The organism is Microbaculum marinisediminis (assembly GCF_025397915.1).
GTDB classification, from domain to species: Bacteria; Pseudomonadota; Alphaproteobacteria; order Rhizobiales; family Tepidamorphaceae; genus Microbaculum; species Microbaculum marinisediminis.
Genome location: NZ_JALIDZ010000016.1, coordinates 1 through 55,027, shown reverse-complemented (window position 1 = coordinate 55,027; position 55,027 = coordinate 1). Strand labels below are relative to the sequence as shown.

Here is a 55,027-nt window from a genome sequence, read left to right as displayed (position 1 = left end):
ATGAGGCCTTCATGGTTCGGGCGCGGCCAAGCCCGCCGCCCTCATCCCGGGGAGGTCGCGAAGCGGCTGTCTCGAAGGATGTGTGCTTCCGGGGATGCGCGCTACCGGAGACGCCTCAGTCCTCTTCGCGCCGGATCGAGGCGCCCAAGGCGTTGAGCCGCTCGTCGATGCGCTCGTAGCCGCGCTCGATCTGGTGGGCGTTGTGGATGATGCTGGTTCCCTCGGCGCACATCGCCGCGATGAGCAGCGCCATCCCGGCGCGGATATCCGGCGATGTCAGCTTCGCCCGCCGCAACCGGCTCGGGCCGGTGACGATGACGCGGTGCGGGTCGCACAGCACGATCCGCGCGCCCATGCTGATCAGCTTGTCGACGAAGAACAGCCGCGACTCGAACATCTTCTCGAAGACCAGAACGACACCGTCGCACTGGGTCGCCGTCACCACCGCGATCGACATCAGGTCGGCGGGGAAGGCCGGCCATGGCTGATCCTCGATCTTGGGGATGTGTCCGCCGGCGTCGGCATGGATCTTCATCTCCTGCTGCGACGGAATCAGCAGGTCGTCGCCGTCGATCTCGCAGACGACGCCGAGCCGTTCGAAATTCATCCGGATCGCGCGCAGATGCGCCACGCCCGCGTCGCGGACGCGGATCTCGGACTTCGTTACCGCGGCCAGCCCGATCAGCGAGCCGACCTCGATATGGTCCGGTCCGATCTTGTGGCTGGCGCTGCCGAAGCTGCTCGTGCCCTGGATCGTCATGGTGTTGGTGCCGATGCCCTCGATCCGGGCTCCGATCGCCACCAGGAAATTGGCCAGATCCTGCACGTGCGGCTCGGAGGCGGCGTTGCGCAGCACCGTGGTGCCCTCTGCGGCCACCGCCGCCATCAGCGCGTTCTCCGTGCCGGTCACGCTCGGCTCGTCGAGGAACACGTCGGTGCCGATCAGCTTCGACGCCCGGAAATGGTAGTTCTCGTTCTCCACGATCGTCGCGCCGAGCTGCTCGAGCGCCAGCAGATGGGTGTCGACGCGGCGCCGGCCGATCACGTCGCCGCCCGGCGGCGGCAGGGTCACGCCGCCGCAGCGCGCCAAGAGCGGGCCGGCCAGCAGGATCGAGGCGCGGATGCGCGCGCAGGCGTCCGCATCCAGGTCGACGACGCGGACCTCCTTGGCGTGGATGTTCAGCGTCTGCGGCCCGGTCCATTCGGCGTCCGCGCCGAGCGAGCGCACGAGGGTGACCAGCGTCTCCACGTCGCGGATGCGCGGCACGTTATCGAGCCTGACGGGCTGATCGGTCAGAAGCGTCGCGGCGATGATCGGCAGCGCGGCGTTCTTGTTGCCGGCCGGCGTGATCTCGCCGGACAGCCGCTTCCCGCCCTCCACGATATACCGGATGCCAGGCATGATGTGTCCTCGTTGGTGTGCTCGATACGCGCGCTGGGCCTATTCCAGCGGCACAGACGGTTCGTGCTTGGACTGGCGGATCGTCAGCGTCGTCTTGACGCTTCGGACGTTGGCCGCGCCGGTCAGCTCGATGATGAAGTCCTGGAAGGCGCGCAGGTCCTTGGCGACGCATTTCAGAAGGAAGTCGGTCTCGCCCGACAGCATGTAGCATTCGCGCACGATCGGCCACTCACCGATCCGCTCCTCGAAGGCGATCAGGTCGGCCTCGGCCTGGCTCGACAGGCTGACGAAGGCGAAGGCGGTGACGTCGTAGCCGAGGCTCTTCTCGTCGAGCAGCGTGCGGTAGCCGCGGATGATGCCGGCATCCTCAAGCGCCCGCACCCGGCGCAGGCAGGGCGGCGCGGAGATACCGACGCGGCGGGCGAGCTCGACATTGGTGATTCGCCCGTCGGCCTGCAGCTCTCGGAGGATTTTCCAGTCGATCTGGTCTAGGCGGGCCTTCAAGCGAACTCCTGAACTGGCGGGGAATCGAACGGCCACGGGCCGTCTACCGAATAATCGTTGCGCCGACGCGACACAATATGTCGCCGGCTTTCCATCGCCGAGAGGGCGTTCTGCGGCGGATTCGGTTGACAGAGACAATCAATCCCTTGATTTTGTCAAACGGATTGGGAGGGCCATGTCCGTTTCCGAACCAGAAACCGCGGCCGTCCGCCGTTTCACCCGCTTCTATACCCGCCAGATCGGACTGCTCAACGACGGGCTTCTGAAAAGCCCCTACTCGCTCGCCGAGTCGCGCGTGCTCTACGAGATCGCCAATCGCGACGCGGTCACGGCCAGCGACCTGGGCCGCGAACTCGGCCTCGACGCGGGCTATCTTAGCCGCATGCTGCGCGGCTTCCAGGACAAGGGGCTGATCGCCCGCTCGCCGTCGAAATCGGACGCGCGCCGCCAGCTCCTGCGGCTGACCGAAGCCGGCCGAGCGGCCTTCGCCGGCCTCGACCGTTCGTCCGCCGAGCAGGTCGAAGCGATGCTGGCGCCGCTGTCGGCCGGCGACCGCAAGCGTCTGGTTTCCGCCATGGCGACGATCGAACGGCTTCTGGGCGGCACCGAGCGGCCGGCCGAGCCGATCGTGCTGCGCCCGCAGCGCCCCGGCGACATGGGCTGGGTCGTCCACCGCCACGGCGTGCTCTACGCCGAGGAATACGGTTGGGACGGGACCTTCGAGCCGATGGTCGCCGATATCGTCGCGGCGTTCATCCGCAACTTCGACCCCAAACGCGAGCGCTGCTGGATCGCCGAGCGCGGCGACGACATTCTCGGCTCGATCTTCCTGGTGCGCGAAAGCGACACCGTCGCCAAGCTGCGCATGCTCTATGTCGAGCCGGAAGCCCGCGGCACCGGCCTCGGCCGCCGCCTCGTTTCCGAATGCCTCGCCTTCGCCCGCGCCTGCGGCTATGCGAAGGTCGTCCTGTGGACGAACGACTGCCTTGATGCCGCCCGGCGCCTCTATCAGGACGAGGGCTTCGCGCTGGTGAAGGAGGAGAAACACCACAGTTTCGGCAAGGATCTCGTCGGGCAGTATTGGGAACTCGAGCTCTAGCCCGCCTCATTAAGCCCACGATCCTGCGGCATCGCCTCACATGACAGACGGCCGTCGGCGGTCTATTTGGGCATGATCCCTTTGAAAAGACGTCCGGAAATCCGTGTTGACCCGAACCGAACCCGATACCGCCGCCACCGCAGACCTCGGCCCGCTGACCGGCTGGGCGCTGACCGCCGGCGGCATGGGCCATGAGGTCCAGTGCCTCGGAATCCTCGAGGCGCTCGGCATCGAGCCGGTGATAAAGCGCGTCGCCCCGGGCAGGCTCCATCGCGTCATGGCACCCTGGGGGCCGGCGGCGCACCATCCCGACATCGCCCCGCCCTGGCCGGACGTGCTGGTCGTTTCCGGCCGCCAGTCGATCCCCTATGCCCGCGCCATCCGCCGGCGCTCGGGCGGCCGCACCGTGACCGTGGTGCTGCAGAGCCCCGGCGCACCGGCCTCCTGGTTCGATCTCGTCTGGGTGCCGGAGCATGACAGGCTGCGGGGCGACAACGTCATCGCCACCCTCACCTCGCCGCACCGGCTGACCCGCGAACGCCTGGCGGCCGAGGCCGAAGGGTACGTAGCGGACATCGCGCACCTGCCCCGACCGCTGGTCACGGTGCTGGTGGGCGGCGCCAGCAGCGCCTACACCTTCTCCAGCCGCGAGGCCCGCAAGCTCGCCGACGACCTGCGCGCCTTCGCCACCCGCCACGGCTGCGGCCTTCTCGTCACCCCCTCCCGCCGCACCGGCCTGGGCAAGACCGCGATCCTCAAGGAAAGCCTGGCCGATCTGCCCGCGATCGTGTGGGACCTTACTGGCGAAAATCCGTACTTTCCCTATATGGGGCTGGCCGATGCCTTCATCGTCACCTGCGACTCGGTGAATATGCTTGGCGAGGCGACGTTCACCGGCAAGCCGGTCTATGCCTACAGGTTGCCGGGGGGAACGCCGAAGTTTCAGCAGTTTCAGGAGGCGCTGGTCGATTTTGGGGCGGTGAGATGGTTCGATGGCAGCCTAGATAGCTGGACCTACCGCCCGTTAGATGCCACAACCGAAGTAGCCGCCGCGGTCCGCCAGTTGCTGGCCGCCCGTGCCCGGCCTTCTTGAAGACGGTGCGTGATCCCATGTCCCTGCTCGATTACGATGCGCTCGAGCGCACGACCACACAGACCGAGCCCTATGAGTGGCTCATCGTCCCCGATTTCGTGAAGGCCGAAGTCTTCGACGAGATCGTCGAGGACTATCCGCGCGTGCCCGGGCCCGGCTCCCATCCGCCGAGCGAGCTGGAAATCGGCGGCAAGTTTGCCGAGCTGATGACGGAACTCGACGGCCCGCGCTTCCAGGAGATGATCGAGCGGAAGTTCGACGTCGATCTTTCCGACAAGCCGACCATGTATACGGTGCGCGGCTTCTGCCGGAAGACAGACGGCAAGATCCACACCGATTCCGAGACCAAGGTCATCACCGTGCTGCTGTACATGAACCAGCATTGGGAACAGGATGGCGGGCGCCTGCGCATCCTGCGCAACGGCACCGATCTGAACGACTACGTCGCCGAGGTGCCCCCGAACGGCGGCACGTTGCTGGTGTTCAAGCGCTCGGACAGGTCCTGGCACGGCCACGAGCCCTTCGAGGGCCAGCGCCGCGCCGTCCAGATGAACTGGGTCACCGGCGCCGACGTCGTTGCCTACGAGCAGCGCCGGCACCGCATTTCCACCACCTTGAAGAAGCTCAATCCGCGCAACTGGCGCGCGTCCGCCTGATCGGGCGGACGAGGCTCAACGCGGCAACGGTCCCACCATGGCTACCCATCACACCAAGCTCGTCATCATCGGTTCCGGCCCGGCCGGCTACACCGCCGCGATCTACGCTGCGCGCGCGATGCTCGACCCCGTCCTGATCCAGGGCCTGGAGCCGGGCGGCCAGCTCACCATCACCACCGACGTCGAGAACTATCCCGGCTTCGCCGACGTGATCCAGGGCCCCTGGCTGATGGAACAGATGCAGAAGCAGGCCGAGCATGTCGGCACCCGGCTCGTGCGCGACTACGTGACCGAGGTCGATTTCTCCCGCCGGCCGTTCCACCTGAAGTGCGATTCCGGTGACGACTATGTCGCCGACGCGGTGGTCATCGCGACCGGCGCCCAGGCCAAGTGGTTGGGCCTGCCCTCCGAACAGAAATTCAAGGGCTTCGGCGTGTCGGCCTGCGCCACTTGCGACGGCTTCTTCTATCGCGGCAAGGAAGTGCTGGTCGTCGGCGGCGGCAACACCGCGGTCGAGGAGGCCCTGTTCCTGACCAATTTCGCCTCCAAGGTCACGGTCGTGCACCGCCGCGACAGCTTCCGTGCCGAGAAGATCCTGCAGGACCGCCTGTTCAAGAATCCGAAGGTCGAGGTGGTCTGGGACACGGTCGTCGACGAGATCCTCGGCAACGAACAGCCGCCGGGCGTGACCGCGGTTCGCCTCAAGAACGTCCAGACGGGCGCGACGAGCGAGCGCGCGTTCGACGGTGTCTTCGTCGCCATCGGACACGCCCCGTCGACGGACATCTTCAAGGGCAAGGTCGACATGCGGCCGAACGGCTACATCGTCACCGAGCCGGGAACGACCAATACCAGCGTGCCGGGCGTCTTCGCCGCCGGCGACGTGACCGACGAAACGTACCGGCAGGCGGTGACGGCTGCCGGAATGGGCTGCATGGCGGCGCTCGACGCCGAGCGCTGGCTGGCCGAGGCAGAAGAACGCGCAGCCGCCGAGTGAGCGAGCGGCAACACGGTTCGGGCCTGTCTGGTTCGGGCCTGGCTGGGGGGAGAGTCTTGTTATGGATTGGGACAAGCTGCGCATCTTCCATGCCGCGGCCGATGCGGGAAGCTTCACCCACGCCGGCGAGGCGCTGGGGCTGAGCCAGTCAGCGGTCAGCCGGCAGGTCAGCGCGCTCGAGCACGAGCTGAAGGCGCCGCTGTTCCATCGCCATGCCCGCGGCCTGATCCTCACCGAACAGGGCGAACTGCTCTATCGCACCGCCCACGACGTCTTCATGCAGCTGGAATCGGTCCGCACCCGCCTGACCGATTCCCGCGAGAAGCCACGCGGCGAGCTGAAGGTGACGACCACGCTGGCGCTCGGCACGACCTGGCTCGCCCCGCGCCTGCGCGAGTTCGTCGAGCTCTATCCCGACATCCACCTTCAGATGATCCTCGACGACGGCGAACTCGACCTGTCGATGCGCCAGGCCGACATCGCCATCCGTCTGCGGCAACCGGTTCAGCCGGATCTGATCATGCGGCGGCTCTTTACGGTCCATTTCCACGTCTATGCGTCTCCGGAATACCTGAAGCGCCACGGGACCCCGCGCACGATCGACGATATCGACAAGCACAACATCATCACCTTCGGCGACCCGGCACCGGCGTATTTCCGCGATATCAACTGGCTGGAAACCGTCGGCCGGCCGGACGGAGACCCGCGCACCCCGGTCCTGCGGATCAACACGACGCATGGAATGCGACGCGCCGTCGACGCCGGAATCGGCATCGCGGTGCTGCCCGACTACCTGATCGATCAGGGGGCGAGCCTCGTCCTGCTGCTGCCGGAGGAGGAGATTCCCGCCTTCGACACCTACCTCGTCTATCCCGAGGAGCTGAAGGACACCGCGCGGATCAATGTTTTCCGGGATTTCCTGCTCGCGAAGGCGCGCGGCTGGAAGTTTTGACGGACCGCCGGACAGCCATGAGCCGCACTCATATCTGACATGCGTGCATGCCCGTTGTGCAATGCACCTCAAAGCGGCATATCAACGATCAAGCTGTAGGCAGCAAGGCAAGGCGCTACCTCCTCCCGGCGCTGAGCCTCGATGCGGTCAGCTGTTCCCCTCTGGAAGGCGATTTACCCGCGAATCCCCCCTCGCGGGAAAATCGACTAAATGGCCGGATCGCCTTTCGCGATCCGGCTTTTTTTTCGTCACCGCCATCGTCGGATGACGGTGCTCCCCACGACATGTACGAGACCCGGGGCCTGACGGCCCGCCCGGTCACATGAGCCGGTCACATGAACAGCTTCTCGCCCTCGTAGCCGGAATAGAGCGAGGCGACCTGTTCGCCGTAACCGTTGTAGAGCTGCGTCGGCACGCGCTCGCCGGTGCCGAGCACTTCCTCGTCCGCCTGGCTCCAGCGCGGATGCGGCACGTCCGGATTGACGTTCGCCCAGAAGCCGTACTCGGTCGGCAGGATTTCCTCCCACAGTCCCCTGGGCCGCTCAGCGGTAAAGGTGAACCGGACGATCGACTTGATCGACTTGAAGCCGTATTTCCACGGGGTCGCCAGCCGCAGCGGCGCGCCCATCTGCTTGGCGACCGGCTCGCCGTAGGCGCCGGTGACGAGAAAGGCGAGGTCGTTGGTCGCCTCCTCGATCGTCAGGCCCTCGACATAGGGCCAGGGATACCAGAACTGCTTCTGCCCCGGCGCCATGATCGGATTGTAGAAGGTCTCCATGCGCACGTATTTCGCCCGCGACAGCGGGGCCGCCAGCGCCACCAGCCTGGAGAACGGAAAACCGGTCCACGGCACCGCCATCGACCAGGCTTCGACGCAGCGGTGCCTGTAGAGACGCTCCTCCAGCGTCATCTTGCGGATCAGCTCGTCGATGCCGAGTGTCATCTCTTTTTCGACGTCGCCGTCGATCTTCACTTCCCACGGCCGGATCTTCAGCGCCTGGGCGTCTTTGGCAATCTGCTTGTGCGAGCCGAACTCGTAGAAATTGTTGAAGGCGAGGTTGTACTTCTGCGGCGTGATCTCCCGGTCGAGCTCGAAGCTCTCGTTGCGCGGCGCCGGGTAGAGATCGGCCGTCGGATCGTCGCTGTCCGCGCGCGCGATGCCGGCGGGCAGCAGTGCTCCGGCGACGGACACGCCCGTCGCCGCCATGAACGCGCGTCGATTCAGGAACACCTCCCGCGGGGTCGCCGCGGAGTCGGGCATCCACCATCCCGGTCTGTTTCGGATCAGCATGGGTCATCGCTCCTTCCGCTTGTGCACCGGACTACGCCGTGCGGGGGACGGGAGCAACTCACGCTTGCGCGACGCGGCTGTGAGCGCAACGGGTTTGCCGCCGGCCGCACCGTCGCGGCCCCGGCGAACCCGGACGCCGCATAGCGGCCGCCCGGGATGTGGCCGTCCGGGGCGATGACCCCGATCGGCCGGATGCTCAGGCCGCTTCCTTCCGGTGGCTCTCGATCACCTGGTCGGCAAGCTTGCCGGTCAGTTCGGCAAGGTGGTCGAAGCGATAGACATAGGAGCCGACGCCGGCGGTCGCCGACCTGAGCTCGACGATCAGGTCGCGCATCTCCGCCTCCGGCATCTGCGCCTGCACCACGTCCCAGCCGGTCCAGCCGGGCCGGGCATCGAAGCCGAGGATCTGACCGCGGCGCTGCGAGACGATGGTGTTGACCTTCGACGTCGCGTCCGCCGGCACCGCGATCTCCACGTGCATCACCGGCTCGAGCAGCACCGGCGAGCACTGCGGCAGCCCCTCGCTCATGCCGATGCGCCCGGCGGTGCGGAACGCCATGTCGGAGGAGTCGACGGTGTGATACGAGCCGTCCGACAGGTTGACCGCCACGTCGACGACCGGGAAGCCGAGCGGCCCGTGGGCGAGATAGTCGCGCACGCCGGACTCGACGGACGGGATGTACTGCTTGGGCACAACACCGCCGGTGATCGAGTCGGTGAACTCGAACCCGGCGCCGCGCGGCAACGGCTTGATATCCAGCACCACGTCGCCGAACTGGCCGTGCCCGCCCGACTGCTTCTTGTGGCGGCCGCGCTGGCTGACCGACTTGCGGATCGTCTCCTTGTAGCCGACGCGCGGCTCGTGGGTCTCCACGTCGATGGCGAATTTGCCCGTCAGCCGCTCCATGGCGACGCGCAGATGCATCTCGCCCTGCCCGTGCAGCACCATCTCGCCGGCCTCCTGGTTGTGCGAAAGCGACAGCGAGGGGTCCTCGTCCATGATCTTCTGGACCGCGGACGTCAGCTTCACCTCGTCCTTGCGCTCCTTGGCGGCGATTGCCTTGCCGAGCACCGGCGCCGGCGGCGCCACCGATACGAGCTGGGCAACGCCCTTCTCCGTCGAGATGGTCTCGCCGGTGGCGATGCCTTCGAGCCGGCCGAGCCCGACCGTGTCACCGGTCGTCGCCTGGCCAGCCTTGCTCGCATCCTGCCCCTTGAGCGTGAACAGGCCGCCGATGCGCTCCTCCTCGCCCTTGGCGCCGCAGACCGTGTCGCCGTCGCTCAAGGTGCCGCGCAGCACCCGCGCCACCGACAGCTTGCCGCCATGCGGCGTATGGAACGTCTTGAGGATCTGCGCCACCGCGCTCGTGCCGCCGCCAAGGCCCAGCCGCTCGACCGTCTGCTGGACCGTCGGCGCCTCGTGCCGAAGCGCCTTCATCAGGCGCAGGATGCCGTTGCCGTGCTCCGCCGAACCGGTCAGAAGCGGCACGATCTGGCTTTCCCGGAGTTCCGTCGTCAGGTCGTCGAACACCCGGTCGCGCGGCGGCTCGACATCGGACAGGAGTTGTTCCATCAGCTCGTCGTCGTAGTCGGCGAGCTTCTCCAGCATCGAGAAACGGGCGTCGACCTCCTCCGCCTTCGCCGCGTCGTTCATCTCGATCACCTCGCTCGGCGCGTGCTCGCGGTAGACGAAGGCGCGCTCGAGCGCCAGATCGACGAAGCCGGTGACGATATCGTTTTCCCAGATCGGTAATTGCCGCAGCACGATCGGCTGGGCCGACGCCGGCTGCAGCCACGCCAGCACGTCGCGGACATTGCCTTCCGCCTTGTCGATCTTGTTGAGGAAGATGAGCCGCGGAATGCCGAGGTCCTCGAGCTCCTTGAGGATCAGCTGCAGCGCGGGGACCTTCTTCTCGTCGGCTTCCGCCACCACGATCGCCATATCGACCGCGGGGACCACGTTGCGCGCTTCGTGCAGGAACTCGATTGAGCCCGGACAATCGACGAAGGTGTAGGTGTCGCCCATGAACTCGGTCGTGGCGACATTGACCTCGACGCTCATGCCGTGCGCACGCGCTTCCGGTGAGGCGTCGCCGACGGTATTGCCGTCGCTGACCCTGCCTTGCCGGGAGATGGCGCCGGTTCGCGCCAGGATGCTTTCGAGAAGCGTCGTCTTCCCGCTCAGGTACGGGCCGACCAGCGCGATGCACCGGGCGGCCCCAACCGCTCTGCCGTTCAGTTCGGGCATGTCAGCAATCCTCCCTTCGCCGGGCGGACCGCCGTCGTATTTTTTGAGTTAGCGCGGGCCCGCCCGTGACCTCGCCTGGCGGCTATCGTCCCAGCCCTTTACGCCGGACGCAAGTGGGACATTTCGCCAATGTGACCGCAAGGACGGGATCGCGGACTAGTTCCGTGCCGGCCTGAACGCCAGCGGCGCCAGTTGAACGGTGAGGATGGCGACCATGATGAGCATCGCGCCCGCCAGCCCGATGATCGTCAGCCGTTCGCCGAGCAGGAGCGCTCCGGCGGCCGCGGCGAACAGCGCCTCCGACGACAGGATGACGGCGGCGTCGGCCGGCGGTGTCCAGCGCTGGCCGATCGCCTGCAACGTGTAGCCGACGCCGCCCGACAACAGGCCGGCATAGAGGATCTCGACGCCGGCGGCCGCGATCCGGTCCATCTCGATAGGCTCGGCGAACGGCGCGATGGCGGTTCCGAGAAGCCCGCCGATCGCGAACTGGACGAAGGCGACCGTCACCGGCCGGCCGGTCCGCGCCGCGGTATAGCTGAGCAACGCGACCTGCAGCGCCCAGAAGACGGCGGCGACCACCATCAACCCGTCGCCGAGGCCGAGCGGGGCGATACCGCCGCCCGACAGCAGAATGGTGCCGGCGAAGGACATCGTCGCCGCCGGCCAGGCGACAGCGTGCGGCATCGAGCGGAACACCGCCCAGGCGACGAACGGCACGAGCACGACGTAGAGCCCGGTCAGGAAGCCGGCATTGGTGACGCTGGTATATTGCAGGCCGATCTGCTGCAGGATGCTGCCGGCGAAGAAGGTGATCGCCGTGGCGATCGCGAGCCTCCGGCCGGTCCGGTCCATCGCGGCGCCGCGACGCCGCTCCCGGAGGACGAGAGGCAGGATCGCCGCCGCCGCCAGCAGGAAACGCAGGCCGGTGAACAGGAACGGCCCGACATCCTCCATGGCCGTCGTCTGAGCGACGAAGGCCGTGCCCCAGACGAAGGCAGCGAACAGCAGGGTCAGGTTTGCAAACGAGCGGCGCACGCGCCCGGATAGTCCGGCGACGCGGGCGATGCAAGTCCGACGGGCAAGTCCGCCGGTCACACGCCACGGTCGGCCTTCGGGAATATTCGCCGCGCCGAAACGTTAGTCGGACTGCATGGCATCGGCGAATCCAGACGGAGGACATCGATCATGACGCCAGTCGCACACACACCACGAACCGTCCTGAGTTCTCTTCTAACAACCGGTGCTCTCGCACTTGCCGTGGCAACGGCCGTGCCCGGCGGAGCGGTCGCTGCCGGCGGTGGTGGTGGCGAAAGCGGCCCGATCAAGTCGTGCCCGCGCGGCCAGATCTTCGATGGCCGGACCGGCCAGTGCATCAAGCAGTCGAGCACGGCCATCGACGACACGAGCCGCTACGCCTATGGCAGCTGGCTCGCCCGCACCGGCCGCTACGGCGAGGCGATCGAGGTCCTGAGCCTGGTCGAGAACAAGGACGATCCGCGCGTCCTCAACTACCTGGGCTACGCCAACCGCCAGCTCGGCCGGTTCGAGGTCGGGCTCGGCTTCTATCGCCAGGCGCTCGCGGCCGATCCCGATTACGTCAAGGCACGGGAATATCTCGGCGAGGCCTATCTGGTGCTCGAAAGGCCGGAACTCGCCCGGGAGCAGCTGCGCGAGATCGGATCGCGCTGCGGAACGGGCTGCGAGGAATACGCACTGCTCGCCGAAGCTATCGCCGACTACGACGCGGCGCTGGCGCGCCGGTCATAGCCCGTTGGCTTCGAACAGTGGCGGCTTCAAGCGCTGTCGGATTCGAACGCTGGCGGCACGACCATATTGATCGCGCCGCCGGCGACAGGAACGGCAAGGCCGCTCTAGAGCACGTGGAACGTCCAGGCGATATCGTCGCTCAGCACCCAATCTCCGCTACCGTTCTGGTCATAGGTGCGCACCTCGAACCACCGCTTGGGATTCGGGCAGGAGTTGCCACCAGCGCTCCAGAATGCCAGCAGATCGTTGCCGGACGATTGGCCCCACTCAACCGCGGCCACGCCGATTCGCTTCTGTGTATTGATCCGCTTTTCCGGCCTGATGCAGTAGACACCCGTTTGCGGATTGGTCACCATCTTCACACCGATGCTGCGAATGATGTCGTTGCCGAGATCGTAAAAAACAGCGATCTTGGCAAAGCTGTACCATCCGTCACCCCGAGCCTCTTTTCCGGTCGACGGCGAGTTTTCTTCGGCTGCATATAGATTTGGAGCAGCGAATACACCCGCCACAGCGACAACGAACGCAAATAGCAAACGTAAAGGCATTCGGTATCTCCTCTTACCGTCTTTTCTGTGATTGGAAGCGCAGTAGACCAAGGCAGCTACGAATCTTCCGCTAGGGAAGCTAACAAGGCATCGACGACAAGTCAGCCGGATAATCGCGATCGGGATTTCTCGCGGACGGCCTTCCGTTGCTGGCCTTTCCGGCTGAACCCGGCCATGGTGCCGCCGCCATGACCCAAGCCGCCGATCCGATCATGAATGCCGCTCCCCCATCGCCCGAAACCGGGCGCAGCGAGGTTGCCGCGTCCATGTCGATCGCCCTGCCGCTGGCGCTGACCAATCTCGGCAACATCGCCATCAACACCACCGACGTGGTCATGGTCGGCTGGCTCGGAGCCGAGGCTCTCGCCGCCGGCATGCTGGGCTTCACGCTGATCTTCCTGTTCCTGCTGGGCGGCATCGGCCTGACCTCGTCGGTGCCGGCACTGACCGCCCAGGCGCACGGCTCCGGCGATGCCCGTGCCGTGCGGCGTCCCATCCGCCAGGGGCTGTGGGCCTCCGTGCTGTATTCGGCGCCCGCGATCGCGGTGCTCATGCACGGCGAATGGATCCTGCTGATGCTGGGCCAGGACCCGACGGCATCCAGGCTCGCTGGCGAATATCTCGCCTATGCCGCGTGGAGCCTACCGTTCATCCTCGGCGTCATGGTGCTGCGCGCGCTGCTCGCCACCCTCGACCGCGCCGCCGTCATCGTCTGGATCACCGGGTCGGGCATCATCCTGAACGCGGCCATCAACTACGGCCTGATCTTCGGCAACTGGGGGCTGCCGCGACTGGAAATCGTCGGCGCCGGCGTCGCCACCACGGCGACCAGCGCCGTCGGTTTCACGATTATCGCCATCTACGTCGTCACGCATCCGGCGATCCGCGGTTACCACGTGTTCCGGCGGCTCTGGATCGCCGATTTCGAGCGGTTGAAGGCGATCGTCAGGCTCGGCGCTCCGATCGCCTTGACGGCCTTGCTGGAGGAGGGCCTGTTCGCCGCCTCGACCCTCATGGTCGGCTGGCTCGGGCCGTTGACGCTGGCCGGCCATACGATCGCGCTGCAATGCACCGCGGTCGCGTTCATGATTCCGCTCGGCATCTCCCAGGCCGGCACCGTCAGGGTCGGCATCGCCGCCGGCCGGCGCGACAGTCGGGCGATCGGCCGCGCCGGCTGGACGGCGATGACGCTCGGGCTTGCCGTCATGCTCATTGCAGCTCTCGCCTACTGGGTCATCCCCGAACCGCTGGCCCGGCAGTTCCTCGACGCCTCGGACCCCGACGCCGGCGCAGTGCTCGCCATCGCCGTGTCGCTACTCGGCGTCGCCGCCTTCTTCCAGCTCTTCGACGGTATCCAGGTCGTCGGCCTCGGAATCCTGCGCGGCCTCAACGACACGCGGGTGCCGCTGGCCTACGCGGCCTTCGGCTACTGGGTCTGCGGCGCGCCGCTTGCCTATGTGCTGGGCTTTGTCTTCGGTTACGGCGCCGTCGGCATCTGGATCGGGTTCATCGTCGGCCTCGGCGCCGTCGCGGCCCTGTCGCTTGCCCGCTTCTCCGCGCGCGACCGCAACGGCCTCGTGGAGAAATTCGTCGCCGTGCACGCCTGATTGGCAAAGCCGAACCGGGATGGATATGGTGAGGCTCGACCCTGCCGATTCCAAGTCCTGGAGCTTTCTACCGATGCTGATCCTGCGTTCCGCCGCACCGTCCCCCTTCGGCCGCAAGGTCAAGATCGCGATGGGCATTCTCGAGCTCGACGACAGGATCGAGATCAAGCCCGCCGATTCCAATGCCGGCGACGAGGAATTGTTCCACCAGAACCCGCTCGGCAAGATTCCGACGCTGATCCTGGAGGACGGCTCATCCCTGTTCGATTCCCGCGTGATCCTGGAGTATCTCGACGACCTGGCGGGCGGCGGCAAGATCATGCCCAAGGGCGAGGGTCGCTTCGCCGCGCTGCGTCTGCAGGCGCTCGCGGACGGCATGATGGATGCCTCCATTCTGCAGATATACGAGAAGCGCTTCCGCCCCGAAGAGATACAGTATCGGCCCTGGCTCGACCGCCAGGCCGCCAAGGTCACCCGCGCGCTGGCCGAACTGGAGAACGAGCCGCCGATCATGGGCAAGCCGCCGCATGTCGGCCATATCGCGCTGGCATGCGCGCTCGGCTATCTCGATCTCCGCTTCGACGGTCACTGGCGCGACGGCCATCCCAAACTGGTCGGCTGGCTCGACGCCTTCGCCAACACGGTTCCCGCCTTCGAGGCGACGACGCCGGCGGGATGATGCGGGGCTGACAGGCTTGATAAGACCGCCCTACGCCGGCGCGACCGCCGCAGACGCCATCGACGGTCCCTACGCCTGGTTTCGGCTGGCCGTGTCGGTTCTGCTCGGCACCATCGGCAGCATCGGCATGTGGGCGGTCATCGTGGTTCTGCCCGAGGTGCAGGCCGAATTCGGCGTCAGCCGGTCCGACGCCTCCCTGCCCTACACGCTGACGATGATCGGTTTCGCCGCGGGCAATGTCGCCTTCGGCCGCTTCGTGGACCGTATCGGCATCGTCGTTCCGATCATCCTCGCGGCGCTGTCGCTCGGCGGCGGCTTCATCGCGGCGGCCTATGCCGCGGACCTCTGGCAGTTCGCCCTGATCCAGGGCTTCCTGATCGGCCTCGGCACCGCCGCGACGTTCGGACCGCTGATTGCCGACGTGTCGCACTGGTTCCGGCAGCGCCGCGGCGTGGCGGTGGCGGCGACCGCCAGCGGCAACTATCTCGCCGGCGCCATATGGCCGACGGCGTTGCAGGGGATCCTCGTCTCGGAAGGCTGGCGCGCGACCTATGTCGTCATCGGCGTCGTCTGTCTGGTGACGATGGTGCCGCTCGCCTTCTTCCTGCGCCGGCGCCCGCCCGAGGAGATTAACCCGGCCCTCCCGGCGGGAACGCCCGCCCCGCTCCACACAAAATCCATCGACCTGTCGCCGCGCGCGCTGCAGACCCTGCTGGTCATCGCGGGTCTCGGCTGCTGCGTCGCCATGTCGATGCCGCAGGTCCATATCGTCGCCTATTGCGCCGACCTCGGCTACGGGGTGGCGCGGGGTGCCGAGATGCTGTCGCTGATGCTGGTCGGCGGGGTCGTCAGCCGGCTGGCGTCCGGTTTCCTCGCCGATTACATCGGCGGCGTGAAGACGCTGCTGATCGGCTCGCTGGGCCAGTGCCTGGCGCTGATTCTCTACATGCCCTTCGACGGACTGACGTCGCTCTATGTCGTCTCGCTCATTTTCGGCCTCTCGCAGGGCGGCATCGTTCCCAGCTACGCACTGATCGTGCGCGAGTACCTGCCGGCGAAGGAAGCCGGGCAGCGTGTCGGCCTCGTCATCATGGCGACGATCGTCGGCATGGCGCTCGGCGGCTGGCTGTCGGGCTGGATCTACGACCTGACCGGCAGCTATCGCGCCGCGTTCCTGAACGGGATCGCATGGAACCTGCTCAATATCGCCATCATGCTGATGATCCTGGGCCGCACCCGCACGCCCGCGAGAGCGGTTCCCGCCTGATCGGCGCAATCCGCCCTTTGCCATCGAGGCCGAAGCGCCTAACCTCCGCGGCAGGTGTTTCGTCATGGAGAGGAGGTGGCCATGGGAATTTTTTCGTTTCTGAGGGACGTCGGTGAGAAACTGGGTATCGGCTCGGCCGAGGAGGCCCCGCCGGCCGATACGTTGCAGAAGTCGGTCAAGGATCTCGGCCTGACCGCGGAGAACCTGCAGATCAAGGTCGATGGCGATACCGTCAAGGTCGCCGGCACCGCCCCGTCGAGCTCGATTCGCGAGAAGATCATCCTGGCGCTCGGCAACGTGACCGGTGTGGCCCAGGTCGACGAGGAGATCGCGGTCGAGGAAAAGGAGCCCGATGCGGTCTTCTACGAAGTCGCGAAAGGCGACACCCTGTGGGCGATCGCCGAGTCGCATTACGGCAAGGGCAAGGGCGGCGAGTACAATCGCATCTTCGAGGCCAACAAGCCCATGCTGACGCACCCCGACAAGATCTATCCCGGCCAGGTGCTGCGCATCCCCCCGATGTGATCGGATCAGTAACCGGTACGCATCACTCCGCCGGCACGACCCGCAGGATCCGGCCATCCCCGGAATCGGTGACGAGGTAGAGATACCCGTCCGGTCCCTGGCGAATGTCGCGGATGCGTTCGCCGAGTTCATCGAACAGCGTTTCCTCGGCGGCGACACTGTCGCCGTCGAGAGCGAGGCGGGCAACGTGGGCGCCGCGCAACGCCCCCACGAAGACATCGCCCGTCCACGCCGGAAACCTGTCGCCGGTATAGAACGCCATGCCGGACGGGGCGATCGACGGATCCCAGTAGTGGACCGGCTGTTCCATCCCCTCCTTCGCCGTGCCGATGCCGATCTTTCCGCCGGAATAGTGCCGGCCGTAGGAAATGACCGGCCAGCCGTAGTTGCGCCCGGCCCTGGGGATATTGATCTCGTCGCCGCCGCGCGCCCCGTGCTCGACGGTCCACAGCACGCCGGTCGCCGGATTGATCGCGGCCCCCTGGAGATTGCGATGGCCGATCGACCAGATCTCCGGCAGGCCGCCGCCGTCGACGAAGGGATTGTCGGCGGGCACCGTGCCGTCCGGTGCGATGCGGATCACCGAGCCGGCGTGGTCGGCCGTATCCTGTGCCCGTTCCATGTCGCCACGGTCGCCCAGGGTGACGAACAGCATGCCATCCGGCGCGAAGACGAACCGCGAGCCGAAGTGCCGGGTCGAGCCCGTCTTGCCGGTCATGCGGAAGATCACCTGCGTGTCCTCAAGCCGGGGCGGGCCGCCCTCGCGCACGAGCCGGGCCCGCGCGACCGCGGTCCCTGCCTTGCCGCCCTCGATCTCGGCGAACGACAGGTAGATCATGCCGTTGGCGGCGAAGTTCGGGTCGAGCACGATATCCAGCATGCCGCCCTGCCCCCAGTCCTGCGTCGCCGGTGCACCGGGCAGCGGCGCCGAGAGGCTTCCGTCCGGACCGACGATCCGCACGGTTCCGGGCCGCTCCGTGACCAGCATGGCACCGTCTGGAAGAAAGGCCAGCGACCAGGGATGGTCCAGGCCGGCGGCGACCGTTTCCAGACGGACGCGGCCCGCCGACGTATCGAACGCCTGCTCGGCGAGCGCCGGCACGGCGGCTGCCGCGAGCCCGAACCCCAGAAATACCGCTGTCGCCTTGATCATCGCCATCCTCCGGTCATCAGGGGCATCTAGCGCGGATCGGCCCCACGAAAACCGCTCCCGGATGCCACACGGGCCTATTCGCCAAACCGCACCGCTACGGGTATCGTGTGCACAGCCGCGATGGAGCCCGACCGAAACAATGCGCTGGCTGATCCGCATCGTCGTCGTTCTGATCGTCATCGCGCTCGCGCTTGCCGCCATCGGCCTCGCCATCCTGCCGCGCACCGTTGCGGTCAGCCGCTACGCCATCATCGACGCGCCGCCGGCAGGGGTCTGGCCGTTCGTGTCCGACCTGCGCCGCTTCAACGACTGGTCGCCCTGGGCCGGCTACGATCCGGACGGCACGACCTATGTCTTCGAAGGGCCCGAAACCGGCATCGGCCAGACCATGCGCTGGTCCAGCGACCATCCCAATGTCGGCTCCGGCACGCTGACGGTCGTCTCGTACGATCCCGGCCGCGCGGTGGAGATGCGCCTGGATTTCGGCCAGATGGGCACCGCAGAGACGACCATCGTCCTGATTCCGAGCGAGGGCGGAACCGAGGTGACCTGGGGATTCACGACCGATCTCGGCACGAACCCGGTCGCCCGCTGGTTCGGTCTGATGTTCGATCGCTGGGTCGGCAACGACTACGAGACGGGCCTGGCCAATCTGAAGGCGCTCGTCGAGGAGACGAAGGATAGCGCCGGGTAAACCCGATCGACCCGATTAACCGTTTTGGGACAGAACTTAACCTTAAACCGCTGAATGGTTTCCCTTTGTTTACACATTCGGTTAGCGTGTACGGGAATTCACGAGTTTTTGGGTTCCGCGACGCCGGGCCTCGAGGTTCTGAAATTCGCTCCAATTCAATCTTGCGCCGCCCGTCGAGGCGGCGTTTTTTTGGGCGAATGCGGATTCGTGTGAAGCGTTGCCGCATCGCCGCGCGGGCAAGCGATGCGCTGGCGGCCCGGTTCTATGGCCTCGACGCGCGCACGACGAACGTCGGTAGGGATCAGGGGTGTCGCGAGGGCCGATCGTGGCCGCCGGTAAAGACCAGATAGCCGCCGATGACGACCACCACGACCATCGCGTAGAACAGGATTTCGCGCCAGGAGAACATGGACACCTGCGCATGCGGGCCGACGATCCGCTGGACTTTCCTGTCGCTTGTATTGGCCGGTTGGACCGCGGCGACCGGCTCGCGCAACGTCCAATGCGGGTTGGCACCGGGAACGCGGACGGCGTTCGGTGTGATGGTGCCGGCCATGATCACGCCCGACCCTGACGATGCGCCCGCCGATCCTGCTGTCGTGCCGGCGGCACCGCTGTCCGCCAGGGCGCAGGACGCGCCGAGGCACAGCAGCGCCTGCAGGGCGACAAGGAAGACCGTCACGCCCAGGAGCGAACGGCGTAAACTGGCAATCAGTGTCTGGAATAAACCGGACGGGTGGCGATACGCGATGCCATGCCCGCCGGCAAGCAACGGAAACATCTTGCTCTCCGTCCTGTGGGATGCGGAACTTGCCGACCCCCAACAATGACGTGATGTTTCCGGCGTGGGTTTGCTGGCTTGATGACGCAGTCGGGCAGATTCCAAGGCGTCATTGTGGCGAGGTCACTGGTGACGGATGGGCGCGCCGTATCGCGCCGCGTCATGGTTCGACAACAGCGTCGACGTCCGACGCGGTTCGTCGTGGTCGTTTTCGACCTTCATCATCAAACCGTCGGCGATCAGCGCCAGCCCGACCAGCAGGATCGCCGTCAGGCAGACGGCGATCACCCGCAAGGGCGTACCGGCGCGTTTGAACCAGGCGCCGGGCGAGCGGCGTCCGGCGGCGGCCATTACAGGCCCGCCCGCCGACCGAGTTCCCGCCACATCGAAACCGTCAGGGTCCCGAGCCCCGCGAACAGCACCAGGATCACGCCGGCGACGATGCGCCGGTCGGACAGGGACGACAAATGCGGCGGCGGCAATCCGGGCGTCAGGGACGGCACGGCGACGCCGATCAGTCCGGCCCGCCGCGAGGGCGCCGCCGACTGTGTATCCGATCGGGTCGCCGATTGGGCTGACTCCATCGAGACGGGTCCGGTGAAGCCGTCGCTGGTTGCGCCGACCGCATGGGGCACCGCGACCGGCGTCGCGAGCAGCGCGGCGGCAACGATCGCGGCAAACGCCCAACGGCCACCCCTCTTGCGATCGGTCGCGACTTTGGTGTGTGTCATTTTTAGACCCTCTGGTTCGGTTGATTTCGAACTCTCCGGATCGAAAGAGACAGGACCAATCCGGCGGCGGTTGGTCCGGACTTTGGCGACGACGGACAGAAACCGCGGCGGTTTTGAGGCTTTTCCGTTACCAGTTCGTAACCTTGTGTTTCAGAACGGTATCGACCCGCCGGCCGGTGCGCGAAAAATCAAGTCATTGCCTCGGCTTCCCGCCGGATCGTGACGGCGAGGTTGTCGGCAGGCTCGATGTCGGCGAACCGCACGACGTCGCCGGCCGCCACCGCTGATGTGAGCGTCACGCCATGTGCGAGCCCGATCGGCAGGGCGCCGACCGACAGGCTCGTCTGCGCGGGCAGAAGCTTGCCCCAGACCGTGTAGCCGCCCTCGCCGTCGAGCCGGTCGCCGACCTTCAGGTCGCGCTTGGCCACCGCCACCGCGTCGCCCCGGAAGCGTCGTGTCGTGCCCGTGGGCTCGCCGCGCAGGGCAGCACTGAGCACCGACACCGACAGCTCGAGGCCGATCAGATGGAACGGCTTGTACATCGCCGCGTACCGGCCGCTCGCATCGGTCTTCAGGCCGTATTGGCGGAAGCAGTCGGCGGCGTAGTCGTTCGGCGCTTCGAGAACCACGTAGACGCCCCAGCGCAGGTCCCGGTAGACCGGCCGCGAGTCGCGCTCGAGGCTCGAGATCACCTCGACCATGCCGCCGCCCTCGAGCACGCCGCCGGCCGATCTGGGCCGCAGGATGTGGGCGAGATCGTCGACGCCGCAGGGCGGAAACAGCAGGCCGTCCGAGGGGACGTCCAATCCCGTCGCGTTGGCGATCGCCGCCATCTCGATCGCCGATTTGGTGCCGTCCAGGAACGAGTTGAACATCTGCGCGTTCATGCCGGCCGCCGCGGCCTGCTCGTCGCTGAGGCCGTAATGGGACCAGACGTCGTCCGGCGTCACGTGATGGAAGCCCGGCAGGTACTTCGTGCCCTTTCCGGCCGCCGCCACCTTGAAGCCGCAGGCACGCGCCCAGTCGACCATCTCGCAGACGAGCGCCGGCTGATCGCCATAGGCCATCGAGTAGACGACCCCCGCCGAGCGCGCCCGCGCCGCCAGGGCCGGACCGGCCAGCACGTCGGCCTCCACGTTGACCATGACGATGTGCTTGCCCGCCTCGAAGGCGGCGAGCGCGTGGGCGATGCCGGCCTTCGGATTGCCGGTCGCCTCGATCACCACCTCGACATCGTCGCGCGCGCAGAGCGCGGCCCCGTCGTCCACGAAGGTCGTCGCCGCGATCCGGTCCTCGTCCCAGCCGACCGTGCGGCAGGCCGCTCTCGCCCGGTCGACATCGAGGTCGGCGATGGCCGCGACCTCGAGGCCGGGGATGGTCGGCACCTGGGACAGGAACATCGAGCCGAACTTGCCGGCGCCGATCAGCCCCGCCTTCACCTGCCGTCCGCCGTCCGCGCGCGCCGCGAGCAATGCCATCAGGTTCATTGATTTCCCCTTTTTTCGGACCGCCTGCGATCGCTCACCCCCGCGGTATGCGAACCAGGACTACCTCCCACCGCACAATCCCGGTTGCGCGGGTCGCACCTTTCCGTGCACACTTCGAAACGTATACACAGAATAACTTCGGGAGGAATACATGCTTGGACGGGCTCTTCGTAGCGCGTTGGTGTTGTTTGCGATTTCGATCCTGACTGCCGTAGCGGGACCCGCAAACGCCCAATATCCGGATCGGCCTCTGACTCTGATCGTGCCGTGGGGCGCGGGCGGCGGCACCGATGCCACCGGTCGCATCATCGCCTCCATTCTCGAAAAGGAACTCGGCCAGCCGGTGAATGTCGTCAACCGCACGGGCGGGTCCGGCGTCGTCGGCCATTCGGCAATCGCCGAGGCCGCGCCGGACGGCTACACGATCGGCGTCGCGACCGTCGAGATCAACATGATGCACTGGCAGGGACTGACCGACCTGACCTACGAGTCCTATACGCCGATCGCGCTCGTCAACGAGGATCCGGCCGGCCTGCAGGTGGCGGCGGATTCGCCCTACGCCACCGCCGAGGATCTGATCGCGGCGATCAAGGCCGAACCGGGCAGCCTGAAGGCGTCGGGCACCGGCCAGGGCGGCATCTGGCATCTCGCGATCGCCGGCATGCTGAACAGCGCCGACATCGATCCCGCTTCGGTGCCGTGGGTGCCGAGCCAGGGTGCGGCCCCGGGCCTTCAGGATCTCGTCGCCGGCGGCGTCGCGATCGTGCCCTGCTCGCTTCCCGAGGCGCGGTCCCTGATCGAGGCCGGCCGCGTGAAGTCGCTGGCGATCATGTCCGACAAGCGCGCCGCGCTGTTCCCCGACGTGCCGACGCTGAAGGAGGCGATCGGGTCGGATTGGACGATCGGCGCCTGGCGCGGCATCGTCGGCCCGAAGGGCCTGCCCGACGACGTGACGCAGACGCTCTCCGCGGCGCTGGAGAAGGTCTACAACTCGGATGACTACCAGACCTTCATGAAAGATCGCGGCTTCGGCGTCCGTTGGGCGTCCGGCGCCGACTTCGAGGCTTTCATGAAACAGTCTGACGCGAGCCTCGGCGCGGTGATGAAGGCGGTCGGCATCGCCAAGTGACCGCCTTCGCCTGAGGCGAGATCCCATGCGGATCAGCGACACGATGCTCGGCGGGGTGCTGATTGCCTTCGGGGCAGCCCTCGCCGGGTATTCCCAGACGTTTCCCGCCATACCAGGCCAGACCTATGGCGCGGCGATCTTTCCGACCGCCATCGCCATAGGGTTCGCCGGCTGCGGGGGGCTTCTCGTGATGCAAGGGCTGCGCTCCAGCGGCCGACACCTCGAGGCGGCCGAGTGGATGCTGGACCTCCGCGCGGTGGTCGGCGTCGCGCTGACCGTGCTCGCAATCACCGGATACATCTGGCTTGCCCCGATAATCGGGTTCATCCCGGTCATGGCGGCGATGCTGCTCGGCCTGCTCCTGTTTCTGAGGGTTCGCTGGCCGGCGGCGGTCGTGCTCGCGGTCGTCGTCACCATCGTCATTCACGGCGTGTTCGCCGGCCTGCTGCTCGTGCCGCTGCCCAACGGCCTGTTTCCCCGCATTCCCTGGTGAGGACGTGACTTCGTGAACGCGATCGGCGCTGCCTTCGAGCTTGTCCTTCAGTGGCAGGTGTTCACCACGGTGCTGCTCGCTGCCCTGTTCGGCCTGACGGTCGGGGCCATTCCCGGCCTCACGGCCACGATGGCGACCGCGCTGCTTGTTCCCCTCACCTTCTTCATGGACCCGGTGCCGGCGGTCGGCGCGATCATCGCCTGCGCGGCGATGGCGATCTTCGCCGGCGACATTCCCGGCACGCTGCTGCGCATTCCCGGCACCCCGGCGTCCGCCGCCTACACCGACGAAGCCTACGCGATGACGCGCAACGGGGAGGCGGAGGCCGCGCTCGGCGCGAACCTGCTGTTCTCGGCGCTCGGCGGGCTTGCCGGCACCGCCGTTCTGATCTTCGCCGCGCCGGCGCTGGCCGAGGTCGCGCTCAAGTTCTCGTCCTTCGAGTATTTCTGGATGGCGCTTCTGGGCCTCACCTGCGCCGTGTTCATCGGCTCCGCCCAGCCGCTGCGCGCCTTCATCAGCCTGTTCATCGGCCTGGCGATCGCGACGATCGGCCTGAACAACCCGGCCGGCGTTCCGCGCTTCACCTTCGGCTCCACCGACCTTCTCGCCGGCATCGATTTCATTCCGGCGATGATCGGCCTGTTCGCCGTCTCCGAGGTGCTGCGGTCCATCGCCAGCGGCGTGCCCTCGATCGGCAGGCTGCAGACGGCGACCGGCAACATCTTCAAGCACTGGGGCGGGATGGTCAGGACCTACTGGCGCCAGCAGCTCAGGGGCAACGCGCTGGGCATCGCCATCGGTGCGCTTCCCGGCGCCGGCGCCGACATCGCCGCCTGGGTGGCCTATGCGGTGAGCCGCAAGATGTCGCGCACGCCCGAGAAGTTCGGCACGGGCCACGTCGAGGGCATCGTCGAGAGCACATCGGCGAACAACGCGGCGCTGGCCTCGGCCTGGATCCCCGCCCTCGTCTTCGGCATTCCGGGCGACACCATCACCGCGATCGTGATCGGCGTCCTCTACGTGAAGGGCCTCAACCCCGGGCCGACGCTGTTCCTGTTCAATCCGCAGTCGATCTACGCGGTGTTCATCATCTTCGTGCTCGCCAACCTGGTGATGATTCCGCTCGGCTGGGTCACGATCAAGCTGGCCAAGCGGCTGCTGCTCGTGCCGCGCAACATCATGATGCCGGTGATCCTCGCGTTCTGCATTGTCGGCGCCTTCGCCTCCAGCAATTCCAGCTACGGCATCATCGTGATGCTCGCCTTCGGCATCCTCGGTTTCGTCATGGAGGAGAACCGCATCCCGATCGCGCCGTGCATCCTCGGCATCGTCATCGGGCCGATGCTGGAGGAGACCTTCGTCACCTCCATGATCAAGTCGGACGGCTCGTTCCTCGGCTTCTTCGAGCGCCCGATCGCCGCGGGCCTGGGGATCGTGACGGTCCTGATCTGGCTCTCCCCGCTGATCGGCGTACTCATGCGGCGCCGAAGGGCCGGCGCCTCCGCGTCCAGTCAGTAACCCGGCGGATAGGGCGCGTAGTAGACCCGGGGCCCCGGACCATAGGCCGGTGCCGCAACATAGGGCCTGTAGCCAACGACCGGACCACCGCCAGGAACCTGTCCGGGCCCGTCATAGGCCAGGCTCGGGATTTCCCCGCCGGGATAGAGATAGCCGGAACGGTACTGGGTGTAGACTTGGTTGTTCAGCGCCCGCCAACTCGTACCGGTGTCCTCGGTATCGGCCTGGAAGGATTCCGCGTGCGCGAGTACGGGCAGACCGAGCCCCATCGCAATCGCTGCTGCGTAGATCGTCTTGCGTTTCATCGGATCAACTCCTTATCGCATCGGGGCACGGTAGGCCCCATACAGGTCCGCTGAGGCACGGCGCATCCGGCGCCCCGACCCGCCGCCCCGCGACGGTGCCCGGGCAAGGTGCCGGCGCGATCAGCGGCAGAAATGCCGGCGGCCGTCGTAGCCGAGAAAAGTACCCGACCGCGGATCGAACGAGCGGTAGCGGCTCTCGCAGTAGCGGTACCAGGCCGGTGTCCACGGGGCAGGATTGGCATAGACGTAGGCCGGCTGCGAAGGAGCCGCCAATGCCCCGCCAAGGATGGCGCCGACCGCCAGGCCGGCAACGCCCGCGGCCACGGCCGCGCCGTCGTTGTACCGATAGCGCCCGTGTGAATAGTACGGCCGATAGTGGCCATAGCCGCGGGGATTGCGATAGCCGCCGTGATAGGGGCGACCGGCATAGGGATACGCCTTTGCGGGACCGTTCCAGCCGCGGCGATGTTCGAGCGATTCCGCCGATGCGGTCGACGGAACGGCGAACAGCATCAGGGCGACGCCTGCGGCAAGTACTGGTGTGAGAACTGGCATTGCGACCTCCTTTGGCGCGATGCGGACGCTGGCGGCGGCGGGAAGTCCAGCCGCGCGATCGATGGGCGTTCCGCAGGTCTGCCGATAAGGATCAAACGCCTGCCGGTCGGATTCGGTTGCATGACCATTTCGGGGCGATTCCGCGGCACAGAGCAGACGACGCATAGCCGGCGGGGGATAGCGGGCAGCGAGACATGCCCCGCGCGCGCCGGGCCGGTGGCCCAGCGCAAAGGTCGGGTTGCCGCGACGTCGGACGTGCAAACAGCGATACGCGGCCCGGTCGCGCCCGAGCCGCGTCGCTGGTCGGGTCGCCGCCGGCCTACTCGGCCGCCTCCATGCCCGTGCGGGCCAACTCCAGCAGACAGTCGTCGGACAGGGGTTCGATCGGCGCGAAATCGCGATGGGCGATCCACGGAGCCCGCGTGAACTTGGTGATGTGGTTGGAGACCGCGCACAGCGTCAGGTAAACGATCTTGCGCGGATACGGCGTGATGTTCGGCGGACTGGCGTGAACGAGATTGCCATGGAACATCAGCACGGTGCCCGGCTTGCCGGTCGGCGCGACGATGCCGCCCTCCGCGGCGAGCCGCGTCACCGTCTCATTGTCCAGCGTCCAGAGCGGATAGGACGTGGTCTTGAGGTCATGTCCCGCTTCGAGCACGCCCGCCTTGTGGCTCTTCGGGATGAACATGAGCGGCCCGTTGATCGCCATCACCTCGTCGAGGAAAACGGCGATGTTCATGGCGCGCGGCTCCGGCATTCCGTCGTCGCGGGCCCAGGTGCCGTAGTCCTGGTGCCACTGCCAGACTTCGCCATCGAACGGCGCCTTCGCATTGATCTTGAACTGGTGCATGTAGACCGGTTCGCCGAACAGCTGCGACACCGGCTCGACCAGCCGCGGATGCGCGCCCAGGCGGCGGAAGGCTTCGTTATACGTATGCGCCGCGAAGGCTGTGCGCGGCGCCCCGGTGGTCTCGCGCCAGACCTCTTCGCGGTCCTGAGCGTAGATCTTCTCGGCCTCCTCGCGCAGTACGGCGACTTCCGCTTCGGAGAAACAATCGGGCAGGAACAGGTATCCGCTTTCGTCGAAGTCGCGCAGTTGCTGGTCGGTCAGTTTCATGGCGTTGCTCCTCCTGCGCAGCCTTGTTGATTTAATGACCGGGACGCCCGCGGCTGCGGGTCAGGCGGCGTCCGAATCGATTTCGAGGCGGTTCACCAGATCGGCGCCGGCCGCCTCCGTGTGGCGCCGTGCAAGGCGTCCCGCCTCGTCCACCGCGCCGGCTTCGATCGCCGCGAGGATCCCGGCGTGCTCGGTCCAGACCCGATGCCTGATCTCCGGCGCGTTCAGAACCGCCCCCATGCACCGTTTGAAGTGCGGCCACTGATCGGAAATGATGTCGAGGGCAGCCTGGTTGCCGGACAGGCGGTGAAGGGCCGAATGGTAGGCCACGTCCGCGTTGATCCAGCGCCCGCGCCCGTCCTCGTCGGTCAGGGCCTGCCCGCTCTCCAGCGCCGTTCGCGCCTCCTGCAGCGTCGAGATATCGGCCAGGCCATCGGCAACGACCTTCGCCGCGCGCCGCGCCGATAACTCGTCGAGGGCGGCACGCACCTCGTAAAGGTCCGCGATGCGCTGCGGCTCGACGGGCGCGATGGCCAGGCCGCGCCGCCCCTGTTCGCTCACCAGTCCCTGCCGTTTCAACAGCTGCAGCGCGTGGCTGACGGGCTGACGGGAGACCCCGAGGCGCGCGGCGAGGTCTTCCTGCCGGATCCGTTCGCCGGGCTTCAGCGCGCCGGCGGCGATGGCGTCCACCAGGCTCTCGTGAACCTGATCGATGAGGTTCGGCACGGCCGACAGTTGCTGCACGCCCTGATCCTTACTCGGAAGCCTATCGAATTCGGAATTCCGAATTCAGAATGCCGAGATCACGGACCGCGTGCAATATGCACCGCAGCATACGGGGCGGCCGGAATTCGGCGGGGCCGCCGGAATTCAGATGCGATGCGCACCGTGATACCGACCCGTGGCACCAACTTGTCCCTTGCCTCGGTGCCATCGCGCAACTACGGTCCGCGCCGTTTCCTTTGCCCCACGCAAATCCCGGGAGAACCAGGCATGGCCTTCCTTGCCGACACACTCGGCCGCATCAAGCCGTCCGCAACCATCGCCGTCACCAACAAGGCCCGCGAGCTGAAAGCCGCCGGCCGCGACGTCATCGGCCTCGGCGCCGGTGAGCCGGACTTCGACACGCCGGAGAACATCAAGGAAGCGGCGATCAAGGCGATCCGCGAGGGCAAGACCAAATACACCGCCGTCGACGGCATCCCCGAGCTGAAGGAAGCGATCGTCGCCAAGTTCAAGCGCGAGAACGGCCTCGACTACGCCACCAACCAGGTCACGGTCGGCACCGGCGGCAAGCAGGTGCTGTTCAACGCGCTGATGGCGACGCTGAACCCGGGCGACGAGGTCATCATCCCGGCGCCCTACTGGGTGAGCTATCCGGACATGGTCGCCCTGTTCGGCGGCGTTCCCGTCGCGATCGAGGGGCCGGCGATGACCGGCTACAAGATCAGTCCGGAGACGCTCGAGGCTGCGATCACGCCAAAGACCAAGTGGCTGATCTTCAACTCGCCGTCGAACCCGTCGGGCGCCGCCTACACCCGCGCCGAGCTCAAGGCCCTCACCGACGTGCTGATGAAGCACCCGCACGTCTGGGTGATGACCGACGACATGTACGAGCACCTGGTCTACGACGACTTCGAGTTCACCACGATCGCCCAGGTCGAGCCCGGCCTCTACGAGCGCACGCTTACGGTGAACGGTGTCTCGAAGGCCTATGCGATGACCGGCTGGCGCATCGGCTACGGCGCGGGCCCGACGAGCCTCATCAAGGCGATGGGCACGATCCAGTCGCAGTCGACCTCGAACCCCTGCTCGATCTCGCAGTACGCCTCGGTGGAAGCGCTGAACGGCACGCAGGACTTCATCGCGCGCAACAACGAGGTCTTCAAGGGCCGGCGCGATCTGGTCGTCTCGATGCTGAACCAGGCGAGCGGCATCACCTGCCCCACGCCCGAAGGCGCCTTCTACGTCTATCCGAGCTGCGCCGGCACCATCGGCAAGACCTCGACCGGCGGCACCAGGCTCGAGACCGACGAGGACTTCGTCACCGCGCTTCTGGAAGAGGAAGGCGTCGCGGTCGTTCAGGGCACGGCCTTCGGCCTCGCTCCGTTCTTCCGCATCTCCTACGCCACCTCGACGGAGGCGCTGGAGGAGGCCTGCACCCGCATCCAGCGCTTCTGCGGCGGCCTGCGGTAGGCGAACGCCGTTTAAACTCGTCATTGCCGGGCTTGACCCGGCAATGATCGGTTCGCGGCGCGGAAAGCTCAGTTGAGATAGACCGGACGCTCCGTCGCCGCCGAGCCACGCGCACCTGCCTCGAGGATCAGGTCGAAATCTCCGCTATTCGGGCAGAAATCGTGGAACCGCTCGGCGAACGCCGAATGCGCGATCACCTGCCGGCAATGTCCGCGCTGCCGGCACATCGCGCAGTTGCGCTGAAGGTCGCGGAACCAGTCGCTGTCCTGCGCGGCGAACGCGTCGGGATCGATGCCGACCGATACCATGCCTTTGGCCATCAGATCCTCGAAGGCGAACGGGCGCGACACGGCATCCCTCAGATCCGACGCATCCATGCCCGTCTCCGCCAGGATGCGCGAGGCCTCGTGCGGATCGAGCGCGTTGAACTCCCGCATCGTCCGCGCGGCCTGCCGCTTATCCCGCACGTAATCGACCGCGAGGCGCCAGGCCCCGGCGATGGTTCCAAGCAACGTGTTGTTCATCGGCGTCCTCCACCGTTTCGGTCTCGCGAAACCGCGCCGGCGGCGACAAACGCACCGCACCGCGGCTACAACCTGTCGTTACGCTAGAATATAGAAAGCATGCAGTCCTTGAGCTGCGTCAAATGCGCTGACCGACAGTCCGCCATTACCGGGCTTGACCCGGCCATCCGATTGCGCAGTTTTCGAAGGGCAATGTCCGCTGGAAGCCCATGATGCCCCTCGCCCTCTCGGTCCTCGATCTCTCGCCGGTGACGACTGCGGCCCCGCCGTCGCAGTCGCTGCGCAATTCGATCGACCTGGCCCGTCACGTCGATCGTCTCGGTTATGCCCGCTACTGGCTCGCCGAGCATCACAACCTCGCCAACGTGGCGACCACGTCGCCGGCGATCATGATTGGCCAGGTGGCGGCCGCCACGGCGCGCATCCGCGTCGGCTCCGGCGGCATCATGCTGCCGAACCACGCCCCGCTCACCGTCGCCGAGAATTTCCGCACGCTCGAGGCACTGTTTCCGGGCCGCATCGATCTGGGGCTCGGCCGGGCGCCGGGCACCGACCAGCTCACCATGGCCGCGCTGAGGCGCCGCATGGAGGGCGCGGAGGCCGACGATTTCCTCGAGCGCCTGCATGAGCTGATCGCCTTCGGCACCGACGGCTTTCCCGAAGGCCATCCGTTCCGGCGGGTGAGCGCGATGCCCGACGACGTGACGTTGCCGCCGATCACCATCCTCGGCTCGTCGAACTACGGCGCCCATCTCGCCGCGGCCATGGGCCTGGGCTATGCCTTCGCCCATCACTTCGCCTCCTATCCGGCCGACCAGGCGATGAAGATCTACCGCGACAAGTTCCAGCCCTCGGTCTGGCTCGACCGGCCGCACGCGATCCTCGGCGTCTCGGCGGTCTGCGCGCCGAGCGACGAGGAAGCCGATTTCCTCGCCGCCACCGCGGACCTCGCCTGGTTCCGCATCATGCGCGGCGAGCGGGCGCCACTGGCGAGCCCCGAGAACGCGCTGGCCCTCGACCTGACCGCGACCGAACGCGAGCAGATGCGCCGCGATCGCGGCCGCCACGCCGTCGGCTCGCCCGCGACCGTGAAGGCGCGGCTGGAAGAGCTGGCGGCGCATTGCCAGGTCGACGAGCTGATGGTGACGTCCAACATCTTCGACCATGCCCTGCGCAAGCGGTCCTACGCGCTTCTGGCGGACGCGTTCGGGCTCGAGGAAGCATAGCCGCCCGCCGCATCGTATTCCGTGCGGAATGCTCCAGCGGGCGGGACGACATTCGGGCTTGGGGTGGGAAGTGGCCCGCGCGGTGGGACAAAAAGGCGCGCTCTCGCGTGATTTGTAGACTTCCCGTTAACGCGAATACAATCTACAACCCTTACGCGAATATCCGCCTAACATTCGGGGGCGCATACCGGCTGGGAGGCTTTTGATGTCAGACTATCGTTCCATCCGCTACGCGACCAATGGACGGGTCGCGACCATCACGCTCGACCGTCCGGAGCGGCTGAATGCCATCGACCGGTACATGCCGCAGGAGATCGAAGCCGCGGTGAAGAGGGCGAACGACGACGACACGGTTCACGTGATCGTCGTCGAGGGCGCCGGTCGCGCGTTCTGCGCCGGCTACGACCTGCAGGACTTTGCCGAGGCCGGCGGCACCAATCCCGGCATCCAGGACATGCCCTGGGACCCGATGCTCGACTTCAAGTTCATGTACGCCAACACCCAGGCGTTCATGAGCCTGCACCGCTCCTACAAGCCGACGATCGCCAAGATCCGCGGCCACGCGGTCGCCGGCGGCTCCGACATCGCCACCTGCTGCGACCTGATCGTGATGGCCGAGGAAGCCAGGATCGGCTATCCGCCGGCCCGCGTATGGGGCTGCCCGTCAGTCGGTCTCTGGGTTTTCCGCATCGGCGCCCAGCGCGCCAAGCGCCTGCTGTTTACCGGTGATCTGATCGACGGCCACACCGCAGTCGAGTACGGCCTGGCCATCGATACGGTGCCGGACGCGGGGCTGGACGAGGCCGTCGACGCCCTGGCCAACCGCATGGCCGGCGTCCCGAAGAACCAGTTGATGATGTCGAAGCTGATGATCAATTCCGCCCTCGACAATCAGGGCCTTAGCACCACCCAGCAGATGGCGACCCTGTTCGACGGCATCACCCGCCACTCGCCGGAAGGGGTTTGGTGGAAGCGCCGCGCGGAGGATGTCGGTTTCAAGCAGGCCGTGCGCGAACGCGATTCCGGCGCCCCGATCGCGGCCGAAGCCGAACGGACGCTGCCGGACTGGCAACAGGATTGACCGAACCGGTGCGCGGCCTGCGATCCAGGCAATTCGTTGACCGATCGCAAGGAAGGCCGTGAGGATTGCACGCGTTATTGTCACGGAATTGCCGGAACCGATGCCCATAGTCCGGCGTTGTGGGCGGGGGACAGCGAAGTCCCCCGTATGAAAATGAACAAGGAGATCACCATGCGCCGAGTTGCAGCAGTCGCCGCCGCCGCGGCCCTCACCGCCGTTCTGACCGGCCCCGCCGCCGCCCAGGACCGCGTCGAGGCCGGCGTCCTGAAATGCGACGTTGCCGGCGGGACCGGCTTCATCGTCGGCTCGACCAAGAACCTGACCTGCCAGTTCGAGCGGGCCGGTGGCGGTGTCGAGACCTATAGCGGCGTCGTCCGCAAGTTCGGCCTCGATATCGGCACCACCGGCGAGACGGTGATCGTCTGGGGCGTGCTTGGCCCGGCCTCCGGCGTTGCTCCCGGCGCGCTGGCCGGCGGCTATGGCGGCCTCTCCGCCGAAGCCACCGTCGGCGTCGGTGTGGGCGCCAACGCCCTGATCGGCGGCTCGAACAAGGCGATCGTACTGCAGCCGCTGTCGGTGCAGGCGCAGGAGGGCCTCAACATCGCCGCGGGCATGTCGTCGATCGAACTGACCTTCGTGCAGTGACCGGCGCGCTCGCGTGAGCGAAACGACTTTCCGGGCGCCCGGCACCGCGTGTCGGGCGCCTTTCCTATCGCCGTTCGGCAGGCCATCCCCGACGTCCGCCCGGCTACGTCTAAAGTTTGAGTGGCGTAGCGCCAACGTCCGTTAATACCGTTTCGATAGACCGAAGCAGATCGATTCGACTCGCCGGCCCCGGGAGTTCGCGCCCATGGTCAGGCCAAGACTGAGGGGCTACCCGATGGCAAACACCGCCACCCGCATGCGGGTCCGCCGACTGGCGATCGTCGCTATCGCCACCGCTACCGTCGCGCTGGGCTCCGGTGGCGCCGTCGCGGCGGGCCTCGTGGAGGCCGTGCCCGCGACCGAAGCGGCTTCGGTGAAAGGGCCGCCGCCCTCCCCGTTTGCATCGCGCGACCGGCTCGTGCGGCTCGACTACGGTTACATGGAGAGCAACGTCGCGCCACGGGGCGTCGACAGGGCCCGCAATCGCATCGCCCTCGCCCCCGCCGAGGCCAGCGTCGATATCGCGTTATTTCCCGATCTGTCCGTGACGCTCGACCGGATTTCCCTGAAGAAGGCCGATCTTGGCGGTTTCGTCTGGACCGGCACGATCCGCGGCGACAGCGGCTACGCGTTGCTGATCGTCTCCGACGATCAGATCACCGGCCAGGTCCAGATCGGAACGCGGGTGTTCAGGATCTCGCCGGTTTCCGGTGCGGTGCACCGCGTCAGCGAGATCGATCCGGGCAGCTTCCCGCCGGAAGAATCCATTCCCGCACCGGCACCGAGACAACCCTCCGCCGCCCCGGAATCGAGCGGCAACGAGGAAGCGAAGACACGGATCCGGGTGCTCATCCCCTATACCAAGAACGCCCGGGCGCAATCCGGCCACATCGTTCAGGATGCGAAGCTGGCAATCGCCAACGCCAATCTCGCCGCCGACAACGCCGGGGTTAAGATCAGCTACCGGCTAGCCGCGACCGCGTTGGTGAGGCGCTATCAGGAACGGGGCTTCTTGAAAGATCTCAAAAAGTTGACCGGCGGCAAGGGACCGTTCGCCAGAATCAGAAAGCTGCGGAATCGCAAGAAGGCCGATCTGGTCGCACTGCTGCGCAAGGACAGCAAGCGCTACTGCGGCCTCGGCTGGTACATCGAGACGCCGTCGAAATCGACCGCGAATCGCGGTTTCACGGTGACCGCGCACGGTTGCGTGACCAACCATTCGGTCACCCATGAGATCGGCCACAACAGCGGCCTGGAGCACGACCGCTATCAGCTCGTCAACGGGGAAGACCGGCCGAATCCGCCGAGTTCCGACTACAATTTCGGCTACACCAACGTCGGCGCCGAGATCATGTCGGTCATGGCCTATCACACCGAATGCAGCGCCCGCGGCAAGAGTTGCACGCGTGTACCGATGTTCAGCTCGCCGACGCGGACCTACAACGGCGACACCATGGGGATCGCGGCCGGTCAGAGCAACGCCGCCGATGCCGCCCGTCGGATGAACGAGACCAGGAAGGGCGTCGCGAGCTATCGCTGAGCCCGTATCACTGAGCCTGGCTAGGTATGGTTGCTAGGGACCGGCGCCGCCCGCCAGGGCGGCATAGGCCGCCGCCGCCGCGACCAGCAGGAAGATAAAGATCACGATCTCTCGACCGGGCATGAGCACCGGGACCTCTCCGGTTTGCGCGTCGCCGCGTCGTTCCAAGCCGACACGACGGTGCCGCCGCAATATGGCGGTTCGGTGGTGACCCAAACGAAATTTCCGTGACCTGACAAGGAGTCCCGACGGCGGGTTCGCCGTTTCCCGGCCCTCGCCGTCCGAGCGCCCTATATGACCACCGGTCCCGGCACGGATTGGCCGCGACGGCAAGGTCGTGCGAGCCTGAACGGATGTTTCGCTATTTCGAATCGCGGTTGAAGCCGACGGACGTGCCCGAACGCCCCGAGCCGCCGGCCGGGCTCTTGGGGTTCTACTGGCATTTCGCCCGCCAGGCGAAAGGCTTGCTCGCCCTCCTGCTCCTCGCCGAAATCGCGCTTGCGCTCTCCGATGCGGCCGTCCCGTGGATCATCGGACAACTCGTCGGCCTGGTGACCACCATTCCCGCGGACCGGTTTCTCGCCGAGTCGTGGTCGATGCTGCTTGTCTTCGGCGCCATCCTGATCGCGCGCCCGGCCACCACCTTCGCACGCTCGATCATCGCCAATCAGGCACTCAACGGACCGTTCTCCAGCCTGGTGCGCTGGCAGAGCCATTGGCACGTGGCGCGGCAGAGCTGGGGCTTTTTCCAGAACGACTTCGCCGGACGCATCTCCAACCGGGTGATGCAGACCGGTTTCGCGCTGCGCGAGAGCCTGACCCAGGCGATAACCGCGGTCTGGTATATCGTCGTCTACGGCATCACCGCGATCGCGATGCTCGCCGCCGCCGACCTCTGGCTCGCGCTGCCGGTGATCCTGTGGTGCATCGGCTATGTCGCGCTGCTGGTGCTCTTCGTGCCGCGCCTGCGCCTGCGCTCGCGGCGCATGTCGGAAGCCCGCTCCGCCCTGATGGGGCGCATCGTCGACAGCTACACCAACATCCTCACGGTCAAGCTGTTCGCGCGCCCGCACGACGAGGACGCGTTCGTGCGCGAAGGCGTCGACCACCATACCGACCGCGTCGCCGATCAACTGCGCCTAATCACCATCTTCGCCGCCATGCTGGCGCTGTTGAACGCCGCACTGATCGCCGGCGCCGGCGGGCTGTCGCTCTGGCTGTGGACCGCCGGCGCGATCGAGGTCGGCGCCATCGCGATGGCGCTGCCGCTGACCTTCCAGCTCACCAACATGTCGCGCTGGATCGCCTTCCAGGTCACGTCGATCTTCGAACAGATCGGCGTCGTACAGGAAGGCATGCAGACGATCGCCCGGCCGATCGAGCTGACAGACCGGCTCGACGCGACCGACCTCGTCGTCACCGACGGAGACATCCGTTTCGACGACGTGAGTTTCGGCTATGGCCGCGACAGCGGCGTCATCGAGAACCTGTCGCTGCATGTGCGCCCCGGCGAGAAGATCGGTCTGGTCGGCCGCTCCGGCGCCGGCAAGTCGACGCTAGTCAACCTCCTGCTGCGGTTCTTTGACGTGGAACAGGGCCGCATCCGCATCGACGACCAGGACATCTCCGCCGTGACCCAGGAATCGCTGCGCGCCGCCATATCGGTGGTGACCCAGGACACCTCGCTGCTGCACCGGTCCGTCCGCGACAACATCGGCTATGGCCGGCCGGAGGCGAGCGACGACGAGATCCGCGCGGCGGCCCGGCTCGCCCATGCCGACGGGTTCATCAAGGACCTCGTCGACTGGAAGGGACGTCGGGGCTACGACGCCCATGTCGGCGAGCGCGGCGTGAAGCTGTCCGGCGGCCAGCGCCAGCGCATCGCCATCGCCCGGGTGATCCTGCGCGACGCGCCGATCCTGGTGCTCGACGAAGCAACCTCGGCCCTGGATTCCGAGATCGAGGCAGCGATCCAGTCCAGCCTCGACACGTTGATGACGGACAAGACCGTGATCGCCATCGCGCACCGCCTGTCGACCATCCACCGCATGGACCGGCTGGTGGTGCTCGACCGCGGCCGCATCGTCGAAAGCGGCACGCATGAGGAGTTGCTGGCGCTCGACGGCCACTATGCCCGCCTCTGGCGGCGCCAGTCGGGCGGCTTCCTCGGCCGCCGAGACAACGAAGACAGAGAAGACGAAGGCCGAGAGAACGAAGACAGAGAGGACGGAAACGGGGGCGCCGCCTCGCAGGCGGCGGAATGAGCCGACGCCTTGGCCGACGCCTTGAACGAAAGCGCGACCGTTCGCATGTTCATGTAAGGTTCAGACTCCCGGCGCTCCAATGGAGGGGAGTCAGGCTGCCCGGTCTATTGCCCGGCCATGATGCCGGCCAAACTTTGTGGTACCGAGCGGCCCTATGATGTCTCTCACAATCGATCCCAATGGAAGGAGGGTCGGATGAACTGGATTTCCCGCACTCTGGTCGCCACGGCCGGACTGACAGCGCTGGTATCGCTGCCCGGCGCAGCGAACGCCGCCGTCAGCGCCTATGCCGTCGGCAACGTCAACATGCGCACCTGCGGCAGCACCAAGTGCCCCCGCATAGCCACGGTCCCCGTCGGCGCGCCCGTCACCATCTACGGCTGCACCGGCGGCTACGGCTGGTGCGATACCCAGTGGGGCCGCTATCGCGGCTGGGTGTCCGGCCGCTATCTCCAGGCGGTTGCGCCCGGCTATGCCGAGCCGAGCCCGCTGCCGGCGATCGGGGCGATGCTCGGCATCGCGATCCTCGGCGCGGCGATCGCCGATTCCTCGGGCTACTACTACGGCTACGGCTATCCGTACTATCGCGGTGGCTATGCCTATCCGCGCTACCGCTATCCGGGATATCCCGGCTATCGCTACCGGGTGCCGCCGAGGGGCGGCGTGACGCCGTCCTGGCGGGGATACGGCGGCAGCTTCGGCGCGCCGCGCGGCGGCAGGGGCAGCGGACCGAGCCGGCCGCTCAGCGCGCGCTGACGGCACCGCGTCGAAACATCGACTTGTGAAATTGCGCGGCGGCCCCTTCCGGGCCGCCGTTTTTCATGCGCGTTTCGCGCAGTCATGCAAAAGAAAACGGCGGCTCCGCGAGGAGCCGCCGTTGTCCAATTCGAAGGTCGGCGGATGTCCGCCTAAAGCCCTTAGAACTTGTAGCTCAGGCGAGCCCGGGCGATGACGCCGTTGTGGTCGTAGTCGACCGCCATCGACGTACCGGCCGGCGGCACGAACGGCGCGGCCGCGACACCGGTCACGGTCGTGCTGCCCAGGTCGAAGTACAGCACTTCGGCACCCAGGACGATATTGTCCGTGATGGCGTAGTCGAGACCACCGCCGACGGTCCAGCCCCACTCGGTGTCGCTGTTGCTGCCGTTATAGACCTGCGGAACGCCCGGGAAGCCCCAACGGAACGAGTCCTCGACGCCACCAACGGCCAGACCGCCCGTGACGTAGAGCAGCGTCCGGTCGATCGCCAGACCGGCGCGGCCGCGCAGGGTGGCGAGCCAGTTGATGTCGGACGTCGAGGTGAAGCGACCGTTCGCGAACGGCGCCACCGCGGTGGTGACCGTGCCGCCACCGTTCATGTCGGAATACTCGATATCGGCTTCGAAACCGACGACGAACTGGTCGATCTGCCAGTTGTAGCCGGCCTGCGCACCGCCGACGAAGCCGTCGCGGCTGTAGCTCATGCCATTCGGGCACGCGCCGGCCGTGAGGCAGGGACCGAAGAAGGCGCCGCCCGGATCGACCACGCTGACGTTGACGTCATCGCCCGAGCTCCAGCCGTAGCCGGCGTTCAGACCCGCATAGAAGCCGGTCCAGTCCCAGGTCGGCACCGCCGTGACGACCGGCGGCGGGGTGTACTGCGGCATGTCGGCGGCCTGGGCGGCCATCGGCGCCAGCGCAGCCAGCGAAACCGCACCAACAAAAGAAAGAGCACGCTGGTTCAACATTTCACTCATGTCCTTTTCATTTCGCTCTCAAAGGAACCCACTCGGCTCACAACGGGCGGGAAACGCTTTGGTTTCCGTGAAGAGCACTTCAACTGTGCCCACACGCGGGCGAAATTGGGGCAGCCCTGGTGAATCGGAGGTGAATCTGGTGCCGACCGCGTCGATTCGTATTCGCAGTTGCGAACAGGCAACAGTTAACCATGGGTAAAACGTCCGATTCCGGCGTTAACGGATCGCCCCAGCCCCCTCGCACGGGTCCGGGCGCCCCGTGACGGCGAAGCCCTGAGTCTCTCCGAGAGTCGCCCCTGGCAGGCCCCTGCCGACGGACCGCAGCCCGTTGGTCTCGTCGCCCCGCGATGCTACAAAGTCGACAGGAGAACGTGGATCGGAGAGCCCGAGCATGCGACGCCTTTTCGTCACGCTGGCCGCAATACCCGCCGCCCTCTCGCTCCTGGCCGCTGCTCCCGCCCGGGCGGCACAGTGCCAGCCGCCGAACGGCTTCAGCGGCTTCATCGCCCAGTTCAAGGGTGAGGCCGCGCGGCTTGGCGTTTCCCCGCGGGCGCTCGCCGCCCTGGACGGCGTTACCGAGGACAAGCGCGTCCTGTCGCTCGACCGCAACCAGCAACACTTCAGGGTCAGTTTCGAGGAATTCGCCCGCAAGCGCGTCACCGCCGGTCGCGTGAACAAGGGCAAGGCGATGCTCAGGAAATACGCCAATCTGTTCGCGGCGGTCGAACAGCGCTATGGCGTACCGGGTCCGGTGATCGTCGCCATATGGGGCATGGAGACCGATTACGGCGCCGTGCTCGGCAACATGTCCTCGGTGCGATCGCTGGCGACGCTCGCCCACGACTGCCGCCGCACCGAGATGTTCCAAAACGAGCTCCTGTCGGCCCTGCGCATCATCGATCGCGGCGACATGACGTCCGACCAGATGCGCGGCGCCTGGGCCGGGGAACTCGGCCAGACCCAGTTTCTTGCCTCCAACTATGTCCGCTTCGCCGTCGACTTCGACGGCAACGGCCGCCGCGACCTCATCCGCAGCGTGCCGGATGTGCTCGCCTCGACCGCCAACTATCTGAAAGCCTATGGCTGGCGGCGCGGTCAGCCGTGGACCGAAGGCAGCGCCAACTTCGCGGTGCTGCGGCAATGGAACAAATCGCAGAACTACCAGCGCGCCATCGCCCTGTTCGCCACCCGCGTGTCAGAGGGCTGATACCGGAAAAAGCCGCCACTGCCGTCGAAATTTCCACAGCCGATGAAACGTCCGGCACCAAATGGCGATTAAATGGGCTTGTGGCCGGCTCCCCCCCACCCTATATGTTGCATCGCAGCATCGGATTCCGGTGCTGCAGCCCTCCTTGGGCGTTTCCTCCCTAGACTTGGGCCGTCCGGTACCCCCGGACGGTCCCTTTTTCTTTCCCCCTTTACATTCCCCCTGACGCAGCGCATCGCCGACCGGCGACGCGGACCGATATGGGCGGCTACCTGACACCCTGCTGTCAGCAGACTACCCACGGACACCCGCGCCCCCCTCGCCTTTGCGGCTGACTCGGCCCATATTGCGGCCATGGCCAAGCGCAAGACATCCGACCGGGCGGGCTTCGACGAAGCGCCGCAGGCGTCCTTCGACTCCCAAGTACCGTGGCATGCCGAAGCCCTGACCGGGACGCAGCAAGAGGCGAGGACGGCCGAAGGCCGGACCGGGAAACAACAGAAGCCCCCCAGGACTCCGAATTCCAAGGCCTCCCGCCCCGCCCGTGCGCCGCGCATCGAGGGCACCGAGGGCATCGACCTGATGGAGCCGGGCTCCGGCATCGCGCCGGCGTCGCAGGCGCCGGTGACGGACGACCTGGAAGTCTCGATGGCCGCGCGCGAGGCGCGCGACAACCTGACGGCGCTCCTGGAGCGCGGCCGGCCATTCTACGTGCCCGACAACGCGCCGGACTGGGTGCCGCACCGCCCGCCACGGCCGGAGAAGTCGGAAGGCGGCGTCGCCCTTAAGATCGTCTCGGACTACGAGCCGCGCGGCGACCAGCCGACCGCGATCGCCGAGCTTGTCGAGGGCGTAAAGGCGCACGAGGACACCCAGGTGCTGCTCGGCGTCACCGGTTCGGGCAAGACCTTCACCATGGCGCACGTGATCGAGCGCACCCAGCGCCCGGCGCTGATCCTGGCGCCGAACAAGACCCTGGCGGCGCAGCTCTACGGCGAGTTCAGGAGCTTCTTCCCGGACAACGCGGTCGAGTATTTCGTCTCCTACTACGACTACTACCAGCCGGAGGCCTACGTTCCGCGCTCCGACACCTATATCGAGAAGGAATCGTCGATCAACGAACAGATCGACCGCATGCGCCACGCCGCCACGCGCGCCCTGCTGGAGCGCGACGATGTGGTGATCATCGCCTCGGTGTCGTGCATCTACGGTATCGGCTCGGTCGAGACCTACACGGCGATGACCTTCATGCTGAAGCTCGGCGAGCGCATCGACCAGCGCCAGCTCCTCGCCGATCTCGTCGCCCTGCACTACCGCCGCAACGATCATGGCTTCCAGCGCGGCGCCTTCCGCGTCCGCGGCGACACGGTCGAGGTCTGGCCGGCGCATCTGGAGGACCGGGCCTGGCGCATCTCCCTGTTCGGCGACGAGGTCGAGGAACTGACCGAGTTCGACCCGCTGACGGGCCAGAAGACCGACGCCTTCAAGTCGATCAAGCTCTACGCCAACTCGCACTACGTGACGCCGCGGCCGACGCTGCAGCAGGCGATCAAGGGCATCAAGGCGGAGCTGAAGCTCCGTCTCGACGAGCTGAATCGCGCGGGGCGCCTGCTCGAGGCGCAGCGCCTGGAACAGCGCACGGTGTTCGATCTGGAGATGCTGGAGGCGACCGGCTCCTGCGCCGGCATCGAGAACTATTCCCGCTATCTGACCGGCCGCGCCCCGGGGGAACCGCCCCCGACCCTGTTCGAGTACCTGCCCGACGACGCCCTGGTCTTCGTCGACGAGAGCCACGTCACCGTCCCGCAGATCGGCGGCATGTATCGCGGCGACTTCCGGCGCAAGGCGACGCTCGCCGAATACGGCTTCCGCCTGCCCTCCTGCATGGACAACCGGCCGCTCCGGTTCGAGGAATGGGACGCCATGCGCCCGCAGACCGTCTGCGTCTCGGCGACGCCGGGCGGCTGGGAAATGAACCAGACCGGCGGCGTCTTCGCCGAGCAGGTCATCCGCCCGACCGGCCTGGTCGATCCGCCCGTCGAGGTGCGTCCGGCGACCTCGCAGGTCGACGACCTGCTCGACGAGGTCAAGCAGGTCGCCGCGAGAGGCTACCGTTCGCTGGTGACGGTGCTCACCAAGCGCATGGCGGAGGACCTGACCGAGTATCTGCACGAGCAGGGCGTGCGCGTGCGCTACATGCACTCCGACATCGACACGCTGGAGCGCATCGAGATCATCCGCGACCTGCGCCTCGGCACCTTCGACGTGCTCATCGGCATCAACCTGCTGCGCGAGGGTCTCGACATCCCCGAATGCGCCTTCGTCGCGATCCTCGACGCCGACAAGGAAGGCTTCCTGCGCTCGGAGACCTCGCTGGTCCAGACCATCGGCCGCGCCGCGCGCAACGTCGACGGCAAGGTGATCCTCTACGCCGACAGGATCACCGGCTCGATGGAGCGGGCGATGGCCGAGACCACGCGCCGCCGCGAGAAGCAGGTGGCGTGGAACACCGAGAACGGCATCACGCCGGAATCGGTGAAGAAGAACATCGCCGACATCCTCGGCTCGGTCTACGAGCAGGACCACGTCACCGTCGATTCCGGCCTCGCCGAGGCCGGCGCCACCTATGGCCACAACCTGCGCGCCGTTATCGAGGACCTGTCGAAGAAGATGCGCGAGGCCGCCGCCGACCTCGAATTCGAGGAGGCCGCCCGCCTGCGCGACGAGATCAAGCGGCTGGAACAGGCGGAACTGGCCGCGGCGGAGGATCCGATGGCCTATCCCGACGCCGACGCCTCGCCAAAGGGCAAGAAGACGAAGAAGGCACAAGAGGCGCGGAGAGCCGCCAGCTCAGGCTCCGGCGCGACCGGGAAGCGACAAGCGGCGAAGAGCGGCGAAGGCGCGACCGGGACGCGACAAGAGGCGGGGAAGGCCGAAGGCCTGACAGGGAAGCAAGAATCAGCACTCGCGCCGTCAGAGCGCGTGCGCAAGCACACGCTGGACGAGATGGGCATGAAGGACCTCCCCGAGCCGCTGACGCCGGAGGGTTGGACGCCGAAACAGGCGCCAGCTCCCCTTGGCACGAGCGCAAAGGGCCGCTCGTCCGGCGGGAAACCGGGCACCCGGACGTTCCGCAAGAAGGGCCACTAGACACCGCCCGACGGGTCCATCGCGGTCGTCCCCGTGTTTTCCTGAACGATACCCCTGCTCGCGCGTTCAGGTGCGGTTCAGGCGCGGCCTGTCAAACCTCCTGCAACGGAACGGATGCGTTTCGAGGCCCGCCGCACGACGCGGAAGGCCGGCGCCCCGCCCCGAGATCCGACATCTCGGATGTGACAGGAGACATGTCATGAACCGGTATCTGAAAACCACCGCCGCCGCCGGCCTCGTCCTCGCGCTGGGGGCGGCCGCCCTGCCCGCCGCCGCCAACGCCGGCGGCTATCGCCACAACCACGGCGCCGCCGCCGCGGCAGGCCTGTTCGGCTTCGCCGCCGGCGCGGTCGTCGGCTCGACGCTGAGCACGCCCCGCTACTACGCCCCGCGCCCTTACTACGCCCCGCGCCCCTACTACGCCCCGCGGCCTTACTACGATCCCTCCCCGGTCTACTATGCCAAGCCGGCGCCGTGGAGCCCGGCCTGGTACCGCTACTGCTCGGCGAAGTATCGCAGCTTCAACCCGAACACCGGCTATTTCCTCGGCTATGACGGGCGCCATCATTTCTGCCGCTGATCCGCGCCGCCATTCCGCGATCACGAGCGGCCGCGACGCTCCCCGTCGCGGCCGTTAGTGTTCTGCTAACCACAACCGCAACAGCATCGCGGTACGCTCCGCGCCGCAATCACGCGCCCCGCTAAACCGTTTGTCGGAACCATCCGCGATGGCTATCGTGCTACGGAGCCACCCGTGGCCTGTCGGCACGGCCTTTCGGCTTCTAAATCTTTGAAATTATTCCGCAAATGAGGGCTGGAATGAATCACGCTTTTAAATCCACCGCGCGCGCGGTGGTCGCGGCGACGTGTTTGATCGGCGTCGGCGCGACCACATCGCTGGCGGCCGGAACCGTCTCCTCGGGGGAGTTGAAATCTTCTTCTTCCGCCGGAGAGGTGGCGCTCCCCGCAAATCCGCAGAACAAGATGCCGCTGGCGAGCATGGAGGCGTTCGTGCCCGACGCACAGGTCAGGAGCCCGCGCATCCGGGGCGCCTCCGGCGTGTCGTTGTCCTCGGAGAGCATGGCGTCCCAGGAATTGGCGACCGAAGGTGCGGAAGCCTTCGGCAAGGCGCGGGTGCCCTACACCACCGTCCGCGTTGCCGTCCGGTCCCTCGGCACATCCACGACGGCGGCGATGACCCCCGTCACCAGCTATCCGTTCCGGCCCACCGGCAAGCTCTGGGCACGCTGGGGCGACAGCTGGTTCGTGTGCACCGCATCGCTGGTCAAGCCGAGCGTGCTGATCACCGCCGCCCACTGCATCTTCGAGTACGGCAGGAAGTCCAACGGCTGGGCCGACGAAGTGCGGTTCATTCCGGCCAACTACAACTCTGACACCGGCCCGTATGGGTCGTTCACCGCCCGCGATCTGCGCGTACCGACGCCCTATTACAGGGGACGGGACACCTGCTCCCAGCGCGGCGTCGTCTGCAACAACGACCTGGCGACGGTCGTCCTGAACGCGAACGCTTCCTCTGACTACGCCGGCGATATCGTCGGCTGGTACGCTTACGGCTGGAACGGCTACTCCTACACGCCCTCCAAGATCCTCGGCTCCAAGACCGTCGTACACATCACCCAACTCGGCTATCCCCAGGCCTTCGACGGCGGCTACCAGATGCAGCGAACCGACGCGGTCGGCTGGTACCTGAAGGACGGCAACCTGAAGAACACGCAGATCGGCTCCGCCCAGACCGGCGGATCGAGCGGCGGCCCATGGCTGGTCAATCTCGGCGTGAAAGCCTCGATCGATACCTCGGAGGCGAGTTTCGGTCGCAAATCGGCCCAGGCGGTCGTCGGCGTCACCAGCTATGGCTGGATCGACAAGAACATCAACCGCCAGGGCGCGTCCTACTTCGGACAGAACAAGCAGTTCTCCGGCAGGGATTATGGCGGCTACGGCGCGGGCAATATCGGCAAGATCATGTACGATACCTGCCGGTCCCATTCCTGGGCCTGCTGATCCGTATCACGCGCGGCGGCGCCGTACCGTCGCGCCCCTGCCAGACGGAACAAAGCCCAGACAGAACAAAGCGTGGCGCGGCCGAAAGGTCGCGCCACATCCACATTCAGTGGGCGGCGATCAGATCCCCCGCCAGGAAGCAGTAGAAGGCATCGACATCGCCGGTGGAGTCGACGAAGGCATTCACCGTAACGCCACCGTCGACGACCGTGTCGGTATCGGCGCGAAAGGCGAAATACTGCGTATTGCCCTGTACGCCCACGCGATTGGACGCGAGATCCACGACCACTTCGCCACCGTCGATCATCTCACGGCGCACGCCGATATGCGAAACGTGCCCGGGCGTCGTCACCTGGGCGGCGCAGGACAGCGCGAATACCTTGAGCCGCCGGCCATCCGGCACGCGATACATCTGCCGCTGGCACGGCGTCCCCTCGCAGGACATGTAGAAGAAGCTGGAATGCGGTGTCCCGTCGGGATCACCCGTGGCCGCGCCCGCCGCCGGCGCACCGCCTGCGACCGTGAACCAACCAGTCGCGATCAGGACAAGGGCCAGTCCCGCCTCCTTGTAGACGGTTCGGCCGGACACACGCGCAGACACGGCTACTCTCCTTTACGGAAACACGAACAGCCGCATCTATTTCGCAGGCGCATATCACGCGTATTTCGAGATCGTTTCAATTGTTTCGCCGCGACTGCCCCAAGGGAAAGGGGTTTTGCCAATCGGCTGAATTGCAGTCGACTCAATGTTTAGCCGCCTGCTTTAACCTCGATTAACGGCGTTTTCGATCAGATCTCCACGTTTTCACGCCAAAACGGCACGAAAAACGATCTGTTAATCATTGCCACCAAAACATGCCCCAAAGCCCGGTATTCGGCGGTCCGGTCGCTGAAAACCGACCCCTGCACCCATGCGCGCGCATGCAATCCACCCGAAAGGGGCTGAAATGATCAGATATCTCCGGCCGGCTTCGCTGGCATCCACGATGGTCGCCGCCGCCTGTCTGGCCGGCGCGGTCTCCGCGTCGGCACAGTCGGCGGGCATCGTCTCCCATCCGCTCGAGTCCATGGATGCCCGCGAGGGATTCAGCGAGGCCGATCTGATGGGGCCTTTCAGGACGCGCATGCCGGTCGTCGGCCAGAGCGTCCTGGACTCGCTCAAACCGGCGGGCGCGCCCACTGGCACGCCAGCCGTTTCCAGACAGAACGGAGGCGCCGAGTCCTTAGACGTCGCGCCGATGGCCTACGGAACGGAAGGCATTCCCTATACGACCGTTCGCGCCGCCGTCACCCGGCCGGGCTTCGCCAACAACAAGAAGATGGTCCCGATCACGAGCCGGCCCTACAGCACCACCGGCAAGCTCTACATGAAGTTTGACGGCTCGGTCTTTGTCTGCACCGCGTCGCTGCTGCGAAAGGGCGTCCTGGTGACCGCCGCCCATTGCATCAGCGAATTCGGCGATGGACCGGGCGGTTTCGCCGATGCGGTGGTGTGGTACCCAGCCATGGTCAGCGGCGGCAAAAAGGGCCGACCGTACGGCCGCTTCCGCGCCATCAACATCTTCGTGCCCGAGCCCTATTTCGACGGCAGCGATACCTGCACCGTCAACGGCATCGTCTGCAACAACGACGTCGCCACGATCGCGCTCCGGAAGGAAAAGGTGCGGTACCGGACCTTCCGCGGCAAGAAGAAGGTACGCAAGAAGTTCCCGGGACAACTGGTCGGCACCTATCGGTTCGGCACCAACGGCTACTCCTACACCACGTTGCCGGCGGAACTCGGTGGTGCTTCCGCCGCGCAGATCACGCAGCTCGGCTACCCCGTCGCCCTGGACAAGGGCCTGCAGATGCAGCGCACCGATTCGATCGGCGTTCGCGTCGACGACGGCAACCTGATCAACACGCTGATCGGGTCGGCCCAGACCGGCGGCTCCAGCGGCGGCCCGTGGCTCGTCAATTTCGGCACGCGGCCGAGCGTCGATACCACCGACGCCTCTCTGGGCTTCGCAAGCACGCCGAACGTCGTCGTGGGCGTGACCAGCTACGGCGTCGAAACCCCGACGAACGTCAACTATCAGGGCTCGTCGTTTTTCGGACAGAACGTCGAGTATCCGGACGCCGACTATGGCGGCTGGGGCCCCGGCAACATCGGCGCTCTGATGATGGCGACCTGCACCCAGAACGCCGCCTCCTGCTGACGTTCAGCAACAAGACCTGAAAAGCGAAGACCCGGCACGCCGCGTGCCGGGTCTTTTTTTGCCTGCGCGGGCTCGTAAGCGTTCCCGCCCATGAGCCCATAGGAATCCGTGCACCTTGTGAGAGCGGCGAGCGGGAAACCCTTCGTTAACGATACCGGCGAAACAAAGGAAACACGCGGTGCAATACGGATGAAATCCGGACGCGCCATAAAGGCTTCGCAACGGACCGGCGAAGAGGTCGCCGGCCGACTGGGACAGACGTCCGGATCACGAAAATGCCGATGCCTCCTCGATCGATCGCGCCCTTCCCGATACGCCGTGCCGATCTGCGCCGCGCCGCCCTGTCGCTGGCGCTGGCTCTGGTGATCGCGCCGCTGCCCGGCGCCGGCCGCGACGCCGCGAAGGCGGCGAAGGTCGACACCCCGGTCTGCCGCGTCCACCTGCAGAAAATCGACACGACACTCGGTCACGCGCGGCAACGGCTCGAAGACGCCATCCAGAAAGACCTCGCGGCCGAGTGCGCGGCTATGCACGGGCAGGTTCGCGCGATGCTGGAAGTCCGCAACATCTATCGGCGCTGCATCGACGGCCAGGAGCGTTACGAGACAGTGGCCGAAATGGACACGTCGATCGAGGAGACCGCCAACCGCATCGACGCCCGCTGCGCGCCGCGCAGCGTCGAAGCGGAAGCTGCGCGAATCGATTGAATACGGCATGAAGCGCGCCGGGGGGACCGGCGCGCGACATCGCCGGGACGGAAACATCGTGGGACACTGAGAGTTCGACAGACGACGCCATGAAACGCCTGCCCCGCCCCTTTCTGCTTGCCGCCATCGTGCTGACGCTCGTTCTGGGCGCGGCCGGAACCGCCGCATTGATGACCCCGATGCCGACCGATGCAGCGGCCGGCCCCACCGAAGACGGAATCGATACCGCGTCAGCCGAATGCCCGGCCCGTGTTGCCGAGGCGGCGCGCGGCTTCTCCGCGACCCTTGCCAGCCTGTCGGGCGCCGCCGAAGCCGGCCGCGCCGAACGCTGCGAGGCCTATCGCGCCCATGTTGCCGCCCTGAGCAGCGCACGCGACGTCTACGCGACCTGCCTCAGCGGTTTCGCCCGCGACGATCAGGTTGCCCAGATCGAGCTCGCTACGAACGACTGGCACTCCGCCATCGCCGTAACCTGCGCCGACTGAGCCGGCGCCTCGAAGGGAAATGCTTGCGGCCGGGATCACGGAGGCCAGCGTGCTCACCATCGCCCTCGACATTCTGGCCGCCTACGGGCTTAAGCTCGCGCTCTGGTTCGGCTGGCCCGGCCTGATGGCCGGCGGCCTGCTCGGAACCGCCCTGTTTCCCGGCTGGCGGATCTCCGCAGCGGTCGGCGGCGCCCTGGTGGGCGCGACCGCCTGGGCAGCATGCTGGCTCGCCGTGGCGCTCGGTCTGCGGATGATGGGCGTCGGTGGCTGAGGCCCGGCAGCGGAGGCCCCGCAGCGCCCCCCGCATTGCCTGCCGCAGGACCGCGACAACGATTGCATGCAGCCCCGGCAATACCTGCGGCCATGTTTCCGCCGCCTTTTTCCGGCTTTTCCTCACCTCAGGGGGGATCATGTCGGAGACAAGGCACGATGCCCCTTAATCTATCGCGCGCCGCCGCGCTTTCCCTCGCGTTGATGTCCTCGGTCGCGGTTACGGCGGAAACCGCCGAAGCCACAGAGTGCGGCCGTGCGTCCTGGTACGCGCTGACCGGCCGCACCGCCTCGGGAATGCGCGCCGACCCGACCGGCTTCTACGCCGCGCACCGCACGTTGCCGTTCGGCACCCGCATCCGCGTGGAGAACCTGCGCAACGGCCGTGTCGTCGAGGTCCGGGTCAACGACCGCGGCCCGTTCGTGCGCGGCCGCATCGTCGACGTCACCAAGGCCGCCGCCGCCAAGCTCGGCTTCATCTCGGCCGGCACCGCGCCCGTCCGCGTCACCGTGGTTGGCAGCGAGACCAGCGCCAAGAGCTGCTGAGGCAATACGCTCGGGCGGTGCCCCGGACGCTCAGGCGATGCCCTGGGCGTTCTCGCCGACGAAGGGATTGGTGCGGCGTTCCTCGCCGATGGATCCGCCCGGCCCGTGCCCGCACAGGAAGCTGACGTCGTCGCCGAGGGGAAACAGCTTTTCCCGGATCGACTTGGCAAGCGTGTCGAAATCGCCGCCGAACAGATCGGTGCGGCCGATCGAGCCGCGGAAGAGCACGTCGCCGACGATGGCGAACTTCGCCGGCTTGTTGACGAACACCACCGAGCCGGGGCTGTGGCCGGGACAATGCATGACCTCGAAGGCGTGCCCGGCGATTTCGACGCTGTCGCCTTCGTTCAGCCAGCGATCCGGCGTGACGTTGCGCGCGCCCGCGATCCCGTAGGCCGCCCCCTGTGTCTCAAGGTTGTCGAGAAGTGGCTTGTCGGCCTCGTGCGGCCCGACGATCTCGACACCAAGCCCCTCGCGCAGCTGATCGGCGCCGGCGGCATGGTCGATATGGCCGTGGGTCAGCAGGATCGTGTCGATCGTCAGGCCGAGTTCCTCGATCGCCGCGCCGATCTGGTCGAGGTCGCCGCCGGGATCGATCACCACGCCATGCTTCGTCTCCTCGTCGAACACGATCGTGCAGTTCTGCTGGAACGGCGTGACCGGGATGATGGCGGCGCGCAGCGTGGTCATGAGCGTCGTTTCCTTGCTTGCCGGGGACTGCCGGGATGGTCGTAATCCCTGACTAACCGATGTAGGGGAGAGGCGGAAGACCCGCCCCCTTGTCGACCGCCTCGAGGAGATCTCCATGTCGTCCACGTTCCTGTCCTTCGACCTCTCGTCCGTCCAGCCCGAGCATGACGCTCCGTCACCCGAGAAGGTCATCGCCGGAGACCCGCGCTTCACTACATGGAACCTGGAAGAGGCCGAGAACGGTACGCTGTTCGCCGGTGTCTGGGAGTCTACGCCGGGCAAGTGGCGCATCGCCTATGACGAGTGGGAATACTGCACGATCATCTCCGGCGTGTCGGTCATTACCGGGGATGACGGCACTGCAACAACCGTCAGAGCGGGCGACAGTTTTATACTTCGGCCCGGATTCAACGGAATTTGGGAAGTGAAAGAGACAACGCGTAAGCAATATGTGATCAAATTGCCGTAATTCTAGGCAGAACTGATTTTTAGCGCCCCTCACCCAAATTATGACGCGAATTTTGCTTGCGTATGCGCTATGCTTGCGTCATCACGATTGGCGAGGCGGCTGATCGGACTGCCGGAATGGACGTAAGTCGCGCCTGATATGTCGCGTGGAATGCCTATCCCGAAGATCTCTGCTCGCCTGCCTCGGCAACGACCGGCCGTCGCGTCGACGGTCGGAATTCCTCGGGAAGGGAGACCTCCATGCGCCAGACGGGCACAGTAAAATTCTTCAATCAGTCTAAGGGCTACGGATTCATTACGCCTGACGACGGCGGTAAGGACGTATTCGTCCATATCTCCGACGTCGAGCGCTCCGGCATTCCGCCGATCGACCAGGGGTCGCGCGTGACCTTCGAGACCGAACCCGACAAGCGCGGCAAGGGTCCGAAGGCCATCAACCTGCAGATCGCCAGCTGATCCATCCGCACTTCCGCCGCCGGTCCCCACGGTCCGGCGGCCTACCGGTTTCGACCAGTTCCTGTTAGTCTTGGCGACGATGGGATAGCGAGCCGACACATTCGGCGCTTCGGCGCCATCCTGACCGTCGCGGCGGTTGTCGCGGCCACAGGTCAGGGTCGTGCCGAAGAGCCCACCGCATCCGGCGCCCCCCTGGGCGCGCCTATCGGAGCGAAATCTCCGGATAGCGCGATCCGCCCCGCGATAAACTGTACCTGCCGCCTCGGCGGACGGGACATCCACATCGGCGACACCGCCTGCATCCGCGGCAGGATCGCGACCTGCGCGACCTTCCTCAACAACACCTCCTGGACGTTCTCGAACACGCCGTGCCCGGTCGCCACCTTCTCCCCGGCCCGGTATCTCTGGCCCGGCTGAGACCGCCCGTCAGGTCCGGAACGGCGCGTCCACCTCGACGAAGCTGTCCGGACACAGGCCGTTGAAATCGGTCCGCAGCGACAGCGAATAGGCGCCGATATGGCCGACCTCGATCCAGTCGCCGGTCGCCACCGTTTCCGGCAGCCAGAACGGCCGCGACAGGATATCGACGGAATCGCAAGTCGCCCCCATGATCCGGAACGGGATCACCCGCTTGGGATCGCCCTTCGGCTTCAACCGCCCCGGCTCCGGGATCAGGTGCACCGGCAGCGTCAGCTTGCCGGTCCAGGCGTCCGACAGGCTCGCCCAAATGCCGTCGTTGATATAGAGCCGCTGCCCCTTGCGCAGCAGCACCCGCACGATCACCGAAAGCGATCGGGCGACGACGACCCGGCCGGGTTCGGCCACCAGCGGCACGTCGGCGAAGCCGGTGCTCTCGACGGCGCGCAGGATGCGCGGGATCAGCTCGCCCGGCGTGGGCGTCGGCGGCCGCTTGCGGCGCCGGTCGACGCCGTAGCGCGCCGGAAAGCCCCCGCCGATATCCAGCGCCGCCACCGGCACCCCCGCGCGGGCGCGCACCCATTGGGCGGTTTTCAGCGCCGTGGCGTAGGCGTCCGGCGCCTCGACCTGACTGCCGACATGGAAGCACAGGCCGGCCCTGGCGCCGAGCCGGTGCACGCGCTGCAGCAGCTCCACCGCGTGGCCCGGCGCCGCGCCGAACTTGCGCGACAGCTCGTAGACGGCGTGCGATCGCGTGGCCAGCCGCACGAACAGCGTCAGGTCGGGCGTGTCGACGCCGGCGGCGCGCGCCTCGCGCAGGATCTTGGCCGCCTCGTTCTCGTGGTCGATGGCGAAGTGGCGAATGTCGTAGGAGGTCAGCGCCTCCCGGATCGCCGTCGCCGCCTTGACCGGGTGCATGTAGTACAGCGCTGCCTGCGGGGCGGCCGCGCGCGCCATGCGGAACTCCGCCGGCGAGGCGACGTCGAAGGCGTCGACGCCGCTACGCGCCAGCGTGTCGAGCACGAGCGGGTGCGGATTGGTCTTCACCGCATAGGCCGTCCGCCCGGGAAACGCGTCACGGAAGGCACGCGCGTCCGCCTCCAGCTGCGCCGGGCGGAAACAGTAGACCGGCGTATCGGGCCGCAGCGCCAGCGTCGCGGCGCGTGCGTTCGCGAAGCGCTGCAAACCGGTGCGGACGGTTTCGCGGATCTGGATCGGGATTGGGTCGGCCATGGTCACGAGTCCGGCTCCTCCAGGTTTCCCCCGGGTAGCCGAGACCTCATGTCCCCGCGTTCGCTACCCGTGAGGGGTCCGGCAAAGACAGCGAGCGGAACCGCCGACGCTCGTGACGCACGATGCTACCATCGGCGCCGCCGCGATTGAACCCGCCGCCTGAGCCACCGCCTCAGCCGCCACGCACCGGCGGCAGTACCACCTTGTTCAGGCGGCAGGCGCGCCGGTCGACCTCACGGCAGCCACGGAAATTCAGCGCCTTGTCCATGCAGATGCGCACCTCGCGCAGCCGGCTGCGATCGCAATCGACGGCGATGGCATCGGCGGCCAGCCCCGGATTGGCCCTGCGGAATGCGTTTTCGACAGCCCCCGGCTCGACCGTCACGTAGCGGTTGACGGTCCGGAACGCCGGCGGGATCACCACCCGGTCGCGCGCCTTGCGCACCAGGTCGAAATAGCCCTCGACCGACAGCCCGGCACAGGTGCCGTGCTTCTGCCACTGGTACCGCACTAGGCCGGGGCTCGGCATGATGTCGAGCATGCTCCGAACGATCTGCTCGCTCGGCCGGCTGGTCGCCGCCGGGCAGAACTCCGGCCAGCCGCGTTCGTATTGCGGCCACAGCCCGTGCACGACGAAGGAATAGGGCCGCCCGCCGGCGCATTGGAACCGGTCGGCCCTTTCGGCTTCCGCCTCGCAATAGGAGGGCGACCACGACAGCGACAGGACGTAGTAGTCGAAATCGCCGGCGACGTTCGTCCCCACGCGCTGCGCCTCGGCGCCGCCGGTCGCGAGGCCGAGACAGAACAGGCTGGCGAGGAGGAGACGTCGGCTGCCCGACCGCATTGCGATCCTTAGAGCGGACGCAGCATCTTGCAGGCCGGCGCGTAGGCGTATTCGCGGTCGCGTCCGACCAGGCAGAACTGAACGCCCCAGCCGACGCCGGCAAAGCCCTGCTCGCTGCGCAGCCAGTAGACCAGATCGTAGCGCTGCCCGTCGGTCAGATAGGCCGAGCCGGTGCAGAAGCGCGTCGCGATGATCGGCGGATCCCAGTCGCGGAAGGTGGTCTCGCGCGCGCCGGTGATCTGCGCCATCTTCAGGCCGGTATGCCAGTATTGCGCTTCCGCCTGATCGAAATGGGCGAGGATGCGGCTCAGCACCGACGGATCATCGCAGGCCGGCCCATTCCAGGGGCCGTCCCGATTCGCGTCGGAATAGAAGGTGAAGTTCCCCGCCGACGCAGGCGCGGAAACGCCAAGCGCCGTCGCACCAATTGCGAGGGCGGCACAGATCGCACCGGCAGCGAAACGCAGCATTCCAGCCTCCAATTCGGATCGTGGCGCAAGGATGCGCGGATGGGTACGGCGGGTCAAGGCGATGGATGTCACAGTGCCGGAAAAACGCCATGCCGGGACGATTCAGCCCCTAACGACGCCGCACGGGGCTATGAACCGCGCCGCGAGGTCCGGCGGAAACGGAGAATCAACCGCACGGCCGTGCGCGGCTTCCGCGGGCCACGACAGGGCTTCCCGACACGGAAAACCGCTCCCGCGGTTTGCGCAATGTTAATCGAATGACGATTCGTTGCGGCATCGCCTGTTTGTTGGAGGATTTTGCATGACAATTCGTTTGAGTGGCCTCGTTTCGCTGGCCGCCGCGCTGCTCGTCGTCGCGTTTCAGGGACCGGCTTTTTCCCAGACCGCCACGAACCTCGTCTGCCGGGGCTGCGTCGGCAAGGCCGATATCGGCAAGCGCGCCGTCAACCCGGCACGCCTCGCCAACAGTGCGAAGCCGGCCGGCCTCGACGAGGGAGCCCTGAACGGAGACTCCGTCGCGCTGTCGACGACCGAGAAGGTGGTGGTGTCCGTCACGCTGAAGGCGCCCGCGCGCGGCTTCGCCCACGTCACCGGCCAAGGCATGTTTGCCTTCAAGGGAACGGCCAACGAGGCCGCCTGCAGCGTGTCGCCGGACACGACATACGATTTCGCGACCGCCGTCTCGCACTCCGGGGACAATGCACCGGAAAACGCCTACGCGTCGTTCTCCCGGACGCGTGTGGTTCAGGTCAGGAAGGGCGCCAACACGTTCCACCTCGTCTGCCTCATGGAGAACGCGCAAAGCGTCGATCTGCTCAATCCGTCCATTCTGGCGGTCTACGTTCCGCGGCGCTATTGAGGCCGCCCCCGTTTCCGGATTTCGCGTGGCGGGCGCCGAGTGCGCCCGTCCCGCCAAGCTGTATCGCGCTTGACTCGGGGAAACGGGGGACCGGTTCGTTGGGCCCGACCGGGTCAGGTCTCGACCAGATCGTAGTGCTTGATCGACCGGGACTCGACCAGTTCGGCCTCGGCCGGGTCGATGTGCGGGGTCTTGTAGTCGTCCCCGACGAAGGCCTTCAGCGCATCCAGGTCCTTCCACACCATCACGAAGCTGAACTCCCGCGGGCTGTCCGGCCGCGAAGCGCCGGGAAGAACCGAGACGATACCTTCGGTTCCCTTCATCAGCGGGATCGCGGTTTCATGGAAGAACCTGCCGAATGCCTCCTCTTTTCCGGGCCTGGTCACGACTTGAAAGATACGCATGATCATCGGGGTATCCTCCCGGGGGTTGTGCCCTGGACGCACGCCGGATCGGCGTGACCGAAATCCTGCTTTTCCGGAAGCCTAGCACGGTCCCGACGCGCCTTCGCATTGGCCCGTCGCCGGTCTATCGTGTCTTTCCGGTCGCCCGGTCTTCGCGTTATCCTTGGGCGGACGACCGTCCAACGCCGGAACACGCCCCGGAACACGCCGATGTCCTTGCCTCTCGCGGCCTTCCTTGTCGTCCTCTGGGGACTGCTTGCCCCCGTCTCCGCCGAGATCGCCGCGTTCGGCGACTGGCGGGCCGAATGTACCGACGAGACCATCTGCGTCCTGGTCAACCAGGCGACAGGCCCGGACGGCGAGGACGTGGTGCTGGCGCTGCGGCGCCGGCCGGAGGCCGACGCGCCCTGGCAGGTCTCGGTGACGCCGCTTCATCCGACGATCGACCTCATCCATCCCTTCTCGATGAATGTCGACGGCGGCCCCAAGCTGACCTTCAATCCCGGCTATGACTATCTGGCCTACGGCTCCACCGACAACCTGTTCCTGATCAATGCCGGCCTTGCCGAGCGCCTGCTCGGCCTGATGTCCGACGGGCGCGAGGCCACCCTGTTCTACGAGCCGGACGGCGGCGGCTCGGCGTCGGCCCGCTTCGCCCTGGCCGGTCTCGCCGACGGGCTCGCCTGGATCGACGCCGCGCAGGCCCGCACCGACGTGAGCCGGCGCGTCGCCCCGCCGATCGACCTCGCACCGCACGAGTCGATGGCCGGCCTGAGCTCGGCCAT

58 protein-coding genes are annotated in these 55,027 nt (G+C 66.7%); 34 read left to right on the top strand and 24 right to left on the bottom strand.

What is annotated here, in order from left to right; translation table 11 throughout:
- Positions 1–115 precede the first annotated feature (115 nt).
- Positions 116–1,402 carry a UDP-N-acetylglucosamine 1-carboxyvinyltransferase gene (murA, locus tag MUB46_RS23815; RefSeq protein ID WP_261618475.1) on the bottom strand — a complete coding sequence of 429 codons (1,287 nt, stop codon included), beginning with the start codon at positions 1,400–1,402 and terminating at the stop codon, positions 116–118.
- Positions 1,403–1,441: 39 nt separating this feature from the next.
- Positions 1,442–1,906, bottom strand: coding sequence for an Lrp/AsnC family transcriptional regulator (locus MUB46_RS23810; RefSeq protein ID WP_261618474.1), 465 nt, complete (start codon positions 1,904–1,906; stop codon positions 1,442–1,444).
- Positions 1,907–2,081: 175 nt separating this feature from the next.
- Here MUB46_RS23810 and MUB46_RS23805 point away from each other — a divergent pair, with 175 nt between their 5' ends.
- The 5 genes from MUB46_RS23805 to MUB46_RS23785 all read left to right on the top strand — a co-directional run bounded on the left by MUB46_RS23805 (position 2,082) and on the right by MUB46_RS23785 (position 6,703).
- Entirely contained in the window at positions 2,082–3,005 is a 924-nt protein-coding gene (locus tag MUB46_RS23805; RefSeq protein WP_261618473.1) for a bifunctional helix-turn-helix transcriptional regulator/GNAT family N-acetyltransferase, read from the top strand.
- A gap of 106 nt (positions 3,006–3,111) precedes the next feature.
- The gene (locus tag MUB46_RS23800) at positions 3,112–4,098 is read left to right on the top strand and encodes a mitochondrial fission ELM1 family protein (protein WP_261618472.1); all 987 of its coding nucleotides are present in this window, start codon (positions 3,112–3,114) and stop codon (positions 4,096–4,098) included.
- 17 nt (positions 4,099–4,115) lie between these two features.
- Positions 4,116–4,754 (top strand): 2OG-Fe(II) oxygenase family protein, encoded by a 639-nt coding sequence (locus tag MUB46_RS23795; RefSeq protein WP_261618471.1) that lies wholly within the window; start codon positions 4,116–4,118, stop codon positions 4,752–4,754.
- A gap of 37 nt (positions 4,755–4,791) precedes the next feature.
- Positions 4,792–5,751, top strand: coding sequence for a thioredoxin-disulfide reductase (gene trxB / locus MUB46_RS23790; protein ID WP_261618470.1), 960 nt, complete (start codon positions 4,792–4,794; stop codon positions 5,749–5,751).
- A gap of 61 nt (positions 5,752–5,812) precedes the next feature.
- Positions 5,813–6,703 (top strand): LysR family transcriptional regulator, encoded by an 891-nt coding sequence (locus tag MUB46_RS23785; protein WP_261618469.1) that lies wholly within the window; start codon positions 5,813–5,815, stop codon positions 6,701–6,703.
- Between the two features lie 331 nt (positions 6,704–7,034).
- On the opposite strand, the gene msrP is transcribed toward MUB46_RS23785, so the two are convergent.
- The 3 genes from msrP to MUB46_RS23770 all read right to left on the bottom strand — a co-directional run bounded on the left by msrP (position 7,035) and on the right by MUB46_RS23770 (position 11,280).
- On the bottom strand, positions 7,035–7,994 hold the full coding sequence (msrP, locus tag MUB46_RS23780) for a protein-methionine-sulfoxide reductase catalytic subunit MsrP (RefSeq protein ID WP_261618468.1): 960 nt from the start codon (positions 7,992–7,994) through the stop codon (positions 7,035–7,037).
- A gap of 196 nt (positions 7,995–8,190) precedes the next feature.
- A complete protein-coding gene (locus MUB46_RS23775; protein WP_261618467.1) occupies positions 8,191–10,242 on the bottom strand; it encodes an elongation factor G in 2,052 nt (683 codons plus the stop codon).
- 156 nt (positions 10,243–10,398) lie between these two features.
- Positions 10,399–11,280, bottom strand: a complete 882-nt coding sequence (locus MUB46_RS23770) for a DMT family transporter (RefSeq protein WP_261618466.1) — start codon at positions 11,278–11,280, stop codon at positions 10,399–10,401.
- A 234-nt stretch (positions 11,281–11,514) separates the two neighbouring features.
- On the opposite strand from MUB46_RS23770, the gene MUB46_RS23765 reads away from it, so the two are divergent.
- Positions 11,515–12,012 carry a tetratricopeptide repeat protein gene (locus MUB46_RS23765; RefSeq protein ID WP_261618465.1) on the top strand — a complete coding sequence of 166 codons (498 nt, stop codon included), beginning with the start codon at positions 11,515–11,517 and terminating at the stop codon, positions 12,010–12,012.
- Between the two features lie 104 nt (positions 12,013–12,116).
- On the opposite strand, the gene MUB46_RS23760 is transcribed toward MUB46_RS23765, so the two are convergent.
- Entirely contained in the window at positions 12,117–12,560 is a 444-nt protein-coding gene (locus MUB46_RS23760) for a hypothetical protein (RefSeq protein WP_261618464.1), read from the bottom strand.
- Between the two features lie 188 nt (positions 12,561–12,748).
- On the opposite strand from MUB46_RS23760, the gene MUB46_RS23755 reads away from it, so the two are divergent.
- The 4 genes from MUB46_RS23755 (at position 12,749) to lysM (ending at position 16,638) form a co-directional block, all read left to right on the top strand.
- Complete coding sequence (locus MUB46_RS23755) at positions 12,749–14,167, top strand: MATE family efflux transporter (protein WP_261618463.1); 1,419 nt, start codon at positions 12,749–12,751, stop codon at positions 14,165–14,167.
- Positions 14,168–14,240: 73 nt separating this feature from the next.
- Positions 14,241–14,846 (top strand): glutathione S-transferase family protein, encoded by a 606-nt coding sequence (locus MUB46_RS23750; protein WP_261618477.1) that lies wholly within the window; start codon positions 14,241–14,243, stop codon positions 14,844–14,846.
- Positions 14,847–14,865: 19 nt separating this feature from the next.
- The gene (locus MUB46_RS23745) at positions 14,866–16,113 is read left to right on the top strand and encodes an MFS transporter (protein ID WP_261618476.1); all 1,248 of its coding nucleotides are present in this window, start codon (positions 14,866–14,868) and stop codon (positions 16,111–16,113) included.
- Between the two features lie 81 nt (positions 16,114–16,194).
- Positions 16,195–16,638 (top strand): peptidoglycan-binding protein LysM, encoded by a 444-nt coding sequence (lysM, locus tag MUB46_RS23740; RefSeq protein WP_261618462.1) that lies wholly within the window; start codon positions 16,195–16,197, stop codon positions 16,636–16,638.
- Between the two features lie 22 nt (positions 16,639–16,660).
- Here the strand turns inward: lysM and MUB46_RS23735 are convergent, their stop codons facing one another.
- The gene (locus MUB46_RS23735) at positions 16,661–17,797 is read right to left on the bottom strand and encodes a PQQ-dependent sugar dehydrogenase (RefSeq protein ID WP_425256307.1); all 1,137 of its coding nucleotides are present in this window, start codon (positions 17,795–17,797) and stop codon (positions 16,661–16,663) included.
- A 133-nt stretch (positions 17,798–17,930) separates the two neighbouring features.
- On the opposite strand from MUB46_RS23735, the gene MUB46_RS23730 reads away from it, so the two are divergent.
- On the top strand, positions 17,931–18,485 hold the full coding sequence (locus MUB46_RS23730; protein ID WP_261618460.1) for an SRPBCC family protein: 555 nt from the start codon (positions 17,931–17,933) through the stop codon (positions 18,483–18,485).
- Between the two features lie 301 nt (positions 18,486–18,786).
- Here MUB46_RS23730 and MUB46_RS23725 read toward each other — a convergent pair whose 3' ends face one another.
- From MUB46_RS23725 to MUB46_RS23710, 4 genes are all read right to left on the bottom strand, one after another.
- Positions 18,787–19,266, bottom strand: a complete 480-nt coding sequence (locus tag MUB46_RS23725) for a hypothetical protein (RefSeq protein ID WP_261618459.1) — start codon at positions 19,264–19,266, stop codon at positions 18,787–18,789.
- Positions 19,267–19,389: 123 nt separating this feature from the next.
- Complete coding sequence (locus MUB46_RS23720) at positions 19,390–19,617, bottom strand: hypothetical protein (protein ID WP_261618458.1); 228 nt, start codon at positions 19,615–19,617, stop codon at positions 19,390–19,392.
- On the bottom strand, positions 19,617–19,997 hold the full coding sequence (locus MUB46_RS23715) for a hypothetical protein (RefSeq protein ID WP_261618457.1): 381 nt from the start codon (positions 19,995–19,997) through the stop codon (positions 19,617–19,619). The genes MUB46_RS23720 and MUB46_RS23715 overlap by 1 nt, the downstream gene beginning before the upstream one ends.
- Positions 19,998–20,185: 188 nt before the next feature.
- Positions 20,186–21,484, bottom strand: a complete 1,299-nt coding sequence (locus MUB46_RS23710; RefSeq protein WP_261618456.1) for an NAD(P)H-dependent oxidoreductase — start codon at positions 21,482–21,484, stop codon at positions 20,186–20,188.
- A gap of 151 nt (positions 21,485–21,635) precedes the next feature.
- Between MUB46_RS23710 and MUB46_RS23705 the strand changes: the two genes are divergently transcribed.
- From MUB46_RS23705 to MUB46_RS23695, 3 genes are read left to right on the top strand one after another with little or no spacing between them, the layout of a single operon-like run.
- Positions 21,636–22,613, top strand: a complete 978-nt coding sequence (locus tag MUB46_RS23705; protein ID WP_261618455.1) for a tripartite tricarboxylate transporter substrate binding protein — start codon at positions 21,636–21,638, stop codon at positions 22,611–22,613.
- A 25-nt stretch (positions 22,614–22,638) separates the two neighbouring features.
- Positions 22,639–23,106 (top strand): tripartite tricarboxylate transporter TctB family protein, encoded by a 468-nt coding sequence (locus MUB46_RS23700; RefSeq protein ID WP_261618454.1) that lies wholly within the window; start codon positions 22,639–22,641, stop codon positions 23,104–23,106.
- Between the two features lie 12 nt (positions 23,107–23,118).
- Complete coding sequence (locus tag MUB46_RS23695; RefSeq protein ID WP_261618453.1) at positions 23,119–24,624, top strand: tripartite tricarboxylate transporter permease; 1,506 nt, start codon at positions 23,119–23,121, stop codon at positions 24,622–24,624.
- Here MUB46_RS23695 and MUB46_RS23690 read toward each other — a convergent pair.
- From MUB46_RS23690 to MUB46_RS23675, 4 genes are all read right to left on the bottom strand, one after another.
- Entirely contained in the window at positions 24,618–24,929 is a 312-nt protein-coding gene (locus MUB46_RS23690) for a hypothetical protein (protein WP_261618452.1), read from the bottom strand. The genes MUB46_RS23695 and MUB46_RS23690 overlap by 7 nt on opposite strands.
- A 120-nt stretch (positions 24,930–25,049) precedes the next feature.
- Positions 25,050–25,484 (bottom strand): BA14K family protein, encoded by a 435-nt coding sequence (locus tag MUB46_RS23685; RefSeq protein ID WP_261618451.1) that lies wholly within the window; start codon positions 25,482–25,484, stop codon positions 25,050–25,052.
- Between the two features lie 319 nt (positions 25,485–25,803).
- On the bottom strand, positions 25,804–26,604 hold the full coding sequence (locus MUB46_RS23680; protein ID WP_261618450.1) for a phytanoyl-CoA dioxygenase family protein: 801 nt from the start codon (positions 26,602–26,604) through the stop codon (positions 25,804–25,806).
- 60 nt (positions 26,605–26,664) lie between these two features.
- On the bottom strand, positions 26,665–27,348 hold the full coding sequence (locus tag MUB46_RS23675) for a GntR family transcriptional regulator (RefSeq protein WP_261618449.1): 684 nt from the start codon (positions 27,346–27,348) through the stop codon (positions 26,665–26,667).
- A 249-nt stretch (positions 27,349–27,597) separates the two neighbouring features.
- Between MUB46_RS23675 and MUB46_RS23670 the strand changes: the two genes are divergently transcribed.
- A complete protein-coding gene (locus MUB46_RS23670; protein WP_261618448.1) occupies positions 27,598–28,800 on the top strand; it encodes a pyridoxal phosphate-dependent aminotransferase in 1,203 nt (400 codons plus the stop codon).
- A gap of 68 nt (positions 28,801–28,868) precedes the next feature.
- Here the strand turns inward: MUB46_RS23670 and MUB46_RS23665 are convergent, their stop codons facing one another.
- Complete coding sequence (locus MUB46_RS23665; protein WP_261618447.1) at positions 28,869–29,324, bottom strand: hypothetical protein; 456 nt, start codon at positions 29,322–29,324, stop codon at positions 28,869–28,871.
- Positions 29,325–29,536: 212 nt separating this feature from the next.
- On the opposite strand from MUB46_RS23665, the gene MUB46_RS23660 reads away from it, so the two are divergent.
- The 6 genes from MUB46_RS23660 to MUB46_RS23635 all read left to right on the top strand — a co-directional run bounded on the left by MUB46_RS23660 (position 29,537) and on the right by MUB46_RS23635 (position 36,836).
- Positions 29,537–30,550: an LLM class flavin-dependent oxidoreductase gene (locus MUB46_RS23660; protein WP_425256306.1), complete on the top strand. Its 1,014-nt coding sequence runs from the start codon at positions 29,537–29,539 to the stop codon at positions 30,548–30,550.
- A gap of 205 nt (positions 30,551–30,755) precedes the next feature.
- Complete coding sequence (locus tag MUB46_RS23655) at positions 30,756–31,631, top strand: crotonase/enoyl-CoA hydratase family protein (RefSeq protein WP_261618445.1); 876 nt, start codon at positions 30,756–30,758, stop codon at positions 31,629–31,631.
- 171 nt (positions 31,632–31,802) lie between these two features.
- Positions 31,803–32,276 carry a DUF992 domain-containing protein gene (locus MUB46_RS23650; RefSeq protein ID WP_261618444.1) on the top strand — a complete coding sequence of 158 codons (474 nt, stop codon included), beginning with the start codon at positions 31,803–31,805 and terminating at the stop codon, positions 32,274–32,276.
- Positions 32,277–32,511: 235 nt separating this feature from the next.
- The gene (locus tag MUB46_RS23645) at positions 32,512–33,816 is read left to right on the top strand and encodes a M12 family metallo-peptidase (RefSeq protein WP_261618443.1); all 1,305 of its coding nucleotides are present in this window, start codon (positions 32,512–32,514) and stop codon (positions 33,814–33,816) included.
- A 353-nt stretch (positions 33,817–34,169) separates the two neighbouring features.
- The gene (locus tag MUB46_RS23640) at positions 34,170–36,080 is read left to right on the top strand and encodes an ABC transporter ATP-binding protein (RefSeq protein ID WP_261618442.1); all 1,911 of its coding nucleotides are present in this window, start codon (positions 34,170–34,172) and stop codon (positions 36,078–36,080) included.
- A 195-nt stretch (positions 36,081–36,275) separates the two neighbouring features.
- The gene (locus MUB46_RS23635; protein WP_261618441.1) at positions 36,276–36,836 is read left to right on the top strand and encodes an SH3 domain-containing protein; all 561 of its coding nucleotides are present in this window, start codon (positions 36,276–36,278) and stop codon (positions 36,834–36,836) included.
- Between the two features lie 161 nt (positions 36,837–36,997).
- Here the strand turns inward: MUB46_RS23635 and MUB46_RS23630 are convergent, their stop codons facing one another.
- Positions 36,998–37,816 (bottom strand): outer membrane protein, encoded by an 819-nt coding sequence (locus MUB46_RS23630; RefSeq protein WP_261618440.1) that lies wholly within the window; start codon positions 37,814–37,816, stop codon positions 36,998–37,000.
- Positions 37,817–38,207: 391 nt separating this feature from the next.
- On the opposite strand from MUB46_RS23630, the gene MUB46_RS23625 reads away from it, so the two are divergent.
- From MUB46_RS23625 to MUB46_RS23615, 3 genes are all read left to right on the top strand, one after another.
- Positions 38,208–39,023: a lytic murein transglycosylase gene (locus tag MUB46_RS23625; protein WP_261618439.1), complete on the top strand. Its 816-nt coding sequence runs from the start codon at positions 38,208–38,210 to the stop codon at positions 39,021–39,023.
- A gap of 354 nt (positions 39,024–39,377) precedes the next feature.
- Entirely contained in the window at positions 39,378–42,173 is a 2,796-nt protein-coding gene (gene uvrB, locus MUB46_RS23620) for an excinuclease ABC subunit UvrB (RefSeq protein WP_261618438.1), read from the top strand.
- A 199-nt stretch (positions 42,174–42,372) separates the two neighbouring features.
- Positions 42,373–42,753 (top strand): BA14K family protein, encoded by a 381-nt coding sequence (locus tag MUB46_RS23615; protein WP_261618437.1) that lies wholly within the window; start codon positions 42,373–42,375, stop codon positions 42,751–42,753.
- Between the two features lie 244 nt (positions 42,754–42,997).
- Here the strand turns inward: MUB46_RS23615 and MUB46_RS23610 are convergent, their stop codons facing one another.
- Positions 42,998–43,174, bottom strand: a complete 177-nt coding sequence (locus MUB46_RS23610; RefSeq protein WP_261618436.1) for a hypothetical protein — start codon at positions 43,172–43,174, stop codon at positions 42,998–43,000.
- 10 nt (positions 43,175–43,184) lie between these two features.
- Here MUB46_RS23610 and MUB46_RS23605 point away from each other — a divergent pair, with 10 nt between their 5' ends.
- Entirely contained in the window at positions 43,185–44,195 is a 1,011-nt protein-coding gene (locus MUB46_RS23605; protein ID WP_261618435.1) for a trypsin-like serine peptidase, read from the top strand.
- Positions 44,196–44,301: 106 nt separating this feature from the next.
- Here the strand turns inward: MUB46_RS23605 and MUB46_RS23600 are convergent, their stop codons facing one another.
- Positions 44,302–44,796, bottom strand: a complete 495-nt coding sequence (locus MUB46_RS23600; protein WP_261618434.1) for a hypothetical protein — start codon at positions 44,794–44,796, stop codon at positions 44,302–44,304.
- Positions 44,797–45,142: 346 nt separating this feature from the next.
- Between MUB46_RS23600 and MUB46_RS23595 the strand changes: the two genes are divergently transcribed.
- From MUB46_RS23595 to MUB46_RS23575, 5 genes are all read left to right on the top strand, one after another.
- A complete protein-coding gene (locus MUB46_RS23595) occupies positions 45,143–46,393 on the top strand; it encodes a trypsin-like serine peptidase (RefSeq protein ID WP_261618433.1) in 1,251 nt (416 codons plus the stop codon).
- 281 nt (positions 46,394–46,674) lie between these two features.
- The gene (locus MUB46_RS23590) at positions 46,675–47,100 is read left to right on the top strand and encodes a hypothetical protein (RefSeq protein WP_261618432.1); all 426 of its coding nucleotides are present in this window, start codon (positions 46,675–46,677) and stop codon (positions 47,098–47,100) included.
- An 89-nt stretch (positions 47,101–47,189) separates the two neighbouring features.
- Positions 47,190–47,585, top strand: a complete 396-nt coding sequence (locus tag MUB46_RS23585; protein ID WP_261618431.1) for a hypothetical protein — start codon at positions 47,190–47,192, stop codon at positions 47,583–47,585.
- Between the two features lie 19 nt (positions 47,586–47,604).
- Positions 47,605–47,856 carry a hypothetical protein gene (locus MUB46_RS23580; RefSeq protein WP_261618430.1) on the top strand — a complete coding sequence of 84 codons (252 nt, stop codon included), beginning with the start codon at positions 47,605–47,607 and terminating at the stop codon, positions 47,854–47,856.
- A gap of 158 nt (positions 47,857–48,014) precedes the next feature.
- Positions 48,015–48,401, top strand: a complete 387-nt coding sequence (locus MUB46_RS23575; protein ID WP_261618429.1) for a septal ring lytic transglycosylase RlpA family protein — start codon at positions 48,015–48,017, stop codon at positions 48,399–48,401.
- Positions 48,402–48,431: 30 nt separating this feature from the next.
- On the opposite strand, the gene MUB46_RS23570 is transcribed toward MUB46_RS23575, so the two are convergent.
- On the bottom strand, positions 48,432–49,091 hold the full coding sequence (locus tag MUB46_RS23570; RefSeq protein ID WP_261618428.1) for an MBL fold metallo-hydrolase: 660 nt from the start codon (positions 49,089–49,091) through the stop codon (positions 48,432–48,434).
- Between the two features lie 115 nt (positions 49,092–49,206).
- Here MUB46_RS23570 and MUB46_RS23565 point away from each other — a divergent pair, with 115 nt between their 5' ends.
- Entirely contained in the window at positions 49,207–49,560 is a 354-nt protein-coding gene (locus MUB46_RS23565; RefSeq protein WP_261618427.1) for a cupin domain-containing protein, read from the top strand.
- Positions 49,561–49,799: 239 nt separating this feature from the next.
- Complete coding sequence (locus MUB46_RS23560) at positions 49,800–50,015, top strand: cold-shock protein (RefSeq protein ID WP_261618426.1); 216 nt, start codon at positions 49,800–49,802, stop codon at positions 50,013–50,015.
- A gap of 426 nt (positions 50,016–50,441) precedes the next feature.
- Here MUB46_RS23560 and MUB46_RS23555 read toward each other — a convergent pair whose 3' ends face one another.
- The 3 genes from MUB46_RS23555 to MUB46_RS23545 all read right to left on the bottom strand — a co-directional run bounded on the left by MUB46_RS23555 (position 50,442) and on the right by MUB46_RS23545 (position 52,979).
- A complete protein-coding gene (locus tag MUB46_RS23555; protein ID WP_425256308.1) occupies positions 50,442–51,617 on the bottom strand; it encodes an alanine racemase in 1,176 nt (391 codons plus the stop codon).
- 220 nt (positions 51,618–51,837) lie between these two features.
- A complete protein-coding gene (locus MUB46_RS23550; RefSeq protein WP_261618424.1) occupies positions 51,838–52,509 on the bottom strand; it encodes a ribonuclease T2 family protein in 672 nt (223 codons plus the stop codon).
- Between the two features lie 8 nt (positions 52,510–52,517).
- A complete protein-coding gene (locus tag MUB46_RS23545) occupies positions 52,518–52,979 on the bottom strand; it encodes a hypothetical protein (protein WP_261618423.1) in 462 nt (153 codons plus the stop codon).
- 301 nt (positions 52,980–53,280) lie between these two features.
- Here MUB46_RS23545 and MUB46_RS23540 point away from each other — a divergent pair, with 301 nt between their 5' ends.
- On the top strand, positions 53,281–53,838 hold the full coding sequence (locus tag MUB46_RS23540; RefSeq protein ID WP_261618422.1) for a hypothetical protein: 558 nt from the start codon (positions 53,281–53,283) through the stop codon (positions 53,836–53,838).
- A gap of 113 nt (positions 53,839–53,951) precedes the next feature.
- Here MUB46_RS23540 and MUB46_RS23535 read toward each other — a convergent pair whose 3' ends face one another.
- On the bottom strand, positions 53,952–54,248 hold the full coding sequence (locus tag MUB46_RS23535) for a putative quinol monooxygenase (RefSeq protein WP_261618421.1): 297 nt from the start codon (positions 54,246–54,248) through the stop codon (positions 53,952–53,954).
- 204 nt (positions 54,249–54,452) lie between these two features.
- Here MUB46_RS23535 and MUB46_RS23530 point away from each other — a divergent pair.
- Positions 54,453–55,027: DUF1176 domain-containing protein (locus tag MUB46_RS23530; protein WP_261618420.1), on the top strand; the 575-nt coding region annotated here is incomplete at its 3' end.

What these genes read in the sequence shown, in the direction of transcription:
- MUB46_RS23540 (WP_261618422.1), top strand. Translation starts at nt 53,281, where the DNA reads ATGACAATTCGTTTGAGTGGCCTCGTTTCGCTGGCCGCCGCGCTGCTC.
- MUB46_RS23640 (WP_261618442.1), top strand. Translation starts at nt 34,170, where the DNA reads ATGTTTCGCTATTTCGAATCGCGGTTGAAGCCGACGGACGTGCCCGAA.
- MUB46_RS23635 (WP_261618441.1), top strand. Translation starts at nt 36,276, where the DNA reads ATGAACTGGATTTCCCGCACTCTGGTCGCCACGGCCGGACTGACAGCG.
- MUB46_RS23700 (WP_261618454.1), top strand. Translation starts at nt 22,639, where the DNA reads ATGCGGATCAGCGACACGATGCTCGGCGGGGTGCTGATTGCCTTCGGG.
- MUB46_RS23550 (WP_261618424.1), bottom strand. Translation starts at nt 52,509, where the DNA reads ATGCGGTCGGGCAGCCGACGTCTCCTCCTCGCCAGCCTGTTCTGTCTC.
- MUB46_RS23625 (WP_261618439.1), top strand. Translation starts at nt 38,208, where the DNA reads ATGCGACGCCTTTTCGTCACGCTGGCCGCAATACCCGCCGCCCTCTCG.
- MUB46_RS23590 (WP_261618432.1), top strand. Translation starts at nt 46,675, where the DNA reads ATGCCTCCTCGATCGATCGCGCCCTTCCCGATACGCCGTGCCGATCTG.
- uvrB (WP_261618438.1), top strand. Translation starts at nt 39,378, where the DNA reads ATGGCCAAGCGCAAGACATCCGACCGGGCGGGCTTCGACGAAGCGCCG.
- MUB46_RS23630 (WP_261618440.1), bottom strand. Translation starts at nt 37,816, where the DNA reads ATGAGTGAAATGTTGAACCAGCGTGCTCTTTCTTTTGTTGGTGCGGTT.
- MUB46_RS23735 (WP_425256307.1), bottom strand. Translation starts at nt 17,797, where the DNA reads ATGGCGATGATCAAGGCGACAGCGGTATTTCTGGGGTTCGGGCTCGCG.
- MUB46_RS23705 (WP_261618455.1), top strand. Translation starts at nt 21,636, where the DNA reads ATGCTTGGACGGGCTCTTCGTAGCGCGTTGGTGTTGTTTGCGATTTCG.
- MUB46_RS23715 (WP_261618457.1), bottom strand. Translation starts at nt 19,997, where the DNA reads ATGACACACACCAAAGTCGCGACCGATCGCAAGAGGGGTGGCCGTTGG.
- MUB46_RS23750 (WP_261618477.1), top strand. Translation starts at nt 14,241, where the DNA reads ATGCTGATCCTGCGTTCCGCCGCACCGTCCCCCTTCGGCCGCAAGGTC.
- MUB46_RS23650 (WP_261618444.1), top strand. Translation starts at nt 31,803, where the DNA reads ATGCGCCGAGTTGCAGCAGTCGCCGCCGCCGCGGCCCTCACCGCCGTT.
- MUB46_RS23685 (WP_261618451.1), bottom strand. Translation starts at nt 25,484, where the DNA reads ATGCCAGTTCTCACACCAGTACTTGCCGCAGGCGTCGCCCTGATGCTG.
- MUB46_RS23785 (WP_261618469.1), top strand. Translation starts at nt 5,813, where the DNA reads ATGGATTGGGACAAGCTGCGCATCTTCCATGCCGCGGCCGATGCGGGA.
- MUB46_RS23760 (WP_261618464.1), bottom strand. Translation starts at nt 12,560, where the DNA reads ATGCCTTTACGTTTGCTATTTGCGTTCGTTGTCGCTGTGGCGGGTGTA.
- MUB46_RS23805 (WP_261618473.1), top strand. Translation starts at nt 2,082, where the DNA reads ATGTCCGTTTCCGAACCAGAAACCGCGGCCGTCCGCCGTTTCACCCGC.
- MUB46_RS23775 (WP_261618467.1), bottom strand. Translation starts at nt 10,242, where the DNA reads ATGCCCGAACTGAACGGCAGAGCGGTTGGGGCCGCCCGGTGCATCGCG.
- MUB46_RS23720 (WP_261618458.1), bottom strand. Translation starts at nt 19,617, where the DNA reads ATGGCCGCCGCCGGACGCCGCTCGCCCGGCGCCTGGTTCAAACGCGCC.
- MUB46_RS23560 (WP_261618426.1), top strand. Translation starts at nt 49,800, where the DNA reads ATGCGCCAGACGGGCACAGTAAAATTCTTCAATCAGTCTAAGGGCTAC.
- MUB46_RS23755 (WP_261618463.1), top strand. Translation starts at nt 12,749, where the DNA reads ATGACCCAAGCCGCCGATCCGATCATGAATGCCGCTCCCCCATCGCCC.
- MUB46_RS23535 (WP_261618421.1), bottom strand. Translation starts at nt 54,248, where the DNA reads ATGATCATGCGTATCTTTCAAGTCGTGACCAGGCCCGGAAAAGAGGAG.
- lysM (WP_261618462.1), top strand. Translation starts at nt 16,195, where the DNA reads ATGGGAATTTTTTCGTTTCTGAGGGACGTCGGTGAGAAACTGGGTATC.
- MUB46_RS23795 (WP_261618471.1), top strand. Translation starts at nt 4,116, where the DNA reads ATGTCCCTGCTCGATTACGATGCGCTCGAGCGCACGACCACACAGACC.
- MUB46_RS23595 (WP_261618433.1), top strand. Translation starts at nt 45,143, where the DNA reads ATGATCAGATATCTCCGGCCGGCTTCGCTGGCATCCACGATGGTCGCC.
- MUB46_RS23660 (WP_425256306.1), top strand. Translation starts at nt 29,537, where the DNA reads ATGCCCCTCGCCCTCTCGGTCCTCGATCTCTCGCCGGTGACGACTGCG.
- MUB46_RS23680 (WP_261618450.1), bottom strand. Translation starts at nt 26,604, where the DNA reads ATGAAACTGACCGACCAGCAACTGCGCGACTTCGACGAAAGCGGATAC.
- MUB46_RS23690 (WP_261618452.1), bottom strand. Translation starts at nt 24,929, where the DNA reads ATGAAACGCAAGACGATCTACGCAGCAGCGATTGCGATGGGGCTCGGT.
- MUB46_RS23610 (WP_261618436.1), bottom strand. Translation starts at nt 43,174, where the DNA reads ATGCTCGCCAGCGGCATCTTGTTCTGCGGATTTGCGGGGAGCGCCACC.
- MUB46_RS23565 (WP_261618427.1), top strand. Translation starts at nt 49,207, where the DNA reads ATGTCGTCCACGTTCCTGTCCTTCGACCTCTCGTCCGTCCAGCCCGAG.
- MUB46_RS23585 (WP_261618431.1), top strand. Translation starts at nt 47,190, where the DNA reads ATGAAACGCCTGCCCCGCCCCTTTCTGCTTGCCGCCATCGTGCTGACG.
- MUB46_RS23710 (WP_261618456.1), bottom strand. Translation starts at nt 21,484, where the DNA reads ATGAACCTGATGGCATTGCTCGCGGCGCGCGCGGACGGCGGACGGCAG.
- MUB46_RS23665 (WP_261618447.1), bottom strand. Translation starts at nt 29,324, where the DNA reads ATGAACAACACGTTGCTTGGAACCATCGCCGGGGCCTGGCGCCTCGCG.
- trxB (WP_261618470.1), top strand. Translation starts at nt 4,792, where the DNA reads ATGGCTACCCATCACACCAAGCTCGTCATCATCGGTTCCGGCCCGGCC.
- MUB46_RS23580 (WP_261618430.1), top strand. Translation starts at nt 47,605, where the DNA reads ATGCTTGCGGCCGGGATCACGGAGGCCAGCGTGCTCACCATCGCCCTC.
- MUB46_RS23670 (WP_261618448.1), top strand. Translation starts at nt 27,598, where the DNA reads ATGGCCTTCCTTGCCGACACACTCGGCCGCATCAAGCCGTCCGCAACC.
- MUB46_RS23725 (WP_261618459.1), bottom strand. Translation starts at nt 19,266, where the DNA reads ATGTTTCCGTTGCTTGCCGGCGGGCATGGCATCGCGTATCGCCACCCG.
- MUB46_RS23545 (WP_261618423.1), bottom strand. Translation starts at nt 52,979, where the DNA reads ATGCTGCGTTTCGCTGCCGGTGCGATCTGTGCCGCCCTCGCAATTGGT.
- MUB46_RS23615 (WP_261618437.1), top strand. Translation starts at nt 42,373, where the DNA reads ATGAACCGGTATCTGAAAACCACCGCCGCCGCCGGCCTCGTCCTCGCG.
- murA (WP_261618475.1), bottom strand. Translation starts at nt 1,402, where the DNA reads ATGCCTGGCATCCGGTATATCGTGGAGGGCGGGAAGCGGCTGTCCGGC.
- msrP (WP_261618468.1), bottom strand. Translation starts at nt 7,994, where the DNA reads ATGCTGATCCGAAACAGACCGGGATGGTGGATGCCCGACTCCGCGGCG.
- MUB46_RS23655 (WP_261618445.1), top strand. Translation starts at nt 30,756, where the DNA reads ATGTCAGACTATCGTTCCATCCGCTACGCGACCAATGGACGGGTCGCG.
- MUB46_RS23575 (WP_261618429.1), top strand. Translation starts at nt 48,015, where the DNA reads ATGCCCCTTAATCTATCGCGCGCCGCCGCGCTTTCCCTCGCGTTGATG.
- MUB46_RS23570 (WP_261618428.1), bottom strand. Translation starts at nt 49,091, where the DNA reads ATGACCACGCTGCGCGCCGCCATCATCCCGGTCACGCCGTTCCAGCAG.
- MUB46_RS23730 (WP_261618460.1), top strand. Translation starts at nt 17,931, where the DNA reads ATGCGCTGGCTGATCCGCATCGTCGTCGTTCTGATCGTCATCGCGCTC.
- MUB46_RS23645 (WP_261618443.1), top strand. Translation starts at nt 32,512, where the DNA reads ATGGCAAACACCGCCACCCGCATGCGGGTCCGCCGACTGGCGATCGTC.